This is a genomic window from Cupriavidus sp. D384, from assembly GCF_001652915.1.
In the GTDB taxonomy this organism is placed as follows: Bacteria; Pseudomonadota; Gammaproteobacteria; order Burkholderiales; family Burkholderiaceae; genus Cupriavidus.
Window position 1 is genome coordinate 1 of record NZ_BBQI01000064.1, and the last position, 56,335, is coordinate 56,335.

A 56,335-nucleotide genomic window follows, 5' to 3' on the forward strand; every position below is an offset into this window, starting at 1 on the left:
GGCCCGGACCTCAACAACGTGCTGGGCAAGCAAGCCGACATGATGGCGGCGGCGCAGGCGGCTGGGGAGGCGGTGGCGAAGACGATTGGAGAGGTAGCGAACGCAAAGCGCGACGAAGCTAAGAAGCGTATGGACGCCGCGCAAGCTGCCTTTGATGCCAATCCATCGGAGTCCAATGAAGCCGCTCTGACCGCCGCCGCCGCGGAGGTGAAGGATTGGGCAGATGGAGGGCAGTATCGTGTTGCGCTTCACATGGCCGGCGGAGCAATGGTGGCAGGTCTGGGCGGGGGGAGTGCGCTGGCCGGAGCGGCCGGTGCCGGTATTTCTGCAGGCCTTGCGCCCCAACTTAACGGAATCAGTAACGCTGCGATGGCGATCACCGGCGACCCTGATGTTGATCGCTCGCTTGGCAATACCTTGGCGAACATTGTTGCGGGAGGCCTCGGTGCTCTAGTCGGCGGTGGTTCGGGAGCGGCAACCGCTGCTAACGAAGATCGCTTTAACCGTTCCTCAACGTGCCAAGGCAAGGCCGATTGTGATACCTCGGGTGGGCTGGTTGGACTGATCCAGAAGGTAGTGCAGGGACAAGTTGTCATCCATGATGGCTTGGCTTCCCTTGGTAATGACGCCAAGCGTGTACTGCAATATGGCCCTCAGCCGACGCTTGTTAATCCTGATGATTTTGGTGGTCCGGGCGGTCCCAACACACCGTCGACCGGTGCGAGTCCAGCGTTGCCGCCAATCGCGTCGTGTAGCGGTGGGCTCGGTGTTGCCTTCTGCGTTGCAACACCTCCGTTGCCGGGATCAGCCAACGGCATCTTTGCAACCAAGGATGGTGGCAAAGGAGGTTCAAGCAACCCAGACAACGGTAGCAGCGTTGATATGCTGGGGGCAAATGGGCCGCAGGTGGCGAGCAAGACGATCTGGAAGGGAAGTGGACGAGAGCGAATTGACGTTGAAAACCCAAATCCCGGACAACGACCCGGCCAAATTCATTACCAGGATAACGCTGGCGGAAAGTATCTTTATGATCCGGTCACTAACAGTTTTCCGGACGCACCTAATTCCGTAAACAAACTGATAGATGATCCCAGGTTTAGTGAGGCCATTAGAAAGGGGTTGAGTAAGTACCTTGGAGAAAGATAAATGAAACTGAATGATGAGATGCGCAGCCTGTTGGCGGGGGCGTTTTTCGATTGTGATCTGCCGCCTGAGTTGAAGGCCATTGTGGACAAGGGATTTGTTCTCGCTGGTGACTGCTACATTCTCCGATCCTTCATAGAAGGGCCGATAAATGTCAGCAGGGACGATTTTCAAGATCCTATCGGGTTCGAATGTTTCGTCAACTCGATTCATGTTGAGGATTTCGCGCCGAAATATTCCTTGATGCATGCGATGAAGCTTGTACGATTGATATTCCAGAATTGGCAAGAAGATGGTGTGCTAACGGCGGTAGTTTCTGCGGACGAAATCAGCGTGGTGGTTAAGTTTCACCTAAAACGTAAAGGCCTTAGCTGGTTAAGCGACAACATCAATGGATATATAGATGCTGTTCTGATTATCGATTCGAACGAAGATATTTTCGGTCAGATCAGAGCCGCCGTGGGCCCCAATGGTCAGCACTAGCGACCGACGCAAAAAATTTCTAAAAATCTTTGTTGAAGTTAAGAGAAAATCTGGGATTCAAGGTAATGTAAATGTTATCCGGAAATCCAGATTTTTTTGCAATATGGTGCGATTCTGGGCGATCTGGTAGCTGTGGGCGGCCCCGCAAAGGCAAACAATCTCGGAAAACTAGGTCAAAAACTTCGTATCTATCAAGCAATTGCCGATCAACGTGGCGTTGCCGCGCAGGCTTACTTTGCAGAAGGCACTCCTCAGTCGGCCATCAATCTTGCGACTAAGATACCTGGCGCTGACAATGTCAAGATCTTTCCAGGAGTCAAATAATGGCAACGGCTGTTTGTCGCGTTCGAGTCCCCGAGACGATTGATAGCGGGTTTCAAGTCCTTATTGCCCAACTGGGGCAATTGGGAGCCTCCCTAGTTAATCCGGGGAACTCGAAAATCACGAGCTGGACCGATGAAGGGGAGCAGGTTGAAATCGATCCAGCCGCAATAGCAGAAGGGGTGTCCTCTCTTCGTCTGAAGAATGTTCAGCTGTGGATGGCTACAGACCAAGATGTCTTTATGTCTTGGTCCATCGAGAACGGGGATGCCGAGTTCTCTTTCTACCTTGATGGTCTGGATGCAGACGTGGCCAAGCAGTTTGTATCAGTGCTTGTGGACGTTGTTTTGTGTAAATACCGCACGCAATATGGCGAGAGCGTTGCGCTTGCGATTGTCTTCGAGTAGATGAACGGACTTCAAGCGTCTTGCCGCAATTGATACCTAGATGCCAGTCGAACCTGGCCTTGTGCCGGGTTCGGTTTAATCGGCAACTGCACAACGTGACCGATGCCTATCTGCGGCGCAAGGCAGGGGAGCTGGCGAAGGACCCGAAATATGCGGGGATGACGCAGGACGAGATCTATTATGCGATCCGCTCTGTGTACCGTAATGACCAGGTCGGAACAGGCGATCTGAAGACCTTCGATTCCGAAGCGGCGGCCAAGTCAGCCGGTGTGCCGGCTTCTTATGATCCGACCACCGGAAAGTGGCTGGAAGATCCCGAGGTGGCCACGGCGCGCCTCGATGGCACTCAGCGGACGCAGTTCGATAGCAACCTGCGCAACGATTTATGGAGCACGGGCGGAGCCTTCAAGGATGAGCTGATTGAGGCGAGCAAGCCGAGCGTAGCGGCAGGGGCGGATGCCCTTGTCGGCGCAGCAATTTCTGGTTGGCGGGAAAAAGCGGGGGGAACCCTATGGCCATCGACGCTACCTTCAGAGCCTATGTCGACCCAGATAGCTACTCGAAGTACGTGCTTATGAGGCGTAACGGTGCTGCGGGATGATCCAATTTTTCGCGCGGGCGTACGTCTCTGCACACCACTATCGCCAGAAATGGATGGCAACGGCAAGTGGCGCTGGCGGAGTTCCGATTGATCGATCTACATCTTTGGACCAATTGCGATAGACGAAGAAAAGCACACTGCATAGGCTTTCGGGTGGCCATACACAGGACCAATGAGCGCGCGAAAATTTATTGAACACGGCTCATTGGATTACCGATATCCGTGGCGATATATCCCGAACGTCTATGCGCAAAATGCTACAAGCTGCGGGCCTCGAGGCCCGCGGGGCTCTTCCGTTCATCTTGTTCACGCTTGGGTTGCCGTCGACGTCCTTGGCTCAGGCGCCGCGTCCTGGTGGCGCCATTCCAAACAACGCAATCGAGCAGCGCCAGGCGCAGCAACAGGACGCCGCCAGGCAGCGGGCGATGTCCAGACCGGATGTGCTGTCGCCAGCCGTGTCCGTGTCTGCCGCAATGCGGGGGCCGTTGATTCTCCCGGCTGAGCATCCCTGCTTTCCAATCCGGCAGGTCGAGTTGGAAGGGGCAGACAGTTTCCGTTGGCTGATACGCGAGACCGACATTCTCATTTCCCAATGTGTCGGCGTTAAGGGCTTGCAGGCAATCCACGATTATTTTGCGGCGCGTCTGGTCAGCGAGGGATATGTCACCACACGGCTGCTGATACCCGAGCAAAGCCTGTCATCGGGCACGCTGCGGCTGCACGTTATTCCGGGCCGTATAGCCGAAGTCACTGCGGATGGCACCGTCGGATGGTGGCGCATGGCGCTGCCGACTTGGCCCGCTGGAACCCTTAATCAGCGCGACCTGGATCAGGCCACGGAAAATGTTCGCCGTCTGCAAGGCCAATCCGACGCCACGATCGATTTGCTGCCCGGACAAATGCCTGGGGACGCCGACCTTGTGCTAAAGCCTGGCAGTGGGAGCCGCCTGCATGGTTCCATTACCGTCGACAACGCAGGGATCGAGAACACCGGCAAGTATCAGCTTGGCGGCACGTTGACGCTGGATTCGCCGCTGCATCTCTACGATAGCCTGACCGTCTCAGGCAATACCAACGCCAACTTCGGCAATGGCGCAGCGGGTACGCGCTCGTCGTCGGTCAACTACAACGTGCCATTCGGATACTGGAGCGCATTCTTTAATGCCAACCAGTCGCGCTACAGGCAGACCGTTGCCGGATTCCGGGAGGACATTATCTACGGCGGTCGCAGTACACAGATCGAGGCCGGTATCGGATACGTCTTGTTCCGCAATGCTTCGAGCAAGGCCAGCGCATTCGGCAAGCTATTCCGCAAGTCCGCGAGCAGTACGATCAACGGACTGGATTTGCCTGTTCAGCACCGTGACGTCGTGGGCCTCGAACTGGGCGGGTCGCTTCGGCATTATTTCGGTGCCCGTATCGTCGATGTCGGTGCTTCCTGGCGCCAGTCGCTGCCAAACCATTCCCGGGCCACAGGTTTTGTTCTGGGCGAACCGGGATGGGACGGTGGTTCGCAGATCCTGTTTGCTAACGCGAGTCTCACCTTGCCGTTTCTGGCATTGGGGCAGCGTCTGCAATACCAGGGTTCGGTGAGGATGCAGCATGCCGCCACGCGCATCCTGCCCTCGGACTATTTCTCGATTGGCAATCGTTATGCGGTGCGCGGCTTTGATGAGCAGTTGACACTGTCGGCCGAAAATGGTGCCACGATGCGTAACGATCTGATCTGGCAACTCGGCGAATCTGGACAGCAGGCGTTCGTTGGCGTGGATATGGGGCATGTCAGCGGGCCCTCCGCTGCCTTTCTGGCCGGACAAACGCTGGTGGGCGCCGTAATGGGCGCGCGGGGCCGGTGGCGACTCGGCAGCCTTGCGGGGCTGTCATATGAAATAACGCTCGGCACGCCTGTCAAGAAGCCCGATGGTTTTCGCACTGGGCGAATCAATATCGCGGCACAGGTCGCGCTGGAAATCTGATCTGCCTATTCCCCCTCCGCCTGCCCCAGCGCAATCCGTCGCGCCACCGACACAAACCGCTGCACATGCAGGTCGTCGGTGTCCTGCTGCGTCGCCAGCGCAATGCCGATGCGGTTGGTCGGGCGCGGGCTAGACAGGCGCAGAAAGCGCACGCGCCGGTTGGTATAGCGCGCCGTCACCCCCGGCACCAGCGCCACACCCAATCCGCTCTCCACCAGGCTGACGATGGTCTGCACCTGTACGGCTTCCTGCGTGATGCGCGGCACGAAACCAGCCTGCTGGCATAGCAACATCGCCACGGCCTGAAGGTTGGGCACGTCGGCGCTGGGATGCATGATGAAAGGTTCGTCGGCCAGTGCCTTGAGCGCGATGCTGTCCTGGGCGGCGAAGCGACTCTCGGCCGGCACGGCGGCCATGAACGAATCGGATTCCAGTGGCAGCAGCTGGAAGGGCCCGCTGCTCAGGATGGGAAAGCGCACCAGCCCCGCGTCGAGCTGCCCGCGTTCAATGCGGTCTAGGATCGCGGCCGACGTGGATTCATGCAGGATCAGTTCGATACCGGGGTGTTCGCCGCGAAACGCCGGAATCAGGCGCGGCAGCAGCGCATAGGTGGCCGATCCGACAAAGCCCACGCGCAGTGCCCCGCGCTCGCCATGCGCGGCCGATTGGGCGGCGGCGCGCGCCTGCTCCGCATGGAACAGCGCGCGACGGGCATCGTTCAGCGCTGCCTCGCCGGCCTGAGTCAGCCGCACGCCACGGGTGGTTCGCACGAACAGCGCGGTGCCCAGCGACGCTTCGAGCTTGCGGATCGAGATGGACAGCGGCGGCTGCGCCATATGCAGGCGCTCGGCGGCACGGTGAAAGTTGCCGGTCTCGGCAAGCACGACAAACTGCTGGAGCTGGCGCAGGTCCATGGCGATATACAACCGATATCAGTTCTTAAATATCTAATATTAGACGCAAGCGGCCGGCTGAACTACGCTAGGGCCCCATCAGATCCATAAAAGCCATAAGGAGACACCACGATGCTGCCCCTGTCAGGTGTTCGTGTCGTCGACCTGTCGACAGTCGTGATGGGCCCGTACGCCAGCCAGTGGCTGGCCGACCTGGGCGCCGAAGTCATCAAGGTGGAAACGCCCGACGGCGATTCCACGCGCCGCACCGGCCCGGCCACCGAAGATGGCATGTCCGCCATTTTTCTGGGTGTGAACCGCAGCAAGAAGAGCGTGGTGCTGAACCTGAAGCAGCCGGCCGCCCAGGCCGCGTTGCACAGGCTGCTGGAAACGGCCGACGTGTTCCTGCACAGCATGCGTCCGCAGAAGCTGGGCAAGTTGGACCTGGAGCCGGCCAGCGTCATGGCGCGCCATCCGCAACTGGTCTACGTGAGCCTGCTGGGCTTTGCCGAGGATGGCCCCTATGGCGGCCGCCCGGCCTACGACGACATCATCCAGGGGCTGTGCGGCAATGCCGCGCTAATGGCCGCGCAGACCGGCACCGTGCGCTATTTCCCGACGATTTCGGCCGACAAGACCAGCGGGCTGGTGGCGGCGCTGTCGATCTCCGCCGCGCTGGCTGGCCGCGAGCGCAATGGCGGCAAGGGCGGCATGGTGGAAGTGCCGATGTTCGAGTCGATGGTGGCATTCAATCTGGTCGAGCACCTGTATGGGCAGCACTTCGAGCCGCCGCGCGCCACCGCAGGCTATCCGCGCGTGCTTGCGCCGTTGCGCCGGCCTTACCAGACGGCCGATGGCTACGTCTGCATGATGCCGTACACCGATGCTCACTGGCGCGACTTCTTCCAGGCCGCCGGCCGCAACGACCTGGCCGCCGATGCGCGCTTCACGGACATCGCCGCGCGCACACGCCATATCGAGACGCTTTACGAGATCACCGGCGAACTGGTGCGCGAACGCAGCACCGACGACTGGCTGGCGCTGTGCGAGACGCTGCAGATCCCGGTGGCCCGCGTCAACGACCTGGACGAACTGGTGGACGATCCGCACCTGCGGGCCACCGGTTTTTTCGATCAGGTGGACGACCCGGCCATGGGTACGCTGCGCTTTCCGGGTGCGCCGGTGCGATTCGACGGCGAGCGCGCCCATGCCACCGTGCCGCCGCGCCTGGGCGAGCATACGCGCGAGGTGCTGGGCAGCCTGGGCCTGAGCGATGCCGAGATCGCCGCGCTGGGCGATTGACCATCGAACCCTTCCCCATCGATACACGACACGGAGACAACATGACCGCAGCACAGCCGCAACGCCTGGGACAAGGCTTCTACTGGCAGGACATCCGCGAAGGCCAGGTATTCGAGACCTTCCGCCGCACCGTGACCGAGACCGACCTGGTCAACTTCATCTCGGTCACCGGCATGCTGGAGGCCATCTTCATCGAGGAGGGCTACGAGGCGGGCGCGATCAAGGGCCGGCCGGTGCCCGCCGCGCTGACCTACGCGCTGATCGAAGGGTTCATCCTGCAGACGATGATCCAGGGCACCGGCCTGGCGATGCTCGAACTGACGCAGAAGATCCACGGCCCGGTGCTGGTGGGCGACACCATCCACGCACGGATCACCGTGACCGGCGTACGGCCGACGTCGAAGAGCGGCCGCGCCGTGGTGGATTCGTCGATCGAGGTATTCAACCAGCGCCAGGAGCTGGTCATGACCTATACCGCGCGGCGGCTGCTGGCCGGACGCGAGGCCTGACGGCGGGGTTGACCCCCGGACGCAGACGGGGCGCAGCCACGCCGCCATCGAGGGCACCGCGGCGCGCGCCGCCCGGCCACTGACCGGCCAGGCAGGACACGGTTTTAACCGGAGGAGACAACCATGCCATCACAGAGCAGAATTGCCAGGCATTGCTTCAACGTTCCATCGCGCCGCACATGGCTGCTGGCGCTGACGGGGTGCGCGCTGGCCGTGGCCATGTTGCCACGCCCGGCGCAGGCCGCGGCCTATCCCGACCGGCCCATCCGGCTGGTGGTGCCGTTCCCGCCCGGCGGACCTACCGACCTGGTGTCGCGCGTGATCGCCAGGAAGATGTCGGATGAACTGGGCCAGCAGGTGCTGGTCGACAACCGGCCCGGAGCCAACGGCAATATCGGCAACGAGATCGTCGCCAAGGCGCCCGCCGATGGCTACACGGTGCTGTACAACACGTCGTCGATCGCGCTTAGCCAGGCGCTGTACAAGAAGCTGCCCTACGACGTGAAGCGCGACCTGGTGCCGGTAGCCATGACGGCCAACGTGCCGCTGGTGCTGGAAGTCAACGCGCAGGTGCCGGCGAACACGGTGCCCGAGTTCGTGGCATGGCTCAAGGCCCATCCCGGCAAGATGACCTACGGCTCGGCGGGCAACGGCAACGTCACGCATCTGGCCGCGTTCCTGTTCCTGCAGGCCAACGGGCTGGACGCCGTGCACGCGCCGTACAAGGGCAGCGCCCCCGCGCTGACCGATCTCGCCAGCGGCCAGGTGCAGTTCATGACCGACACGATCAACTCGTCGCTGCCGTTTATCCGCGACAAGCGCATGAAGGCGCTGGCCGTGACCAGTGCTGTGCGCAGTGCGCAGTTGCCGGACGTGCCCACGCTGGCGGAATCGGGCATGCAGGGGTTCGAGGTCGGTGCCTGGCAGGGCATGATGGTGCCCGCCAGAACGCCGCCAGAAATCGTGCGCAAGCTGAACGCCGCGGCGCTGAAGGCGCTGGGTTCGGCCGATGTCCGCGCCAGCCTGGCCGCGCAGGGGGCCGAGGCACGTGGCTCCAGCCCCGACGCCTACGCGAAATACCTGGCCCAGGAGATCGACCGCTGGCAAAAGGTGGTCAAGGACACGGGCGTCACGCTGGACTGACCGGCATTGACCGGCATTGACCGGCCGCCGGCCGCTGGATCGATCAGTAAAGGAGTCGACATTGCATTCGCTGTTTGGCACGTTTGCGCTGACCGCCTTGCCTGCCGGGGCTGCCGCGTTCCGGCAGGAGGTCAAGGCCTTCCTGCGGGACCATTTGCCCGCGCTGCCGCCCGATGTGCGGGCGCGCTCGTGGATGGGATTCGATGCCGGGTTCAGCCGCGCGCTGGCCCGGCGCGGGTGGGTGGGTATCACGCTGCCCGCGCAGTATGGCGGCGCCGGCCTCGATGCGTTCTCGCGCTTCGTGCTGGTGGAGGAACTGCTGGCCTGCGGCGCGCCGGTGTCGGCGCACTGGATCGCAGACCGTCAGAGCGGCCCGCTGATCCTGCGTTACGGCAGCGACGCACAACGCGCCTTCTACCTGCCGCGCATCTGCCGCGCCGAGGCGTTCTTCTGCATCGGCATGAGCGAGCCCAATTCTGGGTCCGACCTGGCAAGCGTGGCGACGCGTGCGGTGCCGCTGCCCGATGGCGGGTGGCGGCTCAATGGCCGCAAGATCTGGACGACCAATGCTGACCGCTGCCACTTCATGCTGGCGCTGGTGCGGACGTCGGGCGAGGCCGGTGACCGGCAGAAGGGCCTGTCGCAGGTGATCGTCGACCTGTCGCTGCCGGGCGTGACGGTACGGCCCATCCACGACCTCGCAGGCGATGCCCATTTTTCGGAGGTCAGCTTCGATGACGTGTTGCTGCCTGCCGACGCGCTGGTGGGGCAGGAGGGCGCGGGCTGGGAGCAGGTCAACGCAGAACTGGCTTTTGAGCGCAGCGGCCCGGAGCGGCTGTATTCAAGCGTGGTCCTGCTCGATGCGTGGATGACGGCGCTACGCCGGATGCCGGCGGTGCAGCGCGATGTGGTGACAATCGGCCGGATCATGGCGCAGCTTGCCACGCTACGCGCCATGTCGCTGGCCGTGACCGCCCGGCTGGCCGCCGGTGAAAGCCCGCTGGTCGAGGCTGCGCTGGTCAAGGACCTGGGCACCGGGCTGGAACAATCGATTGGCGCGCTGGCCGAGGCGGCACTGGGCGACGGCATGGATTTGGCCGCAGACGCCGACCTGTATCGCACGGCGGCCTATGTGAGCCAGATCTCGCCGACCTATTCGCTGCGGGGCGGCACGCGAGAAATCCTGCGCGGGATGATCGCGCGGGGCCTGGGACTACGCTGACACGGAGAATGGGCATGGACGACATTTACGCCGACGCGCTGGAAACGGTGCTGCGCGATCACTGCACGCCAGCCGTGGTGCGAGCCATCGAGGCCGGCGACGCACCCGTGGCCGCCGCGCTCTGGGCACAACTCGATGCCAGCGGTTTCGCGGACAGTCTGCTGCCTGATGCCGGCCTGACCCTGCGAGATATCTTGCCGATGCTGCTGGTCATCGGGCAATACGCGATACCGCTGCCGCTGGGTCAGACCATGTTTGCGCGCGCGGTGCTGCACGCGGCCGGCGTTGCGATACCGGACGGGCCCGTCGCGCTAGCCAGTTTCGGGCAGCAGGGGCGTGCCAGAGTGGCCGATGGGGCCACGGCAAGCTGGTTCCTGACGCAGCAGGCAGGCCGTGCCTGGCTGTTGCATCGCGACGCCGCCAAAGTGGCGCCAACCGGCGTGCATGGCGACCTTACGGTCAGCATTGCCAGCCCGCCTGGGCCTGGCTTCGACCTGGCGCCGGGCACCTTGCAAACCATCGGTGCCGCGCTGCATGCTGCGCAGATGGCCGGCGCCATCGCGCGCGTGTTCGACCTGACCCTGCAGTACGCCAACGACCGCGTGCAGTTTGGCCGCCCAGTGGGCAAGTTCCAGGCGATCCAGCACCAGATCAGCGTGATGGCCGAGCAGGTGGCGGCCACGCGCATGGCTGCGCAGATCGCATTTTCCGCCGAAGGCCCGACGCCGCATCGCATGCATGCTGCCATCGCCAAGTTCGGGGCCAGCGATGCCGTGACGCCGGTCACATCGATGGCCCACGCCGTACACGGGGCCATCGGCATTACCGCTGAATACGACCTGCAGCTTTATACGCGCCGGCTGCATGCATGGCGCGTGGCCGATGGTTCGGAGCAATACTGGGCACGCGAAATCGGCCAGGTGGCCTGCGAGGCGAGTGGTGGCGCGGAAGCTGGTACGGGGACAGGTGCGGGGACAGGTGCGGTGGACATCATTCGCGCCTGGAGCGGTGAAGCCATGCAGCATCCGGTCGACCCAGCCGTCGCATAAAAATCGTAAAGCGACGATCAGGCCGGTAGCACCGTGGTCCAGTAGCGCGTCATGAAATGGATGCGCACCGGCAGCATGCCGCGTAGTGCGTCGAGGATGCGATCGGTGTCGGCGATAGGGAAGGTGCCGGACACGCGCAGGCCCGCGATGGCGGGATCGCAGCGCAGATGGCCCGGGCGATAGCGGTCGACATCGGCCAGGAATGCATCGAGCCGCATGTCGGCCGCCACCAGCATGCCGTCGGTCCAGGCAGTGGCGGCGTCGGACAGCGGTGCAGGGGCCTCGACACGTGTGGACGTGAAGTGCGTGGCCTGGCCGGCCATGACGATGCGCTCGGCGTCCGTGTCTTCGGCGGGGCGCACCGACACGGCGCCTTCGGTCACGCCGATCCAGCCCGCATCGGGCAGATGCCGCACCGCGAAGCGCGTACCCAGCGGCTGCAGCGTGGCCGCCTGCGTGGCGACGACGAACGGCCGTGGCGCGGCTGCCGCATCGCGTGCGGTCTCGATCTCGATCTCGCCGCGCTTCAGGATCACGCGGCGCTCGGTGGCCGAGAAGGCGATGTCGATGGCGGTATCGGTATTGAGCTGCACAAGCGTGCCGTCGTCGAGCGTCAGCCTGCGCTGCTCGCCCACGGTGGTGTGCGCGTCGGCCAGCCAGCCCTGCAAGGGCGTGTGCTCGCGCGTCATCCAGCCTACGCCACCGCCCACGAACAGCACGGCAAGCGCCCGGACGGCCTGGCGGCGATTGGCCGAGCGGGGCGGCGCCAGCGCGGCACTGGCCATGGCGCTGGCTAGCGGCGAAGCCACGCCGCGCAGCCGGGCGTTGACGGCTTCGATATGCGCCCAGGCGCGGGCGTGTTCGGGATGTTCGAGCCAGCGGCGCCAGGCTGCGCGCGTGGCATCGTCGGCATCGCTGCCTTGCAGCGTAACCAGCCATTCCACGGCGGCATGTGCCACGTCGGGCCGGATGGCGGCGGGTACTGGGGGCGTGCGGTTCATGGCGCTGAGGTCACGGTGCCGAGATGGCGAAATAGCACTGCGTGCCGGCGCGGATCAGGTAGCGCTTGACGGTGGTGACGGAGATATTCAGGGCGGCGGCGATGTCCGCCTGGCTCAGGCCGTCAAGCTGTGCCATCAGGAATGCGCGCTGGACCGGCACGGGCAGGCCGTCGAGCAGTTCGGCAATTTCCTGCAGCGTTTCCAGCAGGATCGCCCGTTCCTCGACCGAGGGCACCAGCGACGGCGGCTGGTACGCCAGCGCTTCGAGGTACGCCTGTTCGAGCTTGTCGCGGCGCCACTGGTTTGCCATCACGCGTTGCGCGACGGTGGTCAGGAAGGCGCGCGGTTCAAGAATGGACGGGGTTTCCTCGCGGGCCAGCAGACGCATGAACGTGTCCTGGGCCAGGTCTGCGGAACGATGCCAGCAACCCACCTTGCGGTGCAGCCAGCCAAGCAGCCAGCGGTGATGGCTGCTGTACAGCGCGTGAATGTCCTGATGGGGACCGGCGTCGGCGGCCATTGTCCTTTCCTTGTCGCCGCGGCGGGCCTGCAGAGGTACGAAGTACCGGGAAATGAGAATCGTTATTATATGGACGCGTGCCGCGCGGAGCAAATGAAACGTGGCCGGCACGTGGCGAACGTCGTGCCCGTGCCACGCTCTCTGTCGCGGCCGTCAGTTGGCGGTCATTTCCACGCGGCAATCCATTTCGGGTTTGCCGGGCAAGGCCAGCCGGGCGTCTGGGCCCTTGTCCCAGAACTGCGCCTCGCCGTCCTTGAGCGTGGCCGCATAGCGGGCGCCGGAGGCGGCCGGTGCTTGCTGCAGCACCAGTTGCTGGTCCAGCCAGCGCAAGTACGCGTAGCCCGGGTCGGTCTGTACGAAGGTGCCGGCGATGACTGCCTCCACGCCGGGGCAGCGGATATTGAACGGGCCCCGGCTGATGCCTCGGTCGTCCTGCGTGCGGGCGCCGGCATAGCCATGGCGCAGATCGTAGATTCGCTGCAGATAGTTGGTGGCCGTGCAGGCATGCGCGTCGTCGGCCTTCCAGCAATCGTTGCGGCCCTTGATCCAGCCCCGCTGCTCGGCAATCAGCGATTTTTTCTGCGCGGTCGGCAGCGACCGTGCATCGAGTGCCAGGCCGTAGAGGCGCGTGGTTTCGCGGTCCAGCCGCGCCAGCGTGGCGTCCTTGCAGACCATCTGCTCGATCTGTCCATCCGCTTTCTTGCAGTCGAAGCTCGGCGTGGCGGCGGCCTGCGCGGCTTGTACCGGCGCAGGGCCGGCGAAAGAGAGTACGGCGATAGCGGCAGGGAGGATGGTCGGCAGGGCAGGCAGCAGGGCGGGGCGTCTGGACATGGCAGGGGTCTCCTGCGGGCCGCTCAGCCCGCGTTGCGATCGATCACGACGAAATGCTTGCGTACGGGTTCGATGACTTCGAATACGCCTTCGAATCCCGCCGGGATCACGCAGGCATCGCCCGGGCCGAACTCCCGTGCGCTACCAGTATGGCTGGTGATGCGCAGCCGGCCACTGATGACGCAGAAGAATTCTTCCTTGCCGGCGGGAAAGGCAATGCGCCACGCGCCCGGCTGGCATGCCCAGATGCCACAGTCGAAATCGCCCTGCTCGGCGCTGTAGTGCGTCCAGGTGGTGCGGTCGGGATTGCCCTGCACCAGGCGGTCGGGCCGTGGATTGTCGTGTGTGGGGGCCGGATCGGCACGGAAATCGACCAGGGAGACGGGGGCGGGGGAAGTCGCTTGCGGCATGGGTGGCGACCCGGGCAAAACCGGGCGAGGCAGGTCTGAAGGGTTTGAAGGGGCTAAAGAGGGTGTACAGCCGTAAGTGTAGCTGCCGATGCCGTGGGTGCCCGGGCGCCGGCCGGACACGCCGGCCAGCGATCAGCGGTCAGCGGCCGGCCGCCTTGTCGCGCAGGAAGGCCACCAGTGTCGTCACGGCGCGTGTCTGGTAGCGGGCCGGCATGTACAGCAGGTACATGGTGGTGCGCAGGAATGCCAGGTCCTGGGGTGGCAGGGGCAGTTGCAGCAAGGTACTGGCGGCCAGGTCGCGGTCGACCATGTAGCGGGGCACCAGCCCAACGCCCAGCCCCTGCAGGATGGCGTCGCGCAGGAAGAAGAAATTGGCCGACATCAGGCGCGGCCGGATACTCGGCACCCCGCCCGCCGCGCCGGCCCGGCCCGCGGCATGCAGCTTCTGGCCGGTCAGCTCGGAGGTAATCAGCGGCAGGTCACGGAACTGGTCGAGCGTGCGCGGCATGCCGTATTCGCGCACCAGCTGCGGGGTGGCGCAGGCCACATATTCGACATCGCCCAGGCTGTGGGCCACGGCGTTGGTGGGCGTTTCCGCCATGACGCGGATGGAGAAGTCCACCGCCCCCTTGATCAGGTCCTCGATGTCGTTATCGAAAATGACATTGAGCGTGATGGCGGGGTACATCGTCATGAACTCGATAAACCAGGCCGACATGGTGTGCTGGCCGAATCCGCTCGGCACGCTTAGCCGCACCGTGCCGCTCAGGCGTTTGCCCAGGCTCTGCACCGATTCCTGGGCGGCCATCAGTTCGTGGCGGATGGCGCGGCCATGTTCGTAGAGTTGCCATCCCAGCTCGGTGGGTTCGAGCTGCCGGGTGCTGCGCCTGAGCAGTTCGGCCCCAAGCTGGCGCTCGAAATGATTGAGCCGCTTGCTCACATTGGCGCGGCTCATGCCGAGCTGGCTGGCGGCCCGGCTCAAGTTGCCGGCGTCGATGATATCGACCAGCAATGCGAGTGCGTTCAGGTCCATTGTCAACCTTTAGTATTCATATATGGTGAAAACCGGTTGCAATTGTCAAGCATAAGGAACATATGGACAATGCATGCTCGTAAAGACAACCGGACCTCCCTGGCAGGAACAGATCCGGACGCGGGGAGACGCAGCAAAATGAATCACGAAAACATGGCATCGCTGCCGCTGGCCGGCGTGCGGGTGCTGGATCTGTCACGTGTGCTGGCAGGCCCGATGTGCGCGATGGCGCTGGCCGACCTGGGTGCCGACGTCATCAAGGTGGAGCATCCCGCCCGGGGCGACGACACCCGCGACTGGGGCGTGCGCATCGGCTCGCGCAATACTTCCTATTTCAATAGCGCCAATCGCAACAAGCGTTCGGTGACGCTGGACCTGCAGGACGAGGCAGGCCTGGCGCTGGCCCGGCAGCTCGCCGCGCAGTGCGACGTGGTGATCCAGAACTTCAAGGTGGGTGGCGCCGAGAAACTCGGCCTGGGCTACGAACAGCTCAGCGAGACCAATCCGCGCCTGGTCTACTGTTCGATTTCCGGCTACGCCCGCTTCACGCCCGAGGCCGAACGCCCCGGCTACGACCTGGTGGTGCAGGGCGAGTCCGGCGTGATGGCGACCAACGGCGAGGCCGGACAGGGCCCGCTGAAGTTCGGCGTGGCGGCCGTCGACATGTTCACGGGCATGTATTCCGCCCAGGCGATCCTGGCCGCGCTGTTCGCGCGCCAGTCCACCGGCCGCGGCCGCCACGTGCAGATGGCGCTCTACGACTGCGGCGTGATGATTACGTCCTACTACGGCATGGAAGCCTTGCTCAAGGCCGGTGACCCGCCCAAGTTCGGCAATGCGCATCCGTCCATCGTCCCCTATGGCGTGTTTGAAGCCGCCGATGGTCCGCTGGTGATCACGGTTGGCAACAACGGCCAGTTCCAGCGCTTCTGCCGCGAGGTCATCGGCTGCCCCGAATGGGCCGATGACGAACGCTTTGCCACCAACACGGCGCGCTCTGCCCATCGCGACGAACTGCTTGCGCAAGTGCGGGAGCGGCTGCAGCGCTTCACGCGCGCCGACCTGCTGCAGCGCCTGACGGCTGCGCAGATCCCGTGCGGCGAGGTGCTGGGCATGCTGGACGCGCTGCAATCCGAACGCACGGCGCAAGCCGGCCTGCTGCATCGATTCGAGGACAGCGAGGCCGGCGAACAGGCCGTGCTCGCTCCGCCGTATGCACTCGATGGTCAGCGCCTGCCCGTGCGCATGCCGCCGCCCCACATGGGACAGCATACGCATGAAGTGTTCAAGGAATTGCTGAAGCTCGACGACGACGCCATCGCGGATCTCCAATCCCGAGGCGTGATCTGACCCCCGAATTTTCGATCGACAGGAGACAAGACAATGACCAAGCTGCTACTGAGCCGCCGCCAGGTGCTGAAGGCGGGTGCTGCCGCGTCGATGGCCGCCGTGATGCCTTCGGTGCTGGCAAAGACCGGCTGGCCCGACAAGTTCATCAAGATGGTGGTGGCCTTCCCCGCTGGAGGCCCCACCGACACCGCCGCGCGCATCGTGGCGCAGAAGCTGTCGGAACGCCTCGGGCAGCAGGTCATTATCGAGAACAAGCCCGGGGCCTCGGGCTCGATCGGCACCGCCAGCTTTATCCGCAGCCCGGCCGATGGCTACAACCTGTCGATGTTCGGCATGCCGGCCCTGCTGGCGCCGCTGATGTACAAGACCAACGCCTACGACGTGAAGAAGGACTTCCTGTCCGTTGCCACGGTCTACGTGCTGCCGATGGCCATCGTCATCAACCCGGCCGTGGTACCGCACGTCGAGACGCTGGCAGACCTGATCCGCTTTGCCAAGGCCAGCAAGACGCCGCTGAGCTATACCAGCTCGGGCACCGGCAGCTTTGGTCATCTCGCAATGGAGCAGCTCAAGGACCTGGGCGGCTTCGACGTGCTGCACGTGCCCTACCGTGGCAGCGCTCCGGCCGTGGCCGACCTGCTCGGCGGCCAGGTGGGCATCATGTTTGCCGATGTGGTCGCAGCGTTGCCGCATATCCGCGCCGGCAAGCTCAAGGCCATCGCGCTGAGTTCGCCCAATGCCCGCGTGCTGCTGCCGAACGTGAAGACCGTCTCGGAACAGGGCTTCCCGGGCTTCGACTTCGATTCCTGGGGCGGCCTGATCGCGCCGCTTGACACCCCGCAGCTCATCGTCGACCGCATCGCCAGCGAGACGCGCGACATCATCGGCAAGGACAAGGAATTGCAGCAGAAGCTGGTCAGCGCAGGTGCCATCGCGTCGTTCCAGGACGGCAAGCAGATGCAGGCGCGCCTCAACAAGGACTACGACCGCTGGAGCGCCATCGTCAAGGCCAAGGGCATCAGTGCAAGCTGAGGCAAGTCGCGGATAGCGGCTGCAGGGCTGGCTTGCGGGCCGATGTGCGGTTCGAATCCATCGACCCGGGCGGCCCGGGCGGCCCCCTCCCGAACGGATCGACCAGCCGCACTCCGGTCTGGGCGAAGTCGCGAACATTGCGCGTGACCACGGCCAGCCCGTGGATCATCGCGGTGGCCGCGATCATCTTGTCCAGCGCGTTCTCGGGATGGGGTACCCGCAGATGGCCCCATAGTTCCACCACGCGCCCGTCCACGCCAAGGATGTTGTGCGCGTAGCGGCGTTGCACGGCCACCAGCCATTCATCGAGCGCGTGGCATTGCTGCCGGTCACCCCGGAAGCGCTTCAGTTCCACGCCGCGCCGCAGTTCCCCCATCGTCACCACTGACACGTACAGGGGGTGTCCATCGGCCTCGGCATCCTCGAAGAAGGCGCGTACGCCGGGATCGGCCCGGCGCCCCTTGCGGCTTTCGCTGATGACATCGGTATCGATCAGATACATGTGCCGTTCCTCCCGTCATTGAATCCGTGCGAAGTCCTGGTCGTCGTAGGCGTCGCCAGGCGGAATCTTCTTGAGAAATGCCGCGAAGGTCGGCTTGCGTGCCGGCGTGGCACGGGCCGTACGCGATTTGCCCTCGCGTGACGCACCGCCCGTGTCCGGGCCGGCCGCGCTGTCGTCGAGTTGCCCGGGGTTGGATTTGTCGTGCTGTTTCATGCTGGCCCTCCGTCGTGGGTGAATGAACGAGGCGCCATGGTGCATCCCGAAAGACCCGAAATTTGTGTCCGGATGTGACGGGTGATCGATTGTTGATCCAGCGCAAGGGGGGTGCTGGCGAGCGGGGCGGCGGCAAAATCCGGCCCGGAAAAGAAAATACCCCGACGCGCGGGATCGTCGGGGTAGTAAGAGTTGCCAAGTCGTTTAGGGTCGTGTCGAAAACAACCCTGCGTCAGTGTGACGTTCCCGACCTGCTACGCCAATAACTCACATGAGTTATTGGCGTACGCGGAACAATCAAGACGAAATGCGGCGCTGCATCACGGAATTCTGAACAAAAGAACGAAATTCCGAATTCCGGAGGTGATCATTCGCGCCAGCCGTTGTGGCACCGCGACCGGCCAGGCTTTCATTGGTCATTCGCCGGTTTCCGGGCGGCCCGCCTTGCTGCGCTGCGCCGGATGCCACGGATACATCTCCAGTAGTGCGCTGACCACACCGTTGGTCCAGCCGAAGCCGTCCTGCAGTGGGTATTCTCCGCCGCCGCCGCCTTCGGCATTGCCGGCACGGCGCCGCTGCAGCCGGTATTTTTCCACCAGCTTGTATTCCGAGACATAGAGACTGGCCACCGTCTGCAGCCACCGGTGGGCAATGTCGTCCGCCAGCGCGTCGCAGCCGTAGCGCCGCAGGCCCATGATGCCGATCCACTGCAGTGGCGCCCACCCGTTTGGCCGGTCCCATTGTTGGCCGGAATCGATCTCCGTGGTCGCCAGGCCGCCTTCCTCGATCAGCCGGGCGGCGACCACATCGGCCACCTGCGCGGCTTGCTCCGTGGTGGCCAGTCCCAGGAACAGCGGCATCAGCGCGGCGGCGTTGAGATACGGCCTGGGCGTGCCGCGATGCCAGTCGAAATCGACGAACGCGCCCATGCCCTTGTCCCACATGATGGACGAGATGGCCTGCCGCCGCCGATCGGCTGCTTCGCGATAGCGCGCGGCGCCTTCCATGTCGCCGGCGCGCCCGCACAGTTCGCCGAGGCGGCATTCGGTATGCCAGAGCAGGGCGTTCAGGTCGATGGGCAGTATTGCCGTGGTGCGGATGGTCGCCAGGTCGCAAGTCGGCTGGCCGCTGGCGAGGTCGGGCTCGCACCAGCGCGAGCTGAAATCCCAGCCCGACTCGGCCGCGGCGCGCAGGTCGCGGAACACCAGGTGCGCCGGGCGGTCGGCGCGCCGGGCCGTTGCCACGTCTTCCAGGTACGCTTCCTCGCGCGGATGGGCGCGGTCGTCCCAGTAGCGGTTGAGCAGGGCGCCGCCCGGCAGGCGCACCAGGCGCCGGTAGGCATTGCCGGGGGCCAGGTGCGCGGCGCCGTCCATCCAGAACGCATATTCGCGCTCGAGCTGGGGCAGGTACTGCACGGCCGCATCGACGCCCTCGTCCTCGAAGAGATCGGTCATCAGCGCGAACACGGGCGGCTGCGAGCGGCTCAGGTAGTAAGACCGCGTGCCGTTGGGCACCAGCCCGTAGGTGTCGAGCAGATAGGCGAAGTTGTCGGCCATCGCGCGCAGCAGGTCGTGCCGGCCGCTGGCCGACAGGCCCAGCATGGTGAAGTACGAATCCCAGTAGTACAGCTCGCGAAAGCGCCCGCCCGGCACCACGTATGGACGGGGCAGCGGCAGCAGCGAGCAGCGTGGCGGATGTTCGGCCGGCTCGCGCGTGAGCACAGGCCACAGGCCGTCGATGTGCTCGCGCATCGAGTTGTCCGGATCCGATTCGTAGTGGTCGTCCGACACGGTCTCGCGGGCAAAGAAGTTGCGTACGAAGGCCTCGAGCGAAAAGCCGGGCCCGTCCCGCTCGGCCCGGTAGCGCGTCAGGATGGCTTCGGGCGCGTCGAGCGGAATGCAGTCAGGAAAGGTCTTGCTGTCCGCGAACATGCCGCTGGCCTGCACGTCGACGAACAGTTCGGCATAGCGTTCGGCCGGCGACAGGGCGTCGGCTTCCGCGCAGCCGGGCAGCGTGCACGGGGCGGGCGTCGGCAGATGGGTAATGGCGGGGGCGTGACCGTGGCAGTGCGACGGCGGGGCTGGCTGCGCGGGCGCCCGAGCCGGCCCTGTGGCCGGGGCCGCAGCGGTGGCGGCACCCTCGGCGGTGACTGGGGCCGCGGAAGGCACCGCCGCAGGATGCGCCGCGGCGTCCGCCTCGGCGGGCCGGGTGCGCGCAAGGACGTGGGGCGTGCCGCCGGCAGATTCGACGTTATTGTTCCGCATAGTTCCAGAGCAGTCCGCCATCGATCACGAGCGTGGCCCCGGTGATGTAGTCGGCATCGGCGCTCGCCAGGTAGGCCACCAGTCCGGCAACTTCGTCGGGCTGGCCCAGCCGGCCCAGCGGGATGCCGGCCAGCAGCGCCTGCAGTTCGGCGGGGTCGGCCATCAGCTTGCGGTTGATTGGCGTCTGGATGGCGCCCGGTGCGATGTTGTTGACGGTGATGCCGGCCGGCGCCAGTTCGATCGCCAGGTTGCGCATCATCATGCGCAGGCCGCCCTTGCTGGCGCAGTAGCTCGTGAAATGCGGAAAGGGCAGGTCTTCATGTACGGAACTGATGTTGATGACCTTGCCGCCCAGCTTGCGCGCCAGCCGGTGCTTCACGAACTGCTGGGTGAGAAAGAACGGCCCCTTGAGATTGGTATCGAGCACGCGGTCGTAGTCGGCCTCGGTCACCTCGGCAAACGGCGCGCGGACTTCGACCCCGGCGTTGTTGACCAGGATGTCGAGACTGCCGGCGGGAGCCACCGCTGCCACGGCCTGATCGATCATGGCAAACGCCTGCGCCACGTTGCCGATATCGCCGGCCACCACATGGGCGCGCCGGCCCGCCGCACGCACGCCGGCAGCGGTCTCGTCGGATTCGGCGTCAAGCTTGTGCGCCGCAACAACGACGTCGGCGCCTTCCTGGGCCAGGCGCAGCGCGATGGCGCGTCCGATGCCGCCTGCGCCACCCGTGACCAGTGCCGTCTTGCCTTGCAGCCGCATGGGGAACCTCCTGCTTTCAGGGTGGTGTCACCGTCAGAGCCACGCGCCCGGCACGAAGTTCAAACCGGCAACCCACCATGTTCCAACCTTGCCACGTCCGGTGACGCGGCGCTGTCGGCGTTTTCCGATGGGTCTGTCGGTGGGGCGCTCAACGCCTAATCGTGCGTGGCGGGGTCCTGGGCGGGCGTGTCGGCTGGCAGGCCAAGCAGGGCCAGCACGTTGGCGGCGGCCTGCGCCACGGTACCGGCATGGGCCGGCATGATCAGGTGGGCGATTTCGCGGTAGAGCGGGTCCCGTTCGCAGAACAGCGCTTCGAGCCGGGCGCGCGGGTTGTCCACCTGTAGAAGCGGACGATTGCGGTTGCGGCGGACGCGGCGCCACAAATCGGGCAGCGCGGCGTCAAGATAGATCACGTGGCCGCGCGCACGCAGCATTTCGCGGTTCTCGGGCCGCAGCACGATGCCGCCGCCGGTGGCCAGCACGATGCCGCTGCGTTGCGTCAGTTCATCGAGAACGCGCGTCTCACGGCGGCGGAAGCCGTCCTCGCCTTCCAGCTCGAAGATCGTGGTGATGCGCACCCCGCAGCGCGATTCGATCTCGTGATCGGTATCGAAGAACGGGCGGCCAAGCTGACGCGCGACGGTTCGCCCGATCGTCGTCTTGCCGGCGCCCATGAAGCCGATGAAAAAGAGGTTGTCTGACGCGGTTCGGGGTTCCAAAAGTGTGCGCCGCAGCGTGCCATGTCATTCTGCGCAACGGTAGCACGTAATGGCGTTTTCGCCATAGCGAAGCAATTGGCGAGGCCGATGCCCGTCGCCCATGCGCTGCGGCGGTATTTCAGTGTCCGGCCACGGTATTGCCAGCCGGTTCGCTGCCATCGGCGGCAGCTCCTGCGCCGGAGAACTGCTTGACCACCAGGGCCCCGGCCGCGATAAAGGCCGGCACTGTCAGCAGCGTGAAGATCGCGTCGAAGCCCAGGTGCATGCGCAGCAGTTCGGCGCCGAGCAGCGCGCCCGCAATGCCGCCGAAGCGGCCGATGCCGAGCATCCAGGCCACGCCGGTGGCACGGCCCTGCGTGGGGTAGAAGCTTGCGGCCAGCGTCGGCATCGACGATTGCGCGCCATTCATGGCCGTGCCGGCCAGGAAGATCAGCAGGCCCAGCATGAACTGGTCGCCGCCGGCCCCGTGGCCCACTGCGTAGATCAGCATGCCGGTCAGCGCGTAGGTGAAGGCAATCACCTTGTTCGGGTTGAAACGGTCCATGAACCAGCCGGCGGCAATGGTGCCGATGCCGCCGCCCAGCGGAAACAGCGCGGTCAGCAGCGATGCGCGCTGCAACGTGAACCCGGCGTCCTTCATCAGCGTTGGCATCCAGCTGGTCAGCAGGTAGAAGATCACGAGGCCCATGAAATACGTGAGCCAGAGCATGGCCGACCCCACGCGATAGCGCGGTGCCAGCACGGTACCAACCGCCGATCTGGCGACCGGCGCCGTCTCGTTGACCGTGAACGCCTGTACGGCGCCCAGCGCGGTGCCGGTCACGCGTGCCAGCACCTTGCGGATCTGGTCGGCAGGATACTGGCGCACCACCATGTAGCGGATCGATTCGGGCAGCGTGGTCACCAGCACCACGGCCAGTACCAACGGCACGATGCCACCGAAGACCAGCACGCTATGCCAGCCGAAATGGGGAATGATGGCTGCCGCGAAAAAGCCGCCGCCGGCCGAGCCCAGCGGGAAGCCGCAGAACATCGTGTTCACCAGGATCGCGCGGCGGCGTGCTGGCGCGTACTCGGACATCAGCGTCACCGCATTGGGCATTGCCGCGCCCAGCCCGACGCCGGTCAGAAAGCGCAGCACGGTCAGCCAGGTCACCGACGGCGCAAAGGCCGTGGCCAGGCTGCACGCGCCGAAGAAGAACACCGATAGCACCAGCACGCGCTTGCGGCCCACCCGGTCGGCCATCGGCCCGGCGAAGATGGCGCCGAACGCCAGTCCGAACAGGGCGGCGCTCATGACCGGGCCAAGTGACGATTTCTCGATGCCCCACTCCTGCACCAGGGCCGGGGCGATGTACCCCATGGCTGCCGTATCAAAGCCGTCAATCGCGACGATCATGAAACATAGAATCAGGATGAGCCACTGATAGGCGGAGAAGCGGTGGCTATCGATAAATGACTGGACGTCGAGCGTGCCAGTCGCGGGGCGCGTGGTCTGGGACATGGTGTCTCCGTTCTTCGGATCGAATCAGGCCCGATCAGGCGGTTTGTCGGGCACTTCTTGTTGTCGTTTCGCCGTGTTTGTTCTAAAGGCGAACGTGTGTTCTCAATAGGAACGGATCATACGCAGCGTTTTTCGCGTCGAAATATCGGCGTTAACCCGCAAAGGGCGCGGCGCGGAACGGGGTCGAACCGGCGCCGGCCCGCACGGCCAAAGGGCTGGCGGCCGGTGCGACGGCGCAGCGAAATTTTTTCAGACACGGGGCGGCCACATGGCAAAAGTGCCCTGCAGCGATCAGCCGGACGGGTGTGCGGCTCAGGCGGGGCGGGCGGCAGTGGTGCGCCGGATGGTTTCGGCGAATGCCTCGGCCACCGGCCCCAGCGTGCGGTCGCTTCGGCGCAGCAGGCCGATCGGTTCCTCGGTGCCTTGCGTGTCCACTGGCAGCAGCACCATCTCGCCCGCAGCTACCGCGCGGCGCGTGGCGGACAACGGCGCGGCCCACACGCCGTCGCCCTGCTGCGTGAGCAGGCGCCCCAGGTAGGCATCGGCCGTTTCCAGGCAACCCTCGGGCAGCGCAAAGCCGTGGCGGGCCAGCAGGCTTTCGGTGCTGTGGCGCGGGATCGAGCCCACGGCCGGCACCACCATCGGCCATGCCACCACGTCGCGCATGGTCGGCCTGGCCTGGCCGGCCAGCGGATGCCCGGTGCGCACGGCCAGCACCAGCGGCTCTGCCGCCAGCGATTCGAACCACAGGCCTTCCATGGCTGCCGGGTCGTCCATGCGGCCGATCACAACGTCGAGCACATCGGCCTTGAGCAGGTCGATCAACGTGCGGTTCATGCCGCTCTGCACGGCCAGCGCCACCTCGGGATGAGAGTCGCGGAACGCGGTCACGGCGTCGAGCAGCAGCGCCGGCACGATGCTGGGCAGGGCGCCCACGCGGATGCGCTCGTGCCGCGTGGCGTTGGCGGCAGACAGGCTGTCGGCAGCGGCCTCGACGTCCTCGAGGATGCGCAGCGCATGACGCAGGAAGCGCATGCCGGCCGCGGTCAGGTTGGTGCCGGCCCGCTGGCGCACGAGCAGCCGCGCGCCGACCAGTTCCTCGAGTTCGGTCAGCGTCTTCGACACCGCCGGCTGCGTCAGCCCCAGATGCTCGCCGGCCCGCCCCAGGTGCTGCGCCTGGGCCACGGCCACGAAGCAGTGCAGGTGCCGGAGCCGGATGCGGCTGCGAAAGGCGTCAAGCGATGGCTGCGGCGGTGCCTTCGGGGCGGCGGTCGGTGGGGGCACGCGTTCCATAATAAAAATTCATCGTAATTACGCCAAAACTCAATTTACATGACTTCTGGCGTTGCATACAGTCCTCCCCATCGATTCACACAACAACGGAGACAGCGCGATGCCCCACCGCTCCGATCGCCCCGCCCAGTACCGTCGTCCGTACTGGGACACCCAGCCCGAGTACCGCTTCGACCCCTATGCCTCGACGCAGCTGCGCTCGCCGGCCCAGCCGCTGATCGCGCTGCCGCAGTCGCTGTCCGAGGTCACCGGCCCGACGTTCGGCCCCGAGTTCGTCCGCGAGGGCGACAACGACCTGACCATCGGCAACGGCGGCGAGCCGATCGGCGAACGCATGCTGGTCACGGGGCGCGTGCTCGACGAAAACGGCCGCCCCGTGCCGAATGCGCTGATCGAGGTCTGGCAGGCCAACGCCGCCGGCCGCTACACGCACAAGCGCGACCAGCACGACGCGCCGCTGGACCCGCATTTTTCGGGCGAAGGCCGCACCATCACCGACGCCAACGGGCTGTACCAGTTCAAGACGATCAAGCCGGGCGCCTACCCCTGGCGCAATCACCACAACGCCTGGCGGCCGCAGCACATCCACTTCTCGCTGTTCGGCAATGCCTACGCCACGCGGCTGGTCACGCAGATGTACTTCCCCGGCGATCCGCTGCTGGCGTACGACCCGATCTTCCAGTGTGTGCCCGATGAGAAGGCGCGCAACCGCCTGATCGCCACGTTCGACTGGGAGACCACGGCACCCGAGTACGCGCTCGGCTACCGTTTCGATATCGTGCTGCGTGGCCGCGATGCCACGCCGATGGAGTAAGGCCATGCTGTACGCCACCGCATCCCAGACCGTAGGTCCGTACCTGCATATCGGCCTGACTGGCCTGAACTGCGCCGACCTGACCGCCGACGCGCCCGACCTGGCCGCGCAACGCATCGTGATCGAAGGCCGCGTCGTCGATGGTCGCGGCGAGCCCGTGCCTGACGGCATGGTCGAGATCTGGCAGGCCAACCCGGCCGGCCGCTACCGCCATCCCGACGACGCCCGCGAATTGCCGCTGGTGCCGGGCTTCACCGGCTTCGGCCGCGTGCCGACCGAGGCCGACGGCTCGTTCCGCTTCACCACGGTCAAGCCGGGCGCCGTGCCCGATGGCGATGGCCGTCCGCAGGCGCCGCACATCATGGTGTCCGTCTTCACGCGAGGCCTGGTCAAGCACGTTGCCACGCGCATCTACTTCCCCGAGGACGCTGCCGCCAACGGCGCCGATGCGGTGCTGGCGCTGGTGCCCGCCGACCGGCGCGACACGCTGATCGCCAGGGCCGACGGCCAGAACCGCTATCGCTGGGACGTTGTGCTGCAGGGCCCCGGCGAGACGGTGTTCTTCGATATCTGATACGTCGCGATCGTTGCCCCGTTTGCGCGAACGCGGCGCCGGCTCACACCGGTGCCGCGTTTTGCATCACAATCGGCGCATTCCTTGCCGGCAAGCCAAGCGGTTCGCCCCCAACCGACCATGCCAACGTTTTCCCGCCTGACCGATCCGATGTTCGGCAGCCCCGCCGTGCTCGACATCTTTTCCGACACCGGCACGGTACGCCGCATGCTGGATGTGGAAGCCGCGCTGGCGCGCGCCGAGGCGCGCTGCGGCGTCATTCCCGAAGCCGCAGCGCTGGTGATCGAACAGGCCTGCGCCTGCGAGCCGGCGCAGATCATCGACCTCGATGCACTCGCGCAGGCCGCCGTCTCCGCCGGCAACCTGGCGATCCCGTTCGTCAGGCAACTGACCGCCGCCGTGACGCAGCGCGATGCCGAAGCCGGCCGCTATGTGCACTGGGGCGCCACAAGCCAGGACATCATTGATACGGCGCTGGTGCTGCAGCTTGCCGACGCATTGCAGGAGGTCGATGCCGGCCTGCTGGCGCTTGGCGATGCCTGCGCCGCGCTGACGATGGCCCATCGCGCCACGCCGATGGTGGCGCGCACCTGGCTGCAGCATGCACTGCCCACCACGTTCGGCCTGAAGGCCGCCGGCTGGCTCGACGCCCTGCGCCGCGACCTGGCCCGGCTGGACCTGGCACGCACGCATGTGCGGGCGCTGCAGTTCGGTGGCGCCGCCGGCACGCTTGCCAGCCTGGGCGACGACGCGCCGGCCGTGGCCGCGCAGCTGGCGCAGGCGCTGCAACTCGATCTTCCCGCGCTGCCCTGGCATGCGCACCGCGACCGCATGGTCGAAGTGGCGGCCACGCTTGGCATGCTGACCGGCACGCTGGGCAAGATGGCGCGCGATATCTCGCTGCTGATGCAGACCGAAGTGGCCGAGGTGGCGGAGCCGTCAGGGCCGGGCCGCGGCGGCTCCAGCACGATGCCGCACAAGCGCAATCCCGTGGGCTGCGCAGCGGTGCTGACTGCTGCGGTGCGGGTGCCGCCACTGGTGGCGACGATGCTGGCAGGCATGACGCAGGAGCATGAGCGTGCGCTGGGCGGCTGGCAGGCCGAGTGGGACACGCTGCCGCAGATCGTCACGCTGGCCGCCGGCGCGCTGCGCCAGATGGGCGACGTCGTGGCCGGCCTGCAGGTCGACGCGGTGCGCATGCGCCAGAACCTCGATATCACGCATGGCCTGATTCTTGGAGAGGCCGCCATGCTCGAACTGGGCCGCCGCATTGGCCGGCTGCCCGCCCATCATCTGGTGGAGCAGGCATCGCGCCGCGCCGTGGCCGACGGCACGACACTGCGCGACGCACTGGCGCGCACGCTGGCCGACGACCCATCGCACCAGGGCCTGCTCGACGACGCCGCGCTCGACCGGCTCAGCGACCCCGCGCAGTACGCGGGCCAATCCACAAGCTTTGCCGATGCCGCCGTGAATGCCTGGCGGCAGGCGCGCGAGCAACGCAACCACGCCTGACTGGAGACGACCTTGCCTTACCTCGATCACGCCGGTGCCCGGCTGTTCCATACCGTCGACGGCCCCGACACCGCGCCCGTCATCATCTTCTCGAACTCGATGGGCACCGACCACACGATGTGGAAGCCGCAGGCCGATGCGCTGGCCGGCCGCTTCCGGGTGGTGCGGCACGACATGCGCGGACACGGCCGCTCAACGACCGATGCGTCCGAGGCCACGGTCGACCTGCTGGGGCGCGACGTGCTGGCGATCCTCGACGCGCTGCAGGTGGAAACGGCCGTGTTCTGCGGCCTGTCGATCGGCGGGCTGATTGGCCAGTGGCTGGCCGCGAACGCGCCGGAGCGATTCTCGAAGATCATCGTTGCAAACACCGCGCCGAAGATCGGCACGGCCGATTCGTGGAGCGCACGCATCGATGGCGTGCTGCGCGACGGCATGGCGCCGCTGGTCGATGCGTCGCTGGGGCGCTGGTTCACCGAAGGCTTCCGCAATACGGCGGGCCACGCTCTGGACGACCTGCGCGCTGTGCTGCAGGGGCTGGACCCGCGCGGCTACGCGCTGGGCTGCACGGCATTGCGCGATGCCGACCTGCGCGAGGCCGTGAAGACGATCCAGGTGCCGGTGCTGGTGATTGCAGGCAGCGACGATCCGTCGACCACCGCTGCCGAGGGCCGGGCGCTGGCCGATGCCATTCCGGGCGCGCGCTATGTGGAACTGCCCGCCGCGCATCTGTCCAATCGCGAGCAGCCAGGCCGTTTCACGGCGGCGCTGCTGGACTTCGTCCATGGCCGCCTGCCCGTGACCGACGATCACGCGCGCTACGAAGCGGGCCTGTCGGTGCGCCGCGCCGTGCTGGGCAGCGCCCATGTGGACCGATCGCTGCAGAAGCTGACGCCGCTGAACGAGGAATTCCAGAACCTGATCACGCGCTATGCATGGGGCGAGATCTGGACGCGCGAAGGCCTGTCGCGCCATACGCGCAGCCTGGTGACCATCGCGATGATGGTGGCGCTGAACCGTTCGGAAGAACTGAAGCTGCATCTGCGCGCGGCGGCCAACAACGGTGTGACGCGCGACGAAATCAAGGAAGTGCTGCTGCAGACCGCGATCTACTGCGGTGTGCCGGCCGCCAACTCGGCCTTCCACATGGCCGAGGAAATCTTCGCCGAAGTCGACAAGACGCGCGGCTGACCCGCGCCGAAACCGCATCGGGGCTCAGCCTTCCCGCGTGGCGAACGCGGGAAGGCGCGCACGCCCCGATTCGCGGAACGCAGTGGGCGTCTGGCCCGCCAGCCGCGCAAAGAAGCGCGAGAAGTACCCTGCATCCGAAAATCCCAGCGTCATGGCGATCTGCTTGATATCGAGGTCGCTGAACAGCAGGTCGCGCTGGGCCTCGGCCAGCACCCGCGCATGAATCAGCTGCAGCGCGCTCTGTCCGGCCAGCTGGCGGCAGATGCGGTTGAGCTGGGTGGGCGTGATGCCGATGGCGTCGGCGTAGTACGTCATCTCCTTCTGCTCGCGGTAGTCGGTCTCCAGCAGTTGCTGGAACTGCTGGAAGTGCCGCACCGGCCGGCTGCTGGCACGCGTGGTGGCAGGCGCCGCCGCCTCGGCGATGCGCGCGATTCCCACCAGCACCAGCGTAAGCAGCGCGGACAGCGCGGCGCCGCGCCACGGGGCCACCGAGGCCATCTCCATCCGGAACATCGCCAGTGCGCTGGCTAGCGGGTGCTTGCGTGCCACGCGCTCGTGGCGCGGATGCTCGAACAGCGGCAGCGTGCCCGGCACGCCGGCCAGCAGCGTGCGCAGGTAGCTGTCGGTCATCGTCACGATGATGCCGTCCACGTCGGGCGAGAACACGAAGCCGTGCACATGGTGAGGCGGCACACAGATCAGCGATCCGCTCGCCAGGCGTTCGCGGCGGCCGTCGAGCAGTGCTTCGCCGCTGCCGCTGTGGATGTACAGAATTTGAAGGAAGCGCTCGTGCCGGTGAGGCTTGATCTCCCACGCGTAGAGCTGGCTGCGCGACGCGATCGATTCGAAATGGAGCTGGTCCAGCAGCGGTTCGGCGGAGTTGACGCCGTAGAGCGAATAGGTGGGGACGGTTCTCATGGGGGCGTGCTGCGTGCTTCCTGGAATGTTCGGATTTTCACGTTCTTGGTTCGATCTGTCCATTCCGGCCGGGCGCGCGAAGCTCTATCGTTGAGCCCAACAAACATATTCCAATCAGGAGACACGCCATGGCCCCCAATGGCTCCCCGCATTCCCGTTCCACTCGCGTAGCCATTGTTGGCGCAGGCCCCGCCGGCCTGCTGCTCGGCCAGCTGCTGACCGTGGCCGGCATCGACAACATCGTCATCGAACAGCGCAGCCCCGAGTACGTGCTGGGCCGCATTCGCGCCGGTATTCTCGAATGCGTGACCGTGGAGGCGCTGCAGCGCGCCGGCGTGGATAAACGCCTGCGCGAGGAAGGATTGGTGCACCACGGCATCGAACTGTCGTTCGGTGGCGCGCGGCACCGGATCGACTTTCATGCGCTGATCGGCCGTGACGTCACGGTGTACGGCCAGACCGAAGTCACGCGCGACCTGATGGCGGCGCGCCAGGCTGCCGGGGTGGAGACGGTCTACGAGGCCGCTGACGTTGCACTGCACGATTTCGATAGCGGCCGCCCGCGTGTGTCGTATCGCAAGGACGGCGTCGAGCACGAGGTGGTCTGCGACTTCATCGCCGGATGCGATGGCTTTCATGGCGTCAGCCGCGCCAGCGTGCCCGAGCCGTCGAAGCGGATCTTCGAACGGGTGTACCCGTTCGGCTGGCTGGGCATCCTTTCGGAAACCCCACCGGTGGCTGACGAATTGATCTACGCCGCTCACCAGCGCGGATTTGCGCTATGCAGCATGCGCTCGAAGACGCGTAGCCGGTACTACGTGCAGGTGCCGTCTACCGAAAAGCCGGAGGACTGGTCCGACGCACGCTTCTGGGATGAACTGCGTGGCCGCCTGGATCCGGAGGCCGCGGAAACGCTGGTCACGGGCCCAAGTATCGAAAAGAGCATCGCACCGCTGCGCAGCTTTGTTTGCGAGCCGATGCGCTATGGCCGGTTGTTCCTGGCCGGCGACGCCGCGCACATTGTGCCGCCGACCGGCGCCAAGGGCCTGAACCTGGCGGCCAGCGATGTGCTTTACCTGGCTGACGGCCTTATCGCGCACTACCTGCACGACGATTCGCACGAGCTGGACCGCTATTCCGAAAAGTGCCTGGGCCGGGTGTGGAAGGCCGAGCGGTTCTCGTGGTGGATGACGTCGCTGCTGCACCGCTTTCCGGATGCCGACGACTTTGCGCACCGCATCCAGCAGGCCGAGCTTGATTACCTGGTCAGCTCCGAGGCCGCTTGCCGGTCGCTGGCGGAAAACTACGTCGGGCTGCCACGCTGACCGGCCCCCATCCATATGCATATCGTATGGATTGGTTAATTGGCATATATTTTACGTGGCATCACCCCGGTGATACCGTCTCGCTCCAGCATGCCGGCACAAGTACCGGCTGTACTGGAGGAGACAAACAATGACAACCGGATACAAGGGCCGCCACCCTGCGTGGCGGCTGGCCGCCGCATTTTCCGTGGCGTTGCTGGTAACGGCCTGCGGGGGTGGCGACGACGCGCCTGCCACGGCCAGCACGGGCAATGCGGGCAACGCTGGAACTGGCGGTGACGCCGGTACGACGACCCCGTCCGCCCCGGCGCTCAGCGCGCAGGACGCGTGCAATGCGCTGAACGGTGCGACCCTGCCAGCATCGGCCCTGGCGCTGCCTACGGGCGGTGTCACCGTCAGCAAGGCCACGCTGATCGCGGCCGACGCCACCGGCAACACGCTGGGCGAGTACTGCCAGGTGCGCGGCGCGATTGCGCCGGTGGATGCCGCGGCGTCCAGCATCAACTTCGCCGTCAACCTGCCCACCCAATGGAATGGCAAGGGCATCCAGTTTGGCGGTGGCGGTTTTGACGGCACGCTGATCGACGGCACCGAGACCGTGCGTTTTGCCCTGCCGGGCGACCCTGCGCCGCTGTCGCGCGGGTATGCCACCTGGGGCGACGACTCGGGCCACCAGAGTTCCAGCATTACCGATGGCCGCTTTGCCACCAATGACGAGCAACTGGCGAACTACGGCGGCGACACGCTCAAGAAAACGCACGACGTTGCCATCGCGCTGATCACGCAGCGCTATGGCAAGGCGCCGGTGCGGGCGTACTTCCTGGGTACTTCGACGGGTGGCCGCGACGCGCTGAGCTATATCCAGCGCTGGCCAGCGGACTACGCCGGCGTGATCGCCAACGAGCCTGCGCTCAACTACACCGGTACGCGGCTGTCGAACGTGGCCGTTGGCCGGGCGCTGTACCTCAATGGCGGTACAGGGTGGCTCAACGTCAACAAGACGCTGATGGTGCAGAAGGCGGCCATGGATGCGTGCGACACGCTGGACGGCGTGGCCGACAAGGTCGTCAGCAATGTGGAAGGCTGCCGTGTGGGCGCCATGCAAGTGCTGGCCAACCTGCGTTGCGTGGGTGGCGCCGATACCGGAGACACCTGCCTGTCCGATGCCCAGATCGCCACGGTCAAGGTCATCGAGCAGCCGCTGCAGCTCAACTATGCGCTGGCGAACGGCGTGACGGTCGCGGGCGGCTACAACATCCTGGAAGGCGCGCTGGTGGCCGGGCCGTTCACCACGCGCGACCTCGGTACGCGCGCCGTGCCGGGCAATCCGGCCACCACGGCCGACGCCAACATGTACGTCACCGGCGACCAGTGGGTGAAGTACTTCGTTACCCGCAATGCCACGTTCGATGCACTGACCTTCGACCCGGCCACGCCGGGCAGCTGGACGTCGCGCGTGCAGACCGTGTCGGCGCTGACCGATGCCACGAACCCGGACCTGTCGGCGTTCCTGGCAAAGGGTGGCCGCCTGATCATGCTGCACGGGCTGGCCGATGAGGTGATCAGCCCGAATTCCACCATCGCCTGGTACAACGCCGTCATCGCCAGGGTGGGGCAGACCGCCGTGGACCAGGGCATCCGTTTCTACACCGTGCCCGGCATGGGCCACGGCACAGGCAGCTTCCTGCCGGCGTGGAATTCGCTGACCGCGCTCGAAAACTGGGTCGAGATGGGCGTGGCGCCGGGTACGCGCGAAGTGATGGACACGAACGCCAGCACCTATGGCCGCACGCGTCCGCTGTGCCAGTACCCGTCGTGGCCCAAGTACAAGGGCACGGGCAGTGCCGACGCCGCCATCAACTACACGTGCGAAGGCGCGTCAGGCATCGTGCAGTCGTGCCTGAACCTGCCGTCGGTGGCGACCACCTGGAAGGGTGGCAACACCAATGGGGAGGAACTGTCGGTGCGCATCGACCCGGCCACGCTCAAGTACACGGTGACGATCGATGCCAGCGCCCAGCGCCTGTCGAACACCGTGCTGACCGGCCAGCTCGTGTCCCAGGGCGCCTGCACGTATGGCAGCGACGAGAACGGTGCGCAGTTCACGCTGACCGGTGGCGGTGTGCTGGCCGGTGGCGTCAAGCCGGCATCGGGCGGCGGTTTCTTGCCGCTGGTGGCGTTCCAGAACGTGTCGGCGGATTTCAAGGCGGTGGCGGACATCTACAACGTGAACGGCATCCAGACCGCCGTGGCGGATGGTTCGGTCACGGTGCGCAACGGCTCGGCGCGGCTGCGGTCGTCGGCGGCCACGTGGCAGACGTGCGCGGCCACGGCCAGCGGCGGCTACATCGTATATGACGCCGCGTGTACGAACACGACCAAGGGCTACATCGTATGGAATGCCGCCCGCAACGCGTTCGACTACTTCGTGGGCGGCACCATCGCGGCTGGAGACGGCGTGCGAAGTGGATCGCTGATCAGCGGCATGGTCAATGGTGCGCCGGTGCCGATGATCCTGACGCGTTCGGCCACCGGCTACGGCATGGACATCTACGCGCAGCAGTCGACGGCGGGCCTGGCAGCCGGCGCGGCCGACGGTGCCTATCGCGTGATGGCCTCCACCGGCATGCAGGTCAATGCGGACCTGAACGGCACAAGCATCGTGCGTGACGGTGCGTCGGGCACGCTGGCGTACAACAGTCCGGTGCCGGGCGTGATTGGCGCAACGGGTGGGGTGGTCGCGTCCTACCTGTACAACAGCGGCCTGTTGATCGGCACGGCCGCCGGCCGCTTCGAGGTCGGGCTGCTGCACTGACGCCCGCCGCGCCGCTCACGGGATCGCCCTGTATTCGCGGGGAGTGGGCGATCCCGTCCGGCAGTCATTCTTCCTCTTGCGCCTTCTTGCGATGCCGTGCAGCGATGCGGTGGGTCAGCGCCACCAGGGCCGCCAGCGCGGCGTCGTCCTGGCCCTCGCGGTAGCCTAGCGTCAGCGGCGCGCGCAGCCGATCGGCCTCGACCATCCGGCAGTAGGCCACGCCGTGGCGGTTCAGGCCGGCCATCGACGCCGGCACCACGCTGACCCCGGCACCGGCAGCCACGAGATTGAGGTTGGTCAGCATGCGTTCCACTTCGGCGCCAATGCGTGGCGTGAAACCCAGCGCCTCGCATTCGCGCAGCAGGTCGCCATACATGCCCGGGGCGCCCGGCCGCCGCACCAGGATGAATGGGTCGGTTGCCAGTTCGCTCAGCGACACCGGTTCGGCAGCATTCTGGCCGCGCGATGCACGGCGCCGCAGCAGCGCGTGATCAAGCGGCAGCGCAATCACCATTTCCTCTTCCAGCAGCAGGTCGAAGCGCACCCCCTCGGGATGCAGCACGGGCGCACGTAGCAGGGCAGCGTTCAGCGTGCCGTCGGCCAGCCGTTCGATGGCTTCCGCCGCGTTGCATTCGGTCAGCGACAGGGCCACGCGCGGGAAATGCCGGCGGCAGGCGCGCAATACCTCGGGCGTCAGCTTGTGGGCGGCAGCGGAACTGGTGAAGCCGATGGCAAGGGCCCCTTCATCGCCCCGGGCCATACGGTGCATGCGTGCGCGCATCTGCTCGATTCGCGCGAACAGGTCGACCACGTCGGTGTGCAGCGCTGCGCCGGCCGCCGTGAGCGCCACGCCACGCGGCTGGCGCTCGAACAACGTCACGCCAAGTTCAGACTCCAGTGCCTTGAGTTGCTGCGAAAGCGGCGGTTGCTGAATGCCGAGCTGTTCGGCGGCGCGCGTGACGGAACGGGTTTCCGCCACGGCCAGGAAGTAACGCAGATGTCTCAGCTCCATCGATCTATATCCAATGCATATGGAATTCTTGTCATGCATATATTTTACGTGCGGCCGGCGCGGTCGTAATATTGGCGTTTCGCCCGATGCGCGCGGGCGGCCAGAACATCAAAGGAGACACCCTCATGCGCCGCATTACGCAGTATTTGCCCGCCACTATCGTTGCCGCGGCGGTCATGGCGCTGGCCGGTTGTGCCAGCCAGTCCGGCACGACGCCTGCCTCGCCCGGGGCAGCGGCGGCCAGGCCCCAGTGGCAGCGCGTGCACCTTGGCAGCGGGGCGGGCTACGACTTCCCGGTCTATGCGAATCACGCACTCAACGGCGACCTGCGCGGTATCCGCGAAGTGGTGTTTGTGCAGCATGGCCTGCAGCGCAATGGCGACGACTATTACGAGGCTGGCGCGGCCCTGCTGAAGGCCAGTGGCCGGAACCCCGGCGAAGTGCTGCTCGTGGCGCCGAATTTCCCCGGCACGCCAGACGCCGCCAAGCATTTCGACAACATGCCGGTGTGGACCGTGCAGGGCTGGATCGGTGGCGAGGACGCGGTGTCCGGTCCCGGTGCCGGCGTCAGTTCCTTGCAGGTGCTTGACGACCTGCTGGCCTACGTGACCGACAGGCAGCGCCTGCCGATGGTGCGCAAGGTGACCGTGGCCGGCCATTCGGGTGGCGCGCAGATCGTGCATCGGTACGCCGTGCTGAACAACGTGGACGAAAAGGTGCGGGCATCCGGCATCGACCTGCGCTATGTGGTCGCCAATCCGTCGTCCTATCTCTACTTCACGCCCGATCGCCCGGTGGCGCCCGACTACCGCCGCTTCGCGCCCTACAGCACCAGCACCTGCGCCGACTATGACAAGTACCGTTATGGCATGCGCGATATGGTGGCGTACGCGCGCGGCGCCGATGGCATGACGCTCTATCGGCGCTACATGCAGCGCCAGGTCACCTACTTGGTGGGCAGCGAGGATAACGATCCGAATCATCGCGTCCTGGACAAGGCTTGCGGCGCCGAGGCCGAAGGGCCCACGCGCCTGCAGCGCGCACGCGCATACTGGCGCTACGAGCAGGTGCTGGCGACGCCGGGGCAGGCCAGTGCCCACCGGTCGTTCGAGGTGGCAGGCGTGGGTCATGACCAGGCCCGCATGTTCGGTTCGCAGTGCGGGGCGCAGGCGGTCTTCGGCATGGACCCCGCTGCGAACGGCAAGGGCGCAGCCTGTCGCGCCCCGCAGCCGTGAGATGACGGGGGGCTAGTCCCGTTGGCGCCGCTCCGGGCGGGTTTGCCCGGGCGGCGGAGGTTGGCGCGCGGTGCTACGATGCCGCAGTTTTCCGATTCGTGCCGCCGCCTTCATGTCAGTTCCCGCTCGCCGGCGCGTCACCGCGGCATTGTTGGCCCTGCCGTTTGCGCGCCCCTGGCGGCCAGCCGCCGCTGCCCAATTCCTGTCTTACGTTCAGCCCCTGCATCTGCTGGTGGGCTATGCGGCCGGTGGTGGCGCGGACCATGTTGCGCGTATCGTGGCGGACAGCCTGGGAGGCGATGGCGAGCCGACCATCGTCGACAATCGGCCGGGCGCTTCAGGTCAGATTGCGATGTTCGAGGCCGCACGGGCCGGCACCGACCGGCAGACGCTGCTGCTGGGCACGGTCGGCTCGGTCAGTATCGGCCCCTTGCTGGACAGCAGCCCCGAGGCCCCCGCGCGCCAGTTGCACCCGCTGGCGATCGTTGCCAGTACGCCGCATGTCCTGCTGATGGCGGGCGATGGCACGCGAACGCAGCCGGACCAGGCACGCGCCATACTGCAACGCCTGCTTGCCGATGCCCGGCAACGCCCCGGCGAAATCGCCTATGCCTCGCTTGGCATCCATTCCAGTGCCCATCTTGTCGGTGAACTGATGTGCCGCCAGGCCGGCGTGTCGATGTCACACGTGCCCTATCCCGGCAGTGCGCGCGCGCTGGTCGACCTGCAGGGCGGTCACGTGGCGCTGCTGGTCAGCACGCTGCAGGCAGCATTGCCTTTGATGCGCCAGAGCCGTGTGCGGGCCCTGGCGGTCACGGGCAAGGCGCGAAGCCCGTTGGCGCCTGCCGTGCCGACGTTTTCCGAAGCGGGTATCTCCGGGATGCTGCAGGATGCGTGGTACGGCGTGCTGGCGTCTCCCGGCGTGCCCGAAGCGCGCCGCAGCGCGTTGTCCGCGCGGTTGACCCGGCTGCTGCGCGAACCATCGCTGCGGCAGCGGCTCGCACAGGACGGCGCCGAACCACTGAGCCTGACCGGCCAGCAGGCCATCGATTATCTCGACCGGCAGCGCGACGTGTGGCGGCAAGCGCTGGCGGCCGTATCGGGAAGGCTGGGTTGAGTACGCGTCCGCCGCACGCAAGAAAATTAGATTTCTCTCATGAATTGGACACAACTCCACAACGGGCCGCGTGGAGCATGGGATCCAGGGCCTTGCATTGCAGCGCCAACATTCACCGAAGCGACGGTGCAATGCTGCATGCAGCCTGAGGGCTTGTGGCAAGCCGGCGGCATTGCTAGGATGCGTCCATCCCGCCCTTGGCAGTAAGCGTGTTCCCCCGTGATTTTGGAAGCGCCGAACCCCTGGGCGTTTCTATTTGCGCGGACAGTCGGACACAACGAGGAAGCAGTCAATGCCTACAGGTATCCTGGTCGATGGCGCCTACTTCATCAAACGCTATCGCGAGATCGAACCGGAACACGCATACGACGCTGTTCATGCGGCAGACTGCGTGTACCGCTGGGCAATCGCGCATCTTCACGAGACCTGGGATGGCGCACGAATCGATCGGGACTTGTATCGTATCTTTTTCTACGACTGCCCGCCGCTAGTCAAGAAGCTCCACAATCCCGTTTCCCGTCGCGTCATAGCGTTTGGCGATTCCGACGAGGCGAACTTTCGCAGGTCATTGCATGTTCAGCTTCAGCAGAAACGCAAACTTGCCTTGAGGCTCGGGCATCTTTCCAATGACACAAGCTGGACGATCAAGCCGGCGCGAATCGACGACCTGCTCAAGCGCAAAATTGGCATCGAGGACTTGAGCGAGAACGATGTGCGAGTCGTCACCCGGCAGAAGGGTGTGGACATGCGGATTGGGCTTGATGTGTCGTCGCTTGCCTTCAAGCGGCAGGTGCGCCAGATTGTGTTGGTGGCGGGAGACGCAGATTTCATACCGGCTGCAAAACTTGCGCGGCGTGAGGGCGTCGATTTCATTCTGGACCCCATGTGGCAAAGCGTGCCGACAGGGTTGCAGGAACATGTGGATGGCATTCGGACGACATGTCCGAGACCGAATCGAAGACTTAGGCTTGAGATGGACGCCGGGCCGGTGCAGGCCTGGCAATGGCCAAAGTCCGGCACCCCACGCAACACACAGCCCTGCTGACACCCAGAACGTAAGACGCCGGAACACCCATGGCGGATGTTCCGGCGCGGGGCCCCGCTTCTGGCACGTCTTGACTTCAAACGTGCTGTGACAACCGTGGAGATGTCACTGTGGGGCCTGGAAAGGTTGGACGTCGGCAGCGTTACTGCTGACGGTTCTTCTGCTGCTGGGATCCTTGATCCGATCCCTGCTGGCTGCCCGTGCCGCTTTGCTGCTGATGCTGGCCCGAGCCCTTGTCCTGGTTGCCCATCTGGCCACCACCCTGCTGGCGTTGCTGATCCTGGCTACCTTGCTGCTGGTTGCCGCGCTGGCCGGGTTGCTGCTCCTGCTGCTTTTGTCCCGATTGGGATTGGCTACCTTGCTGCTGTCCCATTGCTGTCTCCAAGTCCAAGTCGCGGCGGGCTGCCGCATGGTTGAAGCAGCAATCGGCGTGCCACGCGCCAAAGTCGGGGGTATGGCATCTGTCAGACATACAGGTAGCCGATGCGCAACATGCCGGTTCACCGATTTACAACGCATGCATGCTTTTCACGCCCGTGGGGCGGGGTGGCCGCGCAGTCATGCAGCGACGTGGGCGCATGCTCTCCGGGCGTGGCCCGCAGTGCGGCGTCCAGCAGGATTTGAGCGGTCCAGGGCTTTGCTTTGGAACGCTCCTTGCAGAGTCATGGACAAGATGCCGGACTACCGTGCCAGCGCCAGGTACGCCGCCTCTGGGGTTCCGGCTTCGTGCATCCATGTGAATCGGACTTGATTCATTGCGATTCAAACGCTAACAAGGAGATAGCACCATGAAAACCGTACACACGCTTCGCATTGCCACGATGGTTGCGGCGCTGGCCACCGCCAGCGGCGCGTACGCGCTGGACAACGGTGGCTTCATGAAGGTTGCCGATACGAGCACGACCAGCGGATCGACTATGCACCCGGCGCCCGCGAAAAATGCCTCGAACATGTCTGGCCGCACGGAGGGCGACCACACCACCGGGGCAACGACCGACACCAGGCCTGACGCCAGCACTGAAGGTGCCAAGCAGGCGGTGACCGACGGGGCCCTGACGACCAAGATCAAGACAAAGCTGCTGGCGACGAAGGACCTGAAGTCCACCGGCATTCACGTCAAGACCAAGGATCGCGTGGTGAACCTGACTGGTTCGGTGCCATCGTCCGAGCAAAAGCAGATGGCTCTGGACACGGTGAAGTCGGTAGAAGGCGTGGATTCTGTGAACGACAATCTGAAGGTGTCGTCGCGCTGATCTGCACTGGGCCACAGCGGCCCGTATAGACAGCCCGAAGAGACAGCCCGTAGAGACAGGTAGTGCCAGTTGATGATGCGCGGCGACCAAGGTCGCCTCTGCGCTGAGCCGCGACCCTCCCACGTGTCGCGGCTCTTTTTCTTGTGCGCCTGGATCGATGCTTCCGGGCGTACACCGGGTGTGGCGCGAGCCTCCTGGCCGCTAGGCGGCCTTGCGTGCAGTGCCGCGTGCGGGAGCCTTTGCCGCCTTTGCCGCCTTTGCGGTCTTGACTGCTTTCGCAGGCGTCGACTTCCGTGCCGGCGTCTTTTTTGCGTGGCTTGTTGCAGCGGGTTTCCTTGTGGCCGACGACTTTGCCGGCGCCTTCGTCGACGTCGCCCGTTTGGTAGCGCCGGTCGCCGCGCGCCGCGCGGACTTCTTCGGCACCTCGTCTTCGTCGACGTTGTCCGACGCATCGGGATGCGCTGCGCCGGCGCCGCGCTTGCCACGCTGCCCCAGGCTCTGCTTGAGCAACGCCATCATGTCGATGACCTTGGCGCCCTTGCGGGCCGGCGCGGCGGTCTCCCCGGCAGCTGCCGTCTGCAGATGGGTCTTGCCGGCCTTGACCCGGGCGTGAATGCGGGCCAGCAGGTCCTCGCGATAGGTGTCGTGGTACTGCCCGGGGTTGAAGTCCTCGCTCATGTCTTCCACGAGCTTGGTCGCCATCTGTACCTCGCGGGCACTGGCAGCATGCTTCTTCCCGCCGGGCAGGCTCAGATCGGCGACGGGCACCAGTTCGTCCGCAAAGCGCATCGTGTTGAGCACCAGCGCCTTGCCTGCCACGAGTAGCGCTGCCAGATGCTGACGGTTGCGCAGCACCACCAGCGCCAGGGCGGCACGCCCGGTCTTGCGCATGGTCTCGTGCAGCAGCGCGTAGCCGCGTTCGCCGCGCTTGTCAGGCTCCAGGTAATAAGGGGTGTCGAAGAAGTAGGGCGGAATCGCGGCCGCGTCGACGAAGCTGACAATATCCACCGTCTGCGTCGCCTCCACGTTGGCCTGCCTGAAGTCCTCGTCGGTCAGCACGACGTACTCGTCTTTCTCGTACTCGTAGCCCTTGACGATATCGCCGCGTTCCACCGGCTTGCCGGTGTGCTTGTTGATGCGCTGGTAGCCGACGGGTGCCATGTCGCGCTTGTCCAGCAGATCGAGGTCAAGCGAATGCGAGCGCGACGCGGGCTTGACCGCTATCGGGATGTTCACCAGCCCAAAGCTGATGGCGCCCTTCCAGATCGCGCGTGACATGGCCCGTCAGTCGTTCACGCCGCCCGGGTGGCGCGCTGCGGCGGAGGCGGGGGCGTGTCGCCGGGGGGTGGATCGTTGACCGGCTCGGGGGTCGTGTCAGGTGGCTCCGGCGGCGGCATTTCCGGCTTCGGCGGCGTGATATCCGGTTCGGGAGTGATATGCATTGCGGTCCTTGTGCTGGCGCTTGCCAATCATGCGTCGAGCTCTTCGAGCAGGCGCGTCAGTGCGTTGAGATCCGCCGGCTTCACCAGATGCAGGTCGAAGCCGGCGGCGCGGGTGCGGCGCCGGTCGTCGGGCTGGCCGAATCCGGTCAGCGCCACCAGGCGGGCATTGCGCAGTTCCGGAATTTCGCGCAGCCGCCGGGCGGTTTCGAATCCATCCATGGTCGGCATGCCCAGGTCCAGCAGCACGACATCCGGTCGCACGCTGGCGGCGCACGCGATGGCACTCTGGCCATCGGGCGCGGTCACCACGGTGTGGCCCAGCGTTTCCAGCGTCATCGTCATGGCCTCGAGGGCGTCAGCGTTGTCATCCACCAGCATGATCGTGTGCGCGGCCGTGGTTGCCACACGGGTCTTGCCGCTCGTCGGGTGCCAGGTCTGCCAGGGTTCCACCGGCAGTTCGACGATAAACGTGCTGCCAAGGTTCCGGCCGGGGCTTTCGGCGCTGATGCGTCCGCCATGCAGCGTCACCAGCTTCTGTACGAGCGTCAGGCCGATGCCGGCCCCTTCGCGCGCGGCAAAGGCGTCGGGGTCGGTGATGGCCGGTTGCTGGGCTGCCGGCGGGGTTTGCTGCGATGGCTGGGCCTGCGGCGGCGTCTGAAGATCGCCAGCCGGCCGGTCATCGTGCTCGCCATTGCCATGTGCCCATGCATCGCCGCCCGCGCCGGGCGCCAGCGGGTCGAAAAGTTGCCGTTGCATGTCCGGGGACAGGCCATTGCCGTTGTCGCGCACGCGCACCACCACCTTGCCATCGGATGCCGTGGCCTCGACGGCGATCTGGCCGCCTTCCGGCGTGAACTTGGCGGCATTGTGGAGCAGGTTGGCAAAGATCTGCGTGAGCCGGACCATGTCGCCCCGTACGGGCAGCGGCTGTTCCGGCAGCGACAGACGCAGCGTGTGGCGGCGCGATTCCAGCAGGGGCCGCACGGTTTCCACAGCCGTATTGAGCGCGCCACGCAGTTCCACCAGATCGCGCCGCAGCGTGATCTTGCCCTGATTGAAGCGGGACACATCCAGCAATTCGTCGACCAGGCGCGTCAGGTGGTGCAACTGGCGGCTGATGATGTCGCGGGCCCGGAACATATCCTCGCGGCTTGGTGAAAACTGCTGGAGCAGGTCGACGGCGCTGCGCATCGGCGCCAGCGGGTTGCGCAGTTCGTGGGCCAGCATCGCCAGGAATTCGTCCTTGCGGCGCTCTTCGTTGTGCAGTGTGCGCTCGGCGCGGTTGTGGCGCGTCACGTCCTGGCAGATGCCGGCCACGCGCAGACAACGCCCGTCGGCGCCGCGCACGGGAAACGCCCGCATATGCACCTCGCGGATCTCGCCGTTGGGACGCTCGAGCTGGAATTCGGTATCGAGCCGGCCGTCGCGCAGCATGCTCTGCCATTCCTGTTCCAACCGGGGGCGATCGTCGGGCGTCACCCACTGTAGCCAACAGGTCGGGTCGTGCTTGACGGCATCGACCTGGCGGCCCCACAGGGCTTCGAACGACGGGCTGACGAACACGAAGCGGTGGGCAGCCGGGTCGATGATCCAGACCACGTCGGCCAGCGCTTCGGCCAGCTGGCGGAACATGTCCTCGTTCTCGTGCAGCGCCTGCGACGTGCGCCGGAAGGCGTCCTCGGCGCCGCGCATGCGCAGCAGCGCGTTGATGTTCGACACCAGTTCCTCGGGCTCGACCGGTTCCACCAGGAAACTGTCGGCCCCGCCGTCCAGCGCCTGCACGCGGCGATGGGAGTCGGTCACGCCCGGTGAGGTCAGCAGCACCATGGTCCGGGCGGTTTGCGGGTCGCTCTTGATCAGGCGGCATACGTCCAGACCGTCGATATCGGAAAGCTGGCCCGACAGCAGCACCAGGTCTGGCGCGTGCTGGCGCACCAGCGAAAGCGCGGCCTGGCCGTCGGACGCCTCAAGCACGGCGAAGTCCGCCCGGTTCAGGATGCGGCTCTTGACGTAGCGCGGCCCCTCGCGGCCCTCGACATTGAGGACGAGCGGTCGACGCATCGGATGATGGGCAGGCGTGGCATTCATGGCTGACAGGCGGCAGACATCGCCGCTTTGGCTTTGGTGATGGCAAGGACGGGCGCGCTCAGGGCACGATTCGGCACAACATCGCCCCCTGCACGCTCCGCAGGTGGCGCCAACCTATCCTGAGTTGTAATTTTTACCTTCATTCCGCCCATTTCCATTGTATTTATGACATTTGTACGATGCGTGTGCGGCGGGGTGTCAGCCGCCCGCCGCATGGATGTGCAGCCGCATGGCATTGGCGCGTGCGTCGGCCGGCGAAGCCAGCAGATAGGCCAGTGCCAGCATCAGAACGCCGATGATGGCGCGTTGCCAGAATTCGCTTGAATACCAGGGGTCAGGGTCTTGTCTCATCGGTTCCAGTCCGGCCTTGGGCCTCTCGGGGCCCAGGTTCTGGGTGCTGTGTGGCAAGAACCGTGCCGCGCATGGCGCGATGGCTGACAGACGGACGCCGACAGGGCGGCCAGGCCCTGTGGCGTGAGGGATGCGTGCGCCGCGATCAGGCGTTGTCGAGCTGCTTGCGGGCCTGCGTCAGGGTCTGGCGCACCTTGTCGTGGCCGGCCCAGGGGTCGTGGCGCGCCAGTTCGTCGAGGCGTCCGCCAACGTTGGCAACGGTCCACTGCGCAGCGCCGGTCAGGTCATCCAGTTCGTCCCAGCTGACCGGAATCGATACGCCGAGGCCGGGCCGGGCCCGCGCCGAAAACGCCGCGGCCGTGGTAGCGCCGACACCGTTGCGCAGGTAATCGATGAAAATCTTGCCAACCCGGTTGCGCGGACCGCTCTTTGCTACAAAGCGATCGGGAATGGTCCGGGCCATGTGCGTTACCACGTCCTGCGCGAAATCGCGCACGGCGTCCCACCCGGCACGGGCGGATAGCGGCACCACCACGTGCAGCCCCTTGCCGCCGCTGGTCTTCAGGAAGCACTGCAGCGACAGCGCGTCGAGCAACGTCTTGATCAGGCTGGCGGCCTCCTGGATCTCGCGCCATTTCACGCCCTCGCCGGGGTCGATATCGAAGACGATCTGATCGGGCTTGTCGATGCTGCGCGCCCTGGCGTTCCAGGTGTGGAATTCCACGACGTTCAGCTGGGCCGCCTCGACGATCGCCGAGGCCGTCGTGATTTCCAGCAGGGGCGGATGGTCCGGCCAGAGCTTGGGGTCCAGGGCCTTGACGCCTTTCACGTGCAGCGTATCGCCATGGCGCTGGAAGAACTGCTCGCCATCGATGCCCGACGGCGCACGGACCAGCGCCAGCGGCCGCCCGCGCAGGAACGGCAGCATCAGCCCGGCGGCGTGGGCGTAGTAGCCCACCAGGTCGCCCTTGGTCAGTCCGGTGGACTTGTCGATCACGCGGTCGGCATGGCTGACCACGACGTTGCCGATGGCGGCTTTGGCCGGCTTCGTGGCTTTCGTCGCCTTCGTTGGTGTCTTCGCGCTGGCTGTCGCGGCGGCCTTTGCCGCAGGCGCGCGGCTCTGGGTATCGGGTTTGACAGGCACCTCCAGCGTCACGGCGGCGGCCGGCTTGTCCGTGCGCAGTGCGTGGAACACGGAATGGCGGATGCGGCCTTCGCGGGTCCAGGCGCCGAACGTCACCTCGGCCACCAGCCTGGGCTTGACCCAGTGGCCCTTGATGCCGCGTGGCAGGGGGTCGAAGGGCGTATCGTCGATGCCCAGCGGTTCCAGTTGCTTGCGCAGTGCATCGAGCATGGCGGTGTCGAAGCCGGTGCCTACGTTGCCGACGTAGCGCAGCCTGCCCTCGGCATCATGCAGGCCCAACAGCAGCGACCCCAGCCCGCTGCGGCTGCCCTTGGGGTCGGTGTAGCCGCCAATCACGAATTCCTGCCGGTTCTGGCACTTGAGCTTGATCCACGATGGCGAGCGCGAACTGACATAGGTGGCGTCCACGCGCTTGCCAATGATGCCTTCGAGCTTCATGCGGCAGGCGGCGTCCAGCATGTCGGCCGGGTCGCCTTCGAAGTTGTCGCTGAAGCGCAAGCGGCTTGACGCATGTCCGGCCAGCAGGCCGTGCAGCAGGTTGCGTCGTTCGGCCAGCGGCACCGCGCGCAGGTCGTGTCCGGCGAACCAGGGCAGGTCGAATACATAGAACTGGATCGACTCGGCGTGCGCCGTCTCAAAGGCATTCTGCAGGGCCTGGAAGTCGGTGATGCCGTGCTTGTCGACCACCACGATCTCGCCGTCGAGCCATCCGTCGGGCCAGCCCAGCGAAGCTATCTCGGCGGCCAGTCCGCGCAGCTTCGACGTCCAGTCGTTGCCATTGCGTGTGAACAGCCGCACATCCGCGCCGTCGATACGCGCCACGATGCGGTAGCCATCGAACTTGATCTCGTATTGCCATTGCGTGGAGTCGGCCGGTGGCTTGTCCACCAGCGTGGCCAGTTGCGGCGCCAGCGCCAGGGGCAGGGCAGCCTTTCTGGCGGCGGCGGGCAGCGGGGGCGCCTTGCCGCCCGCCTTTTTCGATGTCTTGCGCGCGGTCGTCTTTTGCTCCGCGGTGTTCGATTTCCCGTTGGCGGCCTGCTTCTTCGACGGCTTCCCGGTGCCGGCCAGCACGCTGTCGGGCATGGCGTCCACCACGTCGAACTCCGATGCCGGCCGCGCATACTCGTCGCGTTCCTTGATCAGCAGCCAGGCGTTGTCGTCGCGGGCCTTTTTTCCGCCCATGCGCACCAGCGTCCAGTGGCCCTGCAGCTTTTCACCGCGCAGTTCGAATTTCAGCTTGCCGTCCCGATAGCCGGCCTCGGGGTCAGTGTCTGGAATCCACTCACCCCGATCCCAGACGATCACCGTGCCCGCCCCGTAGTGACCAGCCGGAATCACGCCTTCGAAACCGGCGTAGTCAAGCGGATGGTCTTCCACATGGACGGCCATGCGCTTGTCCGCCGGATCGTAGCTGGGCCCCTTCGGCACGGCCCAGCTCTTGAGCGTGCCGTCCAGTTCCAGCCGGAAGTCGTAGTGCAGACGCCGCGCCGCGTGTTTCTGGATGACGAAGGCATGCCCGCCGTTGCCGCTGGCCGCCTTTTTCCTGGCACGCGGGGCGGGCTTGCCGCTGGGCTCTGGCGTGGCAGCGAAGTCGCGCTTGCGCTGGTATTTGCCGAGCGGGACGTCGGAGGCTGGGGGCTTGGCCATGGGCGGAGGTGGGGGAAGTTGCGCAGTGGTCGTTCCAGCTTATGCAGCGCACGCCGCGTGCGAAAGCGGTAGCCGTCCTACATCGACGGGCGATTTTTCCCGCATTTGTAATTCCTGACCGGCTTTGCTGCGCCGCACATCCGGCGCGCCGGATTGCCAGGCGCGGGCACGGGATGTGCGACGACAGCGAAGGATTCGACCCAAACCTTTGCATCCAGGCAAGAGAGGCAACATGAAGACGCTGAAGAAGATTGGCTCGCAGGTCATCGTGCTGACGGGCGCCACGAGCGGTGTGGGGCTCATCACGGCGCGCAAGGCCGCTGCGCTGGGCGCCAAGCTGATACTGGTGGCGCGCGGCGAGGATGCCTTGCACAAGCTGGCCGAGGAACTGCGCGAGCACGGGACCGAAGTCATCACCGTCACCGCCGATGTCGGCAAGCACGAGGACGTGGCACAGATCGCTCAGTCGGCCATCGAGCGCTTTGGCGGGTTTGATACCTGGATCAACAATGCCGGCGTGACAATCTTTGGCCGTCACGACGACGTGCCGCTCGAAGACCATCGCCGGCTGTTCGAAACGAACTACTGGGGCGTGGTGCACGGATCGCTGGCGGCCGTGGCGCATCTGCGGCAGAACGGCGGGGCGATCATCAACATGGGTAGCGAGTCGTGCGACTGTCCGCTGCCGCTGCAGAGCGCCTACGTGGCGTCGCAGCATGCCATCAAGGGGTTTACCGATACCTTGCGGCTGGAACTGGAGCAGGAGAAGGCGCCGGTGTCGGTCACGCTGATCAAGGCAGCGGGGATGGACACGCCCATCGTCACCCACGCGAAGAACTTCCTGCATGTCGAGCCGAAGCAGGCGTCGCCGCTGTATGACCCTTCAATGGCAGCGGAGGCCATCCTGTTTGCCGCCGAGCATCCGCGCCGCGACATGTTCGTGGGTGCCGCCGCCAAGGCGTACTCGGCGGCGGCGTACTATGCGCCGCACACGTTCGATCGTTTCATGCGGCGCTTCATGGGCCGTGCGCAACAGACCGACATGCCGGCCGGGCCGCGCGACGACAACGCGCTGCATGCGGCGGGCAACAGCCTCGTGGAGCGGGCTGGAGACCGCCGTGCGATGAAAGTGTGTCCGTACACGGCTTCGACCCGCCATCCGATACTGACCACCGCGCTGGTGGTGGGCGCCTCGGCAGCCATGGCGGCGCTGATGCGCCACCGGCGCGGCTAGGCAGGGCGGCCGCCGGGCAAGGCGGGAGACGGCGCCGTCAGATGATCGAATCGACCACCCCGCCATCGACGCGCAGGGCCGCGCCTGTGGTGGCAGACGCCTGCTTGGAGCATGCGTAGACGATCATGTTTGCCACCTCGTCGACACTGGCTGCACGCTGGATCAGCGACGTGCTGCGATGCGCCTTGACGAAATCGGAGGCCACCTCTTCGGCCGGCTTGCCGGTCTTCGCGATTTCATCCTTGAGCATGGCTTCCACGCCCTCGGACAGCGTGGGGCCGGGCAGCACCGAGTTGACCGTCACGCCAGTACCGGCCAGCCGCTTTGCCAGGCCGCGCGATACCGCCAGCTGCGCCGTCTTGGAGAACCCGTAGTGGATCATTTCCACGGGAATGTTGATGCCGGACTCCGACGCCACGAACACGATGCGCCCCCATTTGCGCTGGACCATGCCCGGCGCGTAGGCGCGCGACAGCCGCACGCCGGTCAGCACATTGACCTCGAAGAAGCGCGACCATTCGCTGTCCGGGATCTCGAAGAAGTCCTGCGGCTGGAAGATGCCGAGGTTGTTCACCAGGATATCGACGTCGGGATGAGCCTTGACCAGCGTGTCGCTGATGGCGGCATCGACCAGGTCGCCGGCAAAGCCCACGGCATCGGCGCCAGGTACGGCCGCCTGCAGCGCGGCGATGGCCTTGTCCACGCTGCCCTGGCTGCGGCCGTTGAGAATCACGCGTGCGCCGGATCCGGCCAGGCCGCGCGCGGTGGCAAAGCCGATGCCGGCGGTGGATCCGGTTACCAGGGCGGTCTTGCCCGACAGGTCGATCTTCATGTGAACTCCAGGGGTGGGTTGGCCCGTCAAGTGTATGAGGCCGTTGGCAATGTGCAAGTCTGGATTGCGGAACGCAGCGTTCCGGCCGTGCATTGCCCAAAAAAATGCAAAAAGGCCGCAATTGCTTGCGGCCTTCGGTGCGTGCCCGGAGCGGGCTGGCGCTTAGTGGAACAGCTTCATCGCCTGGGTGATGGTGTTCGACACACCCCACACCAGCGGTACCAGCACATAGAGCCAGAAAACGGCCAGCAGGCCCTTGTTGGTCGATTGTGCGTTGAGGTTCTGGTTTTCCATTTGCATGACTCCTGATCAGTGGGCCGCGCCGGCGCTGGCGCCCAGCTTGGCCACGTCGGCATCGCTCATGTGGTGCTTGGCATTGACGCGCGACACCAGCAGGTTGCAGATGAAGCCCACGACCAGCAGGCCGGCCATGATGTGCAGCGTCATGGCGTAGGCGTCGGCGCCGGTCACGCCGTGTGCCACCTGGTATTCGCGGATGTAGTTCACCAGCACCGGGCCGGCGATGCCTGCGGCGGCCCAGGCGGTCAGCAGACGGCCGTGGATGCCGCCCACGAAGGCGGTACCGAACATGTCGGCCAGGTAGGCCGGGATGGTGGCGAAGCCGCCGCCGTACATCGACATGATCACGCAGTAGCCCAGCACGAACAGCGCGATATTGCCGCTGGCGCCCAGTTGCGGCACCAGCCAGTACAGCACGGCGCCCAGCGCGAAGAACACGAAGTAGGTGTTCTTGCGGCCGATCCAGTCCGACGACGACGCCCAGAAGAAGCGGCCACCCATGTTGAACAGCGACAGCAGGCCCACGAAGCCGGCGGCGGCCGCCGCGCTCACGCTGCCCTTGAAGCTTTCCTGGATCAGCAGCGACGCCTGGCCGAGCACGCCGATACCGGCCGTCACGTTCAGGAACAGCACCAGCCACAGCAGGTAGAACTGCGGGGTCTTCAGCGCTTCGTCGATATGCACGTGGTTACGCGTGATCATCTTGTTTTCGACCACCGGCGGGGTCCAGCCTTCCGGCTTCCAGCCGGGCGGCGGGACGCGGATGGCCAGCGAGCCGATGGTCATCGAGATGAAGTAGCCCACGCCCATGACCAGGAAGGTCTGGGTCACGCCAACCGAAGTGGCGCTCTTGAAGTAGTTCATCAGCGCCACGGACAGCGGCGCGGCGATCATCGCGCCGCCGCCGAAGCCCATGATGGCCATGCCGGTTGCCATGCCGCGGCGATCCGGGAACCAGCGGATCAGCGTCGACACCGGCGACACATAGCCCAGGCCAAGCCCGATGCCGCCCAGCACACCGTAGCCCAGGTAGAGCAGGACGATCTGGTGCGTGTAGACGCCCAGCGCGGAAATCAGGAAACCGCCACCGAAGCAGCAGGCCGCCGTGAACATCGTGCGGCGCGGGCCGACGCGTTCCAGCCATTTGCCGGCAAATGCCGCCGAAATGCCCAGGAAGAAAATCGCCAGCGAGAAAATCCAGCCCAGCGTGGTCAGCTTCCAGTCGTCAGCCACGGATTCGGTAATGCCGATCACCTTGGAAAGGGGGGCATTGAATACCGAGAATGCATAGGCCTGGCCGATGCAGAGATGCACCGCAAGCGCGGCCGGCGGCACCATCCAGCGGGAAAATCCCGGTTTGGCGTAGGTCGCTTCTTTCGAGAAGAACGGCGCCGACCCGTGGGACGGCATGCCACCTTCATTCATAACACTGCTCATTGGATGTTCTCCAGTCGTGGATCCTCGGTAATCCGTCCGTGCAGTCTGGCGCGTCCGCCGGGTCTGGCTGGCCCGTCGGTTGACCCCGTCACACCCTTGGCGCGGATTACCTCCAGAGGTTGTCGCCGTGCCGGGCTTTCAGAGACGTTTTGGCCCGGGAATGGCGACGGTTGCTACGGGTTGCTACAAAACAGATAAACGGAACCGGCCGCGCGGACGCGCGGCGGCATGACCCGGAGGGGCCAGGAACGAGGGCGGCTGGAGACGACTGGTGCGTCCCGTCATGGAATGGATCATTGTTTTTCCGGCTGGGGCGAACAATATATGCACGAATTTGCATATATTGCCGTGGAAAATATTATGCGCAGAACCTTAGCCGTCCGGATTGATCACTTCAATAGGCTAAAGATGACATATTCCCCGGATACCTGAATTTCTGGTGCTCATGAGTAAAAATTCGAAGCAGCATCCTGTATCCGTTTGATTTTCACCACACTCGGGAAGCCATTGAACCGCGGGTTCCGAGCCTGTCGCCTGACTGCCGGGGCAAACATCAGCCATGAATTTGCCTGGTCGTATGTAAAGACACGTTGTCATGAAACCGACACCGTTGATCACTACGATGCGGTCCCGTGGCGGTTTTCCTCTGCCATGAAAGGACAAGCCGGTCGAACCAGAAATGGGGTGCAACGGGCGACATAGTGGGTGTCGTGCGGACCGGCGAATTGACGCGCTGCGGCCAGATCCTGGCTGCGGCGTTTTTTTTGCCCGCGATTTTTACCGGTGCACGGGCGGACAGGCAACCGTGTGTTGGATGTATGACGCATTCACGTTGGGTTCAACTTGTTGTCATAAACGCTCAATAGGATGCGTCCCGGTGCGGCCTTGTGCCGCCGGCCTCACAAGGACGAATGGCCTGCCAATGGCAAGGGCGCGTTCGATAACAACCAGACGGGAAACAAACAGATGTTCGAAAAACCTGACGCTTCGCGCCGCAAGGCCCTGAAACTCCTGGCCGGCGCGCCGATGCTGCCGCTTGGCCTGGCTTCCACCTCGTTGCTGGCTGGCTGCGGCGGCGGCGACGATGCACCGGCGGCCGTGACGCCGGGCGGCACGACGCCGCCGGGTACCGTCACGCCGAGCTTCGTGTCGGCCGAGTTCACGGCCATGCCGGCGCCTTCGCTGAGCAACCCGGCAGCCATGGCTACGACCACGGTCGGCTCCAGCCTGACGGTGAAGCTGAGCGACGGCACCAGCCAGACGTACAAGCTGGCCTACCAGCCGTTCTTCATGACCGGCGACATGGTGCCGGACGGCAACGGTGGCCAGATCCTGGCCGGCGGCTACTTCAATATCAACAACAACCCGATCCTCGACCCGTCGTCGACGGCCACCAACAAGCAGTTCTTCTCCGATTCGCCGGATGGCACGTCGCTGCTGAAGATCGAAGGCGCCAAGGTTGCCGGCGTGAAGGGCAACACGGTTTTCGCCGTGGTGCAGTTCGAATACACGACGTGGGACCAGGCCAAGCTCAAGGACATGTACGGCCGCCTGCCGTCGCCGATCGCCGTGCTGACGCTGGACCAGGACCCGGCCACGGGCAAGCTGTCGCTGGTGAAGTACCACAACGTGGACACGTCGAGCGCCAACGGCCTGTGGATCACCTGTGGCGCCAGCCTGTCGCCGTGGAACACCCACCTGTCGAGCGAAGAGTACGAGCCGGACGCACGCACCGCTGCAACGAACCAGCAGTGCATCGACTACGCGCTGAACCTGTACGGCACCTCGACGATCGCGTTCAACCCGTACCTGTACGGCCACCTGCCGGAAGTGACGGTCAACGCCGACGGCACGGGCTCGATCAGGAAGCACTACTGCGTGGGCCGCATCTCGCACGAGCTGGTGCAGGTGATGCCTGACAACCGCACCGTGCTGATGGGCGACGACGCCACCAACAGCGGCCTGTTCGTGTTCGTGGCGGACAAGGAAAAGGACCTGTCGGCCGGTACGCTCTACGTGGCCAAGGTGGGTGCAGGCTTCTCGGTGGACCCGGCCGCAGCCGGCGCCGACCTGACGTGGATCAAGCTGGGCCACGCCACGAGCGCGCAGGTGGAAGCCTGGGCCAAGTCGCACACGTTCGCCGACATCATGGACTACTCGGCCACCGATCCGTCCGATACGACGTACACGAAGATCATGCTCAGCGGTGCGGCGCAGTGGGTCCGCGTCAAGGCCGGCAAGGAACTGGTCGCCGCGTTCCTGGAAACCCACCGCTACGCGGCCCTGATGGGCGGCAGCATGGGCTTCACCAAGATGGAAGGCACGACGGTCAACATCAAGGACAAGATCGCCTACTCCGCGCTGCAGAACATCGTGGACTCGATGGTGACCAACAACACGGCCAAGGGCTGGTACGCCGAAAGCGGTATCAGCGTGCCTGCCGCGATCAACTCGGGCGGCGTGCTGCAGCACAAGCTGGCCGGCGGGCAGAAGGACACCGCTGGCGCGGCCATCAACAGCGAATGGATGCCGGTGCATACCCAGGCGCTGATCGTCGGCAAGGACATCACCGCTGACGCGCTGGGCAACACGTCGGATCCGGAAACCATCGGCAACCCGGACAACCTGAAGTTCTCGGAAAAGCTGCGCACGCTGTTTATCGGCGAGGACAGCAGCCGCCACACCAACAACTTCCTGTGGGCGTACAACATCGACACGAAGAAGCTGTCGCGTCTGATGTCTGTGCCGGCCGGTGCCGAATCGACGGGCCTGCACGCCGTTGACGAGATCAACGGCTGGACCTACATCATGAGCAACTTCCAGCATGCTGGTGACGGCATCAAGACGCAGGTCAAGACGCAGGTTGAGCCGCTGGTGTTTGCCAACTACAAGAACGGCCTGGGCGCCTCGGTCGGTTACCTGACCGCCGACGCCACGAGCGTGAAGCTGGGCAAGTAAGACTGGCAGCCGTCAGTCCTGAAGGCGCCGCGGGCCAACCGGTCTGCGGCGTTTTTTTTGTTCCAGCGCTGGTGGCGAGCCGTCGAAGTTCTGGGACCGGCGTCTTCATGCGGGCTATCGCGCCACTCCCGCATCCAGTCGATATTTCGCGCGGGCAAGCCGCACGAGCGCAGCGCGATTGCACTGTCACGGGCCCTTGAGAAGCTCGAGCAACTCGTGGCAATTGCCGCCCAGGACGATCTGCCGATGGGTGCGGGCGAGCAATCGATCTGAGCCCCTGCCAGCGGCAACCGCTTTCGCCCGCGTCTGCCGGGACCGGATGCTCGTTCAGAACGCCTCGTTGATCTGGAAATAGACGCCCTTGGTATTGCGGCCGACACCCACATCGAAGCGCACGTTGACGCGGGGCTTGAATTCGAAGCGGTACCCCACGCCGGCGTTGGGCAGCCAGTGCGCCGACGTGAGCGCGCCCGGGTTGCCCGCGATGGCGCCCGTGCCGGCCCAGAACACCATACCCTGGCGCCCCACGATATGCCAGCGGTACTCCACCTGTGCGGTCATCATGGCCTTGTCGCGGTACTGGCCCATGAAATAGCCGCGCATGCGCCGGTTGTCGCCGAGCTTGGACATCATGCTCCACGGCACATCGCCCCAGTTGAACTTGCCGTAGATGTCGAAGGCCAGCACGTCGCGCTCGCGCATGGGGAAGTACTTGTCGTAGGTGATTTCCAGTGTTTCGAAGTCGTTGTCGCTGCCGATGGCCCGCCGGTAGACCGTGCCATTGACCAGCAGCGCCTGGCCCTTGTACGGGTTGGGCAGGAAGTCGCGCGTGTCGTACGAGAAATGCGCGGTCAGGCCGCTGCTGAGCACCCGCGTGCCGTGCGGGTCGGTAGCCAGCGCACTGCTGGCGCCGCGGTCCAGCTGGGCCGCGTTGTCGTATTCGAAGTCGTAGCCGCCGCCGACGTAGACGTTGGGCCGCACCCGCATCATGATCCGGGGTTGCACCACGATGCCGCGCCGCGTGTAGCCTTCCTTGTTGGCGTCGTTGATCGCCTTGTCGTAGCCGATGCCCCAGTACGAAGTGGGCATGTTGATCAGGGCGCCGCTGAAGACGAAGCGATAGCTGTCGTCGGCGAAGAACGTGTTGTTGTCCACGCCAATGCCCACCGCGCCCGAGGTGGTCAGAAAGCCATGCAGGTTCAGCGTGGAAAGCTGCGTGTCCTTTTCGGCGTTCTTCGGCTTGTACAGGCCCACCGCCGCGGCCCCGACGCCAAGCCCCATCTCGGGGTTGTAGAACGGCCCGGGCAGCACGCCCCAGTCGATCCCGTGGCTCAGGTCCACTTCCTTCGATGCGCCGAGCTTGTTGAGCACCTTGTCGATCCAGCTTGCGTGCTCGGGTTCGGGTTTGGGCTCCGGGCCGGCCTCGGCGCCGGTCTGTGCCATGGCGCTGGCTGAGCAGGCGGCCAGCAACAGCGCGCCAAGTCGGGCCGGAAGTCGGGCCTTGATTCGGACCGGAGGCGGGGCGGCGCGCATGGTTGTCAGAACCGGAAGAATCCGGTGGCGATGATGTTGTTGCGGTTATAGCCGTAGCCGATTTCCATCAGCAGGCCGAAGCTGCGATTGATCGTCCAGCTTGCGCCGAATGACCCGCTCCAGTAGCCGGTCACATGCTCGCCGATCTGGTAGTTCAGCCGCGCGGTCTGCCCGTCGGTGTCGGGCAGCGGCACGTCGAAATGGCCGGTGATGGTGGCGCGCGTGCGGAAGTACGTGGCCCCCACGTATGGCGTCAGCAGCCCCAGCCCATGGCCGAGCCGGATATTCCAGCCCACGCGCGGCCCGATATTGATCGACTTGATCGGCGTCTCCGACATGGTGATGTCCGACACCGTGTATGTCACCGGCAGCGAAAAGAACAGGTGCTTGTAAGTGCCCACCAGCGTAAAGCCGCCGCCATAGGTGTGCCCGCTGTAGTTGGCGTGCTGGGTCGGTAGCTTGATCGCCTGGCTGCACGCTGCCCGTGGCCGGCGCCCGCCGCAGCCGACATTGATGCCGAAGAAGCGTTCCAGGTCGGTCAGCGACGAGAAATTGATGTCGATCGATCCGCTGCCCTGCACATTGCCGACGATGCCGTACACGTTCATGAACGGAAACAGCCAAGCCCCGACCTGCACCTGATTTGACGTGTTATGGATGCGCGATTGCTGGAACTGGACGAAATCGGCCGCGCGCAGCGGATTGTTGCCGGCGGATATCTGCAGGTCGCTGAGCTGGTAGCGCTGGTAGCCGTCGAAGTACGAATAGCCGATGTCGTATGGGTTGGGCAGGTTGTAGCCCTTGTCGATCACGCGCTGGGCAAAGAAGGGCAGCGCGCGGTCCCAGAGCGGCGGTTCGGCTGGCGCGGGCTCCGGTGTCCCGACCGGGCCGACGATGCCGCGATACGGACCCGAATGCGTGTCGGGCGAGGCCGTGGCCGCCGCCGCACCCCCGCCGCCGCCCGCCGTCCACGCATGGGCCATGCCCGGCAGGGCGAGCAAGGCCGCCGCCGTCAGGCAGGCCAGCCTGCAGCGCAGGGACGATCGGACGGAGGAGCCGCTCTGGCTGCCGCAGGCGGGCATGGGTGGCTGTATTCCTGAGGATTGAACCGGATGGCACCGATGTTCCCCGATTGCCCGCCATGGCCGAAGTGAATGTTTTCGTAATGCGACTTAGGAGATTCAGATGCTCGCGGCGGCACCCGCTCGGGTATTCTTGCGCCATTGCCAACCGCCGGTTGTGAATACATCGCAAGGATCATGGACAGGGCGCGTGTCTTGACACTGTTTCTGGGCGTGGTGCGGGCCAGGAGTTTTGCCCGTGCCGCAGTGGACGCTGGCGTGACGCCACAGGCCGTCAGCAAGGCCGTGCGTACGCTGGAAGAAGATCTGGGTGTGCGCCTGCTGCATCGCACCACCCGCAAGCTGAGCCTGACGGACGAAGGCGCCCGCCTGTTCGAACTGGCCGATCCCGGGTTGCGTCAGCTGGACGAGGCGCTGGCGCAGGTGCGCAGTGCCAAAAGCGAGGACGACGGGCTGATCCGGCTGACCGCGCCGCCATCGGTCGGCACGCATGTGCTGGTGCCGCTGATGCAGCAGTTCCGCGCCATGTATCCGGGCATCACGTTCGACCTGCAACTGAGCGATTTCTTTACGGATCTGGTCGAGTCACGCATCGATGTCGGCTTCCGGTCGGGCACGAGCCCGGGCCAGAACCTGGTGGCGCGGCGGCTGTGCGACCTGCCGATGGCGATCTGCGCGGCGCCCGCGTACCTGGAACGGCATGGCGAGCCCCGCACGCTGGACGAACTGCTGCAGCACGCCTGCACCGGCTTCCGGCGGCCCGCAACGGGGCGCATGGTGCCCTGGGAACTGAGCATCGATGGCGACCTGGTATTCCAGGACGTGCCGGCCGTCGCCACCTTCAACGACGTGCAGACAGAGATCGCGGCCGTGCGGGCCGGCATGGGCATCGGCCAGCTGTCGATGTTCCTGGTGCGCGACGACGTGGCTGCCGGCCGCCTGATACCGATCCTGCGGCAGTTCGACAGCAACAACGTCGGCCTCTATAT

51 protein-coding genes and 1 pseudogene (1 of these 52 cut by a window edge) are annotated in these 56,335 nt (G+C 65.4%); 27 read left to right on the forward strand and 25 right to left on the reverse strand.

Annotated features, from left to right (window positions below; all coding sequences use genetic code 11):
- From A9J21_RS31975 to A9J21_RS14860, 6 genes and pseudogenes are all read left to right on the forward strand, one after another.
- Window positions 1-1,146: pseudogene (locus A9J21_RS31975) on the forward strand (hemagglutinin); the annotation flags it as partial.
- Window positions 1,147-1,626, forward strand: a complete 480-nt coding sequence (locus A9J21_RS14845; protein WP_066736879.1) for a hypothetical protein — start codon at window positions 1,147-1,149, stop codon at window positions 1,624-1,626. It abuts the pseudogene before it with no gap.
- Between the two features lie 96 nt (window positions 1,627-1,722).
- Window positions 1,723-1,950 carry a hypothetical protein gene (locus tag A9J21_RS31570; RefSeq protein ID WP_156545903.1) on the forward strand — a complete coding sequence of 76 codons (228 nt, stop codon included), beginning with the start codon at window positions 1,723-1,725 and terminating at the stop codon, window positions 1,948-1,950.
- Window positions 1,950-2,354 (forward strand): hypothetical protein, encoded by a 405-nt coding sequence (locus tag A9J21_RS14850; protein WP_066736881.1) that lies wholly within the window; start codon window positions 1,950-1,952, stop codon window positions 2,352-2,354. Before A9J21_RS31570 ends, A9J21_RS14850 begins: the two co-directional genes overlap by 1 nt.
- Before the next feature lie 95 nt (window positions 2,355-2,449).
- Window positions 2,450-2,932 (forward strand): hypothetical protein, encoded by a 483-nt coding sequence (locus A9J21_RS14855; protein ID WP_156545905.1) that lies wholly within the window; start codon window positions 2,450-2,452, stop codon window positions 2,930-2,932.
- A 268-nt stretch (window positions 2,933-3,200) separates the two neighbouring features.
- Entirely contained in the window at window positions 3,201-4,931 is a 1,731-nt protein-coding gene (locus A9J21_RS14860; protein WP_066736883.1) for a ShlB/FhaC/HecB family hemolysin secretion/activation protein, read from the forward strand.
- A 5-nt stretch (window positions 4,932-4,936) separates the two neighbouring features.
- Here A9J21_RS14860 and A9J21_RS14865 read toward each other — a convergent pair whose 3' ends face one another.
- Window positions 4,937-5,845 (reverse strand): LysR family transcriptional regulator, encoded by a 909-nt coding sequence (locus A9J21_RS14865; RefSeq protein ID WP_066737014.1) that lies wholly within the window; start codon window positions 5,843-5,845, stop codon window positions 4,937-4,939.
- Window positions 5,846-5,956: 111 nt separating this feature from the next.
- Here A9J21_RS14865 and A9J21_RS14870 point away from each other — a divergent pair, with 111 nt between their 5' ends.
- The 5 genes from A9J21_RS14870 to A9J21_RS14890 all read left to right on the forward strand — a co-directional run bounded on the left by A9J21_RS14870 (window position 5,957) and on the right by A9J21_RS14890 (window position 11,049).
- The gene (locus A9J21_RS14870) at window positions 5,957-7,126 is read left to right on the forward strand and encodes a CaiB/BaiF CoA-transferase family protein (protein ID WP_066736884.1); all 1,170 of its coding nucleotides are present in this window, start codon (window positions 5,957-5,959) and stop codon (window positions 7,124-7,126) included.
- A 41-nt stretch (window positions 7,127-7,167) separates the two neighbouring features.
- Window positions 7,168-7,635: a MaoC family dehydratase gene (locus A9J21_RS14875; protein ID WP_066736886.1), complete on the forward strand. Its 468-nt coding sequence runs from the start codon at window positions 7,168-7,170 to the stop codon at window positions 7,633-7,635.
- 123 nt (window positions 7,636-7,758) lie between these two features.
- The gene (locus tag A9J21_RS14880) at window positions 7,759-8,778 is read left to right on the forward strand and encodes a tripartite tricarboxylate transporter substrate binding protein (protein ID WP_066736888.1); all 1,020 of its coding nucleotides are present in this window, start codon (window positions 7,759-7,761) and stop codon (window positions 8,776-8,778) included.
- Window positions 8,779-8,839: 61 nt separating this feature from the next.
- Window positions 8,840-10,000: an acyl-CoA dehydrogenase family protein gene (locus tag A9J21_RS14885; protein ID WP_066736890.1), complete on the forward strand. Its 1,161-nt coding sequence runs from the start codon at window positions 8,840-8,842 to the stop codon at window positions 9,998-10,000.
- A gap of 14 nt (window positions 10,001-10,014) precedes the next feature.
- Window positions 10,015-11,049, forward strand: coding sequence for an acyl-CoA dehydrogenase family protein (locus A9J21_RS14890; protein ID WP_066736892.1), 1,035 nt, complete (start codon window positions 10,015-10,017; stop codon window positions 11,047-11,049).
- A gap of 17 nt (window positions 11,050-11,066) precedes the next feature.
- Here the strand turns inward: A9J21_RS14890 and A9J21_RS14895 are convergent, their stop codons facing one another.
- The 5 genes from A9J21_RS14895 to A9J21_RS14915 form a co-directional block, all read right to left on the reverse strand.
- Complete coding sequence (locus tag A9J21_RS14895; protein WP_066736894.1) at window positions 11,067-12,050, reverse strand: FecR domain-containing protein; 984 nt, start codon at window positions 12,048-12,050, stop codon at window positions 11,067-11,069.
- A gap of 10 nt (window positions 12,051-12,060) precedes the next feature.
- Window positions 12,061-12,570: a sigma-70 family RNA polymerase sigma factor gene (locus tag A9J21_RS14900; RefSeq protein WP_066736895.1), complete on the reverse strand. Its 510-nt coding sequence runs from the start codon at window positions 12,568-12,570 to the stop codon at window positions 12,061-12,063.
- A 153-nt stretch (window positions 12,571-12,723) separates the two neighbouring features.
- Window positions 12,724-13,401, reverse strand: a complete 678-nt coding sequence (locus A9J21_RS14905) for an MliC family protein (RefSeq protein WP_082926432.1) — start codon at window positions 13,399-13,401, stop codon at window positions 12,724-12,726.
- A 23-nt stretch (window positions 13,402-13,424) separates the two neighbouring features.
- A complete protein-coding gene (locus tag A9J21_RS14910) occupies window positions 13,425-13,811 on the reverse strand; it encodes a cupin domain-containing protein (protein ID WP_066736897.1) in 387 nt (128 codons plus the stop codon).
- 139 nt (window positions 13,812-13,950) lie between these two features.
- The gene (locus tag A9J21_RS14915; RefSeq protein WP_066736899.1) at window positions 13,951-14,844 is read right to left on the reverse strand and encodes a LysR family transcriptional regulator; all 894 of its coding nucleotides are present in this window, start codon (window positions 14,842-14,844) and stop codon (window positions 13,951-13,953) included.
- A 138-nt stretch (window positions 14,845-14,982) separates the two neighbouring features.
- On the opposite strand from A9J21_RS14915, the gene A9J21_RS14920 reads away from it, so the two are divergent.
- Both A9J21_RS14920 and A9J21_RS14925 read left to right on the forward strand, forming a co-directional pair.
- The gene (locus tag A9J21_RS14920; RefSeq protein ID WP_066736901.1) at window positions 14,983-16,194 is read left to right on the forward strand and encodes a CaiB/BaiF CoA-transferase family protein; all 1,212 of its coding nucleotides are present in this window, start codon (window positions 14,983-14,985) and stop codon (window positions 16,192-16,194) included.
- A 33-nt stretch (window positions 16,195-16,227) separates the two neighbouring features.
- Window positions 16,228-17,226, forward strand: coding sequence for a tripartite tricarboxylate transporter substrate binding protein (locus A9J21_RS14925; RefSeq protein ID WP_066736902.1), 999 nt, complete (start codon window positions 16,228-16,230; stop codon window positions 17,224-17,226).
- Here A9J21_RS14925 and A9J21_RS14930 read toward each other — a convergent pair.
- The 7 genes from A9J21_RS14930 to A9J21_RS14960 all read right to left on the reverse strand — a co-directional run bounded on the left by A9J21_RS14930 (window position 17,213) and on the right by A9J21_RS14960 (window position 24,484).
- Window positions 17,213-17,728 (reverse strand): type II toxin-antitoxin system VapC family toxin, encoded by a 516-nt coding sequence (locus A9J21_RS14930; protein WP_082926433.1) that lies wholly within the window; start codon window positions 17,726-17,728, stop codon window positions 17,213-17,215. The two genes, A9J21_RS14925 and A9J21_RS14930, sit on opposite strands and share 14 nt — an antisense overlap.
- 15 nt (window positions 17,729-17,743) lie before the next feature.
- Window positions 17,744-17,941, reverse strand: coding sequence for a hypothetical protein (locus A9J21_RS14935; protein WP_066736903.1), 198 nt, complete (start codon window positions 17,939-17,941; stop codon window positions 17,744-17,746).
- Between the two features lie 416 nt (window positions 17,942-18,357).
- Window positions 18,358-20,205, reverse strand: coding sequence for an alpha,alpha-trehalase TreF (gene treF / locus A9J21_RS14940; RefSeq protein ID WP_082926434.1), 1,848 nt, complete (start codon window positions 20,203-20,205; stop codon window positions 18,358-18,360).
- Window positions 20,192-20,968 (reverse strand): SDR family NAD(P)-dependent oxidoreductase, encoded by a 777-nt coding sequence (locus A9J21_RS14945; RefSeq protein ID WP_066736904.1) that lies wholly within the window; start codon window positions 20,966-20,968, stop codon window positions 20,192-20,194. The genes treF and A9J21_RS14945 overlap by 14 nt, the downstream gene beginning before the upstream one ends.
- Before the next feature lie 155 nt (window positions 20,969-21,123).
- Window positions 21,124-21,642 (reverse strand): shikimate kinase, encoded by a 519-nt coding sequence (locus A9J21_RS14950; protein ID WP_066736910.1) that lies wholly within the window; start codon window positions 21,640-21,642, stop codon window positions 21,124-21,126.
- Between the two features lie 163 nt (window positions 21,643-21,805).
- Complete coding sequence (locus tag A9J21_RS14955; RefSeq protein ID WP_066736912.1) at window positions 21,806-23,191, reverse strand: MFS transporter; 1,386 nt, start codon at window positions 23,189-23,191, stop codon at window positions 21,806-21,808.
- Between the two features lie 312 nt (window positions 23,192-23,503).
- Complete coding sequence (locus tag A9J21_RS14960) at window positions 23,504-24,484, reverse strand: LysR substrate-binding domain-containing protein (protein WP_066736913.1); 981 nt, start codon at window positions 24,482-24,484, stop codon at window positions 23,504-23,506.
- 100 nt (window positions 24,485-24,584) lie between these two features.
- On the opposite strand from A9J21_RS14960, the gene pcaH reads away from it, so the two are divergent.
- The 4 genes from pcaH (at window position 24,585) to pcaD (ending at window position 28,578) form a co-directional block, all read left to right on the forward strand.
- Window positions 24,585-25,298: a protocatechuate 3,4-dioxygenase subunit beta gene (gene pcaH / locus A9J21_RS14965; RefSeq protein ID WP_066736914.1), complete on the forward strand. Its 714-nt coding sequence runs from the start codon at window positions 24,585-24,587 to the stop codon at window positions 25,296-25,298.
- Between the two features lie 4 nt (window positions 25,299-25,302).
- Window positions 25,303-25,872, forward strand: a complete 570-nt coding sequence (pcaG, locus tag A9J21_RS14970) for a protocatechuate 3,4-dioxygenase subunit alpha (protein WP_066736915.1) — start codon at window positions 25,303-25,305, stop codon at window positions 25,870-25,872.
- A gap of 120 nt (window positions 25,873-25,992) precedes the next feature.
- Window positions 25,993-27,387 carry a 3-carboxy-cis,cis-muconate cycloisomerase gene (locus A9J21_RS14975; RefSeq protein WP_082926435.1) on the forward strand — a complete coding sequence of 465 codons (1,395 nt, stop codon included), beginning with the start codon at window positions 25,993-25,995 and terminating at the stop codon, window positions 27,385-27,387.
- 12 nt (window positions 27,388-27,399) lie between these two features.
- Complete coding sequence (gene pcaD / locus A9J21_RS14980; protein WP_066736923.1) at window positions 27,400-28,578, forward strand: 3-oxoadipate enol-lactonase; 1,179 nt, start codon at window positions 27,400-27,402, stop codon at window positions 28,576-28,578.
- A gap of 24 nt (window positions 28,579-28,602) precedes the next feature.
- On the opposite strand, the gene A9J21_RS14985 is transcribed toward pcaD, so the two are convergent.
- Entirely contained in the window at window positions 28,603-29,496 is an 894-nt protein-coding gene (locus A9J21_RS14985; RefSeq protein ID WP_066736928.1) for a helix-turn-helix domain-containing protein, read from the reverse strand.
- Between the two features lie 128 nt (window positions 29,497-29,624).
- Here A9J21_RS14985 and pobA point away from each other — a divergent pair, with 128 nt between their 5' ends.
- Both pobA and A9J21_RS14995 read left to right on the forward strand, forming a co-directional pair.
- Window positions 29,625-30,821 (forward strand): 4-hydroxybenzoate 3-monooxygenase, encoded by a 1,197-nt coding sequence (pobA, locus tag A9J21_RS14990; RefSeq protein ID WP_066736929.1) that lies wholly within the window; start codon window positions 29,625-29,627, stop codon window positions 30,819-30,821.
- A 130-nt stretch (window positions 30,822-30,951) separates the two neighbouring features.
- On the forward strand, window positions 30,952-33,636 hold the full coding sequence (locus A9J21_RS14995) for a tannase/feruloyl esterase family alpha/beta hydrolase (RefSeq protein ID WP_066736930.1): 2,685 nt from the start codon (window positions 30,952-30,954) through the stop codon (window positions 33,634-33,636).
- Window positions 33,637-33,700: 64 nt separating this feature from the next.
- Here the strand turns inward: A9J21_RS14995 and A9J21_RS15000 are convergent, their stop codons facing one another.
- Window positions 33,701-34,648, reverse strand: coding sequence for a LysR family transcriptional regulator (locus A9J21_RS15000; RefSeq protein ID WP_066736931.1), 948 nt, complete (start codon window positions 34,646-34,648; stop codon window positions 33,701-33,703).
- A 125-nt stretch (window positions 34,649-34,773) separates the two neighbouring features.
- Between A9J21_RS15000 and A9J21_RS15005 the strand changes: the two genes are divergently transcribed.
- From A9J21_RS15005 to A9J21_RS15015, 3 genes are all read left to right on the forward strand, one after another.
- Entirely contained in the window at window positions 34,774-35,883 is a 1,110-nt protein-coding gene (locus tag A9J21_RS15005; RefSeq protein WP_066737026.1) for an alpha/beta fold hydrolase, read from the forward strand.
- Window positions 35,884-35,995: 112 nt separating this feature from the next.
- Window positions 35,996-37,000 (forward strand): tripartite tricarboxylate transporter substrate binding protein, encoded by a 1,005-nt coding sequence (locus A9J21_RS15010; protein ID WP_082926436.1) that lies wholly within the window; start codon window positions 35,996-35,998, stop codon window positions 36,998-37,000.
- A gap of 292 nt (window positions 37,001-37,292) precedes the next feature.
- Window positions 37,293-38,045: an NYN domain-containing protein gene (locus A9J21_RS15015; RefSeq protein WP_066736935.1), complete on the forward strand. Its 753-nt coding sequence runs from the start codon at window positions 37,293-37,295 to the stop codon at window positions 38,043-38,045.
- 142 nt (window positions 38,046-38,187) lie between these two features.
- Here A9J21_RS15015 and A9J21_RS15020 read toward each other — a convergent pair whose 3' ends face one another.
- Window positions 38,188-38,418: a hypothetical protein gene (locus A9J21_RS15020; RefSeq protein ID WP_066737028.1), complete on the reverse strand. Its 231-nt coding sequence runs from the start codon at window positions 38,416-38,418 to the stop codon at window positions 38,188-38,190.
- A 415-nt stretch (window positions 38,419-38,833) separates the two neighbouring features.
- On the opposite strand from A9J21_RS15020, the gene A9J21_RS15025 reads away from it, so the two are divergent.
- Complete coding sequence (locus tag A9J21_RS15025) at window positions 38,834-39,298, forward strand: BON domain-containing protein (protein WP_066736937.1); 465 nt, start codon at window positions 38,834-38,836, stop codon at window positions 39,296-39,298.
- 201 nt (window positions 39,299-39,499) lie between these two features.
- Here A9J21_RS15025 and A9J21_RS15030 read toward each other — a convergent pair whose 3' ends face one another.
- The 4 genes from A9J21_RS15030 to ligD form a co-directional block, all read right to left on the reverse strand.
- A complete protein-coding gene (locus tag A9J21_RS15030; protein WP_066736941.1) occupies window positions 39,500-40,576 on the reverse strand; it encodes a Ku protein in 1,077 nt (358 codons plus the stop codon).
- Between the two features lie 191 nt (window positions 40,577-40,767).
- On the reverse strand, window positions 40,768-42,801 hold the full coding sequence (locus A9J21_RS15035; protein ID WP_156545906.1) for a response regulator: 2,034 nt from the start codon (window positions 42,799-42,801) through the stop codon (window positions 40,768-40,770).
- A 225-nt stretch (window positions 42,802-43,026) separates the two neighbouring features.
- Entirely contained in the window at window positions 43,027-43,179 is a 153-nt protein-coding gene (locus A9J21_RS31575) for a hypothetical protein (RefSeq protein WP_156545908.1), read from the reverse strand.
- Between the two features lie 145 nt (window positions 43,180-43,324).
- Window positions 43,325-45,970: a DNA ligase D gene (gene ligD / locus A9J21_RS15040; RefSeq protein ID WP_066736945.1), complete on the reverse strand. Its 2,646-nt coding sequence runs from the start codon at window positions 45,968-45,970 to the stop codon at window positions 43,325-43,327.
- A 232-nt stretch (window positions 45,971-46,202) separates the two neighbouring features.
- Here ligD and A9J21_RS15045 point away from each other — a divergent pair, with 232 nt between their 5' ends.
- Entirely contained in the window at window positions 46,203-47,204 is a 1,002-nt protein-coding gene (locus A9J21_RS15045; RefSeq protein ID WP_066736947.1) for an SDR family oxidoreductase, read from the forward strand.
- Between the two features lie 37 nt (window positions 47,205-47,241).
- Here A9J21_RS15045 and A9J21_RS15050 read toward each other — a convergent pair whose 3' ends face one another.
- The 3 genes from A9J21_RS15050 to A9J21_RS15060 all read right to left on the reverse strand — a co-directional run bounded on the left by A9J21_RS15050 (window position 47,242) and on the right by A9J21_RS15060 (window position 49,773).
- A complete protein-coding gene (locus tag A9J21_RS15050) occupies window positions 47,242-48,036 on the reverse strand; it encodes an SDR family NAD(P)-dependent oxidoreductase (protein WP_066736949.1) in 795 nt (264 codons plus the stop codon).
- 162 nt (window positions 48,037-48,198) lie between these two features.
- The gene (locus tag A9J21_RS15055) at window positions 48,199-48,330 is read right to left on the reverse strand and encodes an oxalate:formate antiporter (protein WP_066736950.1); all 132 of its coding nucleotides are present in this window, start codon (window positions 48,328-48,330) and stop codon (window positions 48,199-48,201) included.
- 15 nt (window positions 48,331-48,345) lie between these two features.
- A complete protein-coding gene (locus tag A9J21_RS15060; protein ID WP_066736952.1) occupies window positions 48,346-49,773 on the reverse strand; it encodes an OFA family MFS transporter in 1,428 nt (475 codons plus the stop codon).
- A 966-nt stretch (window positions 49,774-50,739) separates the two neighbouring features.
- Between A9J21_RS15060 and A9J21_RS15065 the strand changes: the two genes are divergently transcribed.
- Together A9J21_RS15065 and A9J21_RS31580 are read left to right on the forward strand one after the other, a co-directional pair.
- Complete coding sequence (locus A9J21_RS15065; protein WP_066737029.1) at window positions 50,740-52,731, forward strand: PhoX family phosphatase; 1,992 nt, start codon at window positions 50,740-50,742, stop codon at window positions 52,729-52,731.
- Between the two features lie 57 nt (window positions 52,732-52,788).
- On the forward strand, window positions 52,789-53,004 hold the full coding sequence (locus A9J21_RS31580; protein WP_156545910.1) for a hypothetical protein: 216 nt from the start codon (window positions 52,789-52,791) through the stop codon (window positions 53,002-53,004).
- Window positions 53,005-53,058: 54 nt separating this feature from the next.
- Here the strand turns inward: A9J21_RS31580 and A9J21_RS15070 are convergent, their stop codons facing one another.
- Window positions 53,059-54,174 (reverse strand): BamA/TamA family outer membrane protein, encoded by a 1,116-nt coding sequence (locus A9J21_RS15070; protein ID WP_066737031.1) that lies wholly within the window; start codon window positions 54,172-54,174, stop codon window positions 53,059-53,061.
- A 95-nt stretch (window positions 54,175-54,269) separates the two neighbouring features.
- A complete protein-coding gene (locus tag A9J21_RS15075; protein ID WP_231906931.1) occupies window positions 54,270-55,346 on the reverse strand; it encodes a hypothetical protein in 1,077 nt (358 codons plus the stop codon).
- Window positions 55,347-55,523: 177 nt separating this feature from the next.
- Between A9J21_RS15075 and A9J21_RS15080 the strand changes: the two genes are divergently transcribed.
- On the forward strand, window positions 55,524-56,335 hold the 5' portion of the coding sequence (locus A9J21_RS15080) for a LysR family transcriptional regulator (protein WP_082926437.1). The gene runs 97 nt beyond the window's last position; 812 of the gene's 909 nt are visible here — the first part of the coding sequence; the start codon lies at window positions 55,524-55,526; the stop codon falls past the right edge of the window.

Excerpts from the sequence above, each read along its gene's own strand:
- A9J21_RS14845 (WP_066736879.1), top strand. The coding sequence starts at position 1,147 with ATGAAACTGAATGATGAGATGCGCAGCCTGTTGGCGGGGGCGTTTTTC.
- A9J21_RS14850 (WP_066736881.1), top strand. The coding sequence starts at position 1,950 with ATGGCAACGGCTGTTTGTCGCGTTCGAGTCCCCGAGACGATTGATAGC.
- A9J21_RS14860 (WP_066736883.1), top strand. The coding sequence starts at position 3,201 with ATGCGCAAAATGCTACAAGCTGCGGGCCTCGAGGCCCGCGGGGCTCTT.
- A9J21_RS14865 (WP_066737014.1), bottom strand. The coding sequence starts at position 5,845 with ATGGACCTGCGCCAGCTCCAGCAGTTTGTCGTGCTTGCCGAGACCGGC.
- A9J21_RS14870 (WP_066736884.1), top strand. The coding sequence starts at position 5,957 with ATGCTGCCCCTGTCAGGTGTTCGTGTCGTCGACCTGTCGACAGTCGTG.
- A9J21_RS14875 (WP_066736886.1), top strand. The coding sequence starts at position 7,168 with ATGACCGCAGCACAGCCGCAACGCCTGGGACAAGGCTTCTACTGGCAG.
- A9J21_RS14880 (WP_066736888.1), top strand. The coding sequence starts at position 7,759 with ATGCCATCACAGAGCAGAATTGCCAGGCATTGCTTCAACGTTCCATCG.
- A9J21_RS14890 (WP_066736892.1), top strand. The coding sequence starts at position 10,015 with ATGGACGACATTTACGCCGACGCGCTGGAAACGGTGCTGCGCGATCAC.
- A9J21_RS14895 (WP_066736894.1), bottom strand. The coding sequence starts at position 12,050 with ATGAACCGCACGCCCCCAGTACCCGCCGCCATCCGGCCCGACGTGGCA.
- A9J21_RS14900 (WP_066736895.1), bottom strand. The coding sequence starts at position 12,570 with ATGGCCGCCGACGCCGGTCCCCATCAGGACATTCACGCGCTGTACAGC.
- A9J21_RS14905 (WP_082926432.1), bottom strand. The coding sequence starts at position 13,401 with ATGTCCAGACGCCCCGCCCTGCTGCCTGCCCTGCCGACCATCCTCCCT.
- A9J21_RS14910 (WP_066736897.1), bottom strand. The coding sequence starts at position 13,811 with ATGCCGCAAGCGACTTCCCCCGCCCCCGTCTCCCTGGTCGATTTCCGT.
- A9J21_RS14915 (WP_066736899.1), bottom strand. The coding sequence starts at position 14,844 with ATGGACCTGAACGCACTCGCATTGCTGGTCGATATCATCGACGCCGGC.
- A9J21_RS14920 (WP_066736901.1), top strand. The coding sequence starts at position 14,983 with ATGAATCACGAAAACATGGCATCGCTGCCGCTGGCCGGCGTGCGGGTG.
- A9J21_RS14925 (WP_066736902.1), top strand. The coding sequence starts at position 16,228 with ATGACCAAGCTGCTACTGAGCCGCCGCCAGGTGCTGAAGGCGGGTGCT.
- A9J21_RS14930 (WP_082926433.1), bottom strand. The coding sequence starts at position 17,728 with ATGTATCTGATCGATACCGATGTCATCAGCGAAAGCCGCAAGGGGCGC.
- A9J21_RS14935 (WP_066736903.1), bottom strand. The coding sequence starts at position 17,941 with ATGAAACAGCACGACAAATCCAACCCCGGGCAACTCGACGACAGCGCG.
- treF (WP_082926434.1), bottom strand. The coding sequence starts at position 20,205 with ATGCGGAACAATAACGTCGAATCTGCCGGCGGCACGCCCCACGTCCTT.
- A9J21_RS14945 (WP_066736904.1), bottom strand. The coding sequence starts at position 20,968 with ATGCGGCTGCAAGGCAAGACGGCACTGGTCACGGGTGGCGCAGGCGGC.
- A9J21_RS14950 (WP_066736910.1), bottom strand. The coding sequence starts at position 21,642 with ATGGGCGCCGGCAAGACGACGATCGGGCGAACCGTCGCGCGTCAGCTT.
- A9J21_RS14955 (WP_066736912.1), bottom strand. The coding sequence starts at position 23,191 with ATGTCCCAGACCACGCGCCCCGCGACTGGCACGCTCGACGTCCAGTCA.
- A9J21_RS14960 (WP_066736913.1), bottom strand. The coding sequence starts at position 24,484 with ATGGAACGCGTGCCCCCACCGACCGCCGCCCCGAAGGCACCGCCGCAG.
- pcaH (WP_066736914.1), top strand. The coding sequence starts at position 24,585 with ATGCCCCACCGCTCCGATCGCCCCGCCCAGTACCGTCGTCCGTACTGG.
- pcaG (WP_066736915.1), top strand. The coding sequence starts at position 25,303 with ATGCTGTACGCCACCGCATCCCAGACCGTAGGTCCGTACCTGCATATC.
- A9J21_RS14975 (WP_082926435.1), top strand. The coding sequence starts at position 25,993 with ATGCCAACGTTTTCCCGCCTGACCGATCCGATGTTCGGCAGCCCCGCC.
- A9J21_RS14985 (WP_066736928.1), bottom strand. The coding sequence starts at position 29,496 with ATGAGAACCGTCCCCACCTATTCGCTCTACGGCGTCAACTCCGCCGAA.
- pobA (WP_066736929.1), top strand. The coding sequence starts at position 29,625 with ATGGCCCCCAATGGCTCCCCGCATTCCCGTTCCACTCGCGTAGCCATT.
- A9J21_RS14995 (WP_066736930.1), top strand. The coding sequence starts at position 30,952 with ATGACAACCGGATACAAGGGCCGCCACCCTGCGTGGCGGCTGGCCGCC.
- A9J21_RS15000 (WP_066736931.1), bottom strand. The coding sequence starts at position 34,648 with ATGGAGCTGAGACATCTGCGTTACTTCCTGGCCGTGGCGGAAACCCGT.
- A9J21_RS15005 (WP_066737026.1), top strand. The coding sequence starts at position 34,774 with ATGCGCCGCATTACGCAGTATTTGCCCGCCACTATCGTTGCCGCGGCG.
- A9J21_RS15010 (WP_082926436.1), top strand. The coding sequence starts at position 35,996 with ATGTCAGTTCCCGCTCGCCGGCGCGTCACCGCGGCATTGTTGGCCCTG.
- A9J21_RS15015 (WP_066736935.1), top strand. The coding sequence starts at position 37,293 with ATGCCTACAGGTATCCTGGTCGATGGCGCCTACTTCATCAAACGCTAT.
- A9J21_RS15020 (WP_066737028.1), bottom strand. The coding sequence starts at position 38,418 with ATGGGACAGCAGCAAGGTAGCCAATCCCAATCGGGACAAAAGCAGCAG.
- A9J21_RS15025 (WP_066736937.1), top strand. The coding sequence starts at position 38,834 with ATGAAAACCGTACACACGCTTCGCATTGCCACGATGGTTGCGGCGCTG.
- A9J21_RS15030 (WP_066736941.1), bottom strand. The coding sequence starts at position 40,576 with ATGTCACGCGCGATCTGGAAGGGCGCCATCAGCTTTGGGCTGGTGAAC.
- A9J21_RS15035 (WP_156545906.1), bottom strand. The coding sequence starts at position 42,801 with ATGCGTCGACCGCTCGTCCTCAATGTCGAGGGCCGCGAGGGGCCGCGC.
- A9J21_RS31575 (WP_156545908.1), bottom strand. The coding sequence starts at position 43,179 with ATGAGACAAGACCCTGACCCCTGGTATTCAAGCGAATTCTGGCAACGC.
- ligD (WP_066736945.1), bottom strand. The coding sequence starts at position 45,970 with ATGGCCAAGCCCCCAGCCTCCGACGTCCCGCTCGGCAAATACCAGCGC.
- A9J21_RS15045 (WP_066736947.1), top strand. The coding sequence starts at position 46,203 with ATGAAGACGCTGAAGAAGATTGGCTCGCAGGTCATCGTGCTGACGGGC.
- A9J21_RS15050 (WP_066736949.1), bottom strand. The coding sequence starts at position 48,036 with ATGAAGATCGACCTGTCGGGCAAGACCGCCCTGGTAACCGGATCCACC.
- A9J21_RS15055 (WP_066736950.1), bottom strand. The coding sequence starts at position 48,330 with ATGGAAAACCAGAACCTCAACGCACAATCGACCAACAAGGGCCTGCTG.
- A9J21_RS15060 (WP_066736952.1), bottom strand. The coding sequence starts at position 49,773 with ATGAGCAGTGTTATGAATGAAGGTGGCATGCCGTCCCACGGGTCGGCG.
- A9J21_RS15065 (WP_066737029.1), top strand. The coding sequence starts at position 50,740 with ATGTTCGAAAAACCTGACGCTTCGCGCCGCAAGGCCCTGAAACTCCTG.
- A9J21_RS15070 (WP_066737031.1), bottom strand. The coding sequence starts at position 54,174 with ATGGCACAGACCGGCGCCGAGGCCGGCCCGGAGCCCAAACCCGAACCC.
- A9J21_RS15075 (WP_231906931.1), bottom strand. The coding sequence starts at position 55,346 with ATGCCCGCCTGCGGCAGCCAGAGCGGCTCCTCCGTCCGATCGTCCCTG.